Genomic DNA, 49390 nt, shown 5'->3' with positions numbered 1-49390 from the left:
CGCGGTCTTCGGCGACCTGGCCTATCACGAGCAGCGGGTCGAGCTCGACCACGAGGCCGCAAACGTCGCCAATGCGCAGATAGTCGCCGACCTCGACGCGCCGGTCGTCGAAGACGCCGTCGAACGGCGCGACGATCTTGGTCTGGCTGACTTCGATCTGCATCTGCTTGAGCCGGGCCTGCGCCGCATCATGCGCGGCTCTCGACGCGGCCGCGACGGTCGGCGCCCGCCAGCCTTTTTCGGCAAGCTGGCGCGAGGCGTCATATTCGAGCTGCCGCTGACGCGCCACCGCTTTCGCTTCGGCAAGCTGCGCGTCGCGGGCATCGAGATTGATGCCGCACAACACGTCGCCCGCCTTGACGCGCTCGCCCTTCTCGACCGGCAGCTCCGCCACCGTGCCTTGCGTTTCGGCCCGCACTTCGACGGCGCGCTTCGCTGCCGTGCGCCCGCGGATCGCGACCGCGCCCTGCCGGGCGATCGCGGTCGAGGTGACGATGCGCACCTGCGGAACGGTGACATTCGCCGCATCGCGCTCGGCCGCCGTCCTCTCGTCGGTGATGCCGTTTCCGCCGCTGAAAAGCCCGCTGAAGAACCAGAGGCCGATCGCGACGGCGATGCCGATCGCGATCAGATGCGAGCGATGAAGCCTGCTTCCGGCCTGTTCGATGATATTGCGCTGGCGCTCAAACATGCGTGTGTACTTCGTTGGGGGCTGCCTGCGATGTGTCGTCCACCGCTATGTCTTCGATCAGGTGCCGGTTGTTCTCGAGAAAAGAGACGGATGCGGAATAGACGGCGTGACCGTAAAGGCGCGCGAAATCCATGCCCGGCGTGTCGCCGGGATCCTTCGTCGCGAGTTCTTCGGCTTTCGCCTTCATCGCGGTCAGCCTCTGGTCGACGAGTTCGCTGACGCGCGAGCGCGGCAGCAAATGCGCGAAAAGCACCGCGAACAGGAATTCGGAGCGAAATTTGTCTTCGGCCAGCGGCGTATGCAGCGCGTCGCGCAATCTCGCGCGGCCCTTGTCCGTCAGCGCGTAGATTTTCTTGTCCGGCCGCCGCTCCTGCTGTTCTTCCTTGCAGGTGACAAGATCTTCCTCCGTCAGCCGCGTCAGCGCCGGATAGATCGAGCCATAGCTGGCGTCGAGGAAGTGGCTGAAGGGGCCATCCTCGAACATCTTGTTGATTTCGTAGCCTGTCGCTTCGCCGAAAACCAAAGCGCCGAGACAGAGCGTCGTGACTTGCATCGGGGGGTCCTTGCCGCGACCGGTCGGGTGGGCGGTCGCATATACTGGGCCGATATATGGCGTCTATATAGGACCGATATATTAAAAACCAAGAGCTGCGGGCCGGCTTCTCACGAATTTTCCTGTATTTTTTTGCACTGCGGCAAACGCGCCACACCAACGGGACGCAACGTAATTAGGGCGGCTTCTCAGGCATCCGGCGCCGGCCGGGCGCGCTGGTTGTAGAGCATCTTGCGGACCTTCTCCTGCTCTTCGGGCGTCATTTTGGAAAGGTCCATCGAAAGATCGCTGCCCGCCGCCATGCCGCGCTTGACGGCCGGCCGCTCGCCGATCTCCTCGAGCCAGCGTTTGAAGTGTTTGAATTCCTCGATGTCCTGGCCCTGCGCCTTCCAGTTGACGGCCCACGGATAGCAGATCATGTCGGCGATCGTGTAGTCCTCGCCCGCCATGTAGCGCCGGTCGTAGAGACGGTTGTTCATCACGCCATAGAGCCGGTTGGCCTCGTCGGTGAAGCGCCGGATCGCATAGGACTGATCGCCCTCGCGATCGCCCAGGCGCCGGAAATGGCCGCATTCGCCGAGCTTCGGACCCTGATTGGCCATCTGCCACATCACCCATTGCGTGACTTCGTATTTGCCATGCGGGTCCTGCGGGAAAAACTTCCCGGCCTTTTCGGCGATATACATCATCATCGCGCCGGACTCGAAAATGCCGAGCGGCGCGCCGCCGCCCAAGGGCGCGTGGTCGACCAGGGCCGGCATCCGGTGATTGGGATTGAGCTTCAGGAATTCGGGGCTGAACTGGTCGCCGCGGCCGATATGCAGCGGGACCAGCTTGTAGTCGAGGCCGCACTCCTCGAGAAGGATCGTCACTTTCTTGCCGTTGGGCGTCGGCCAGTAATAGAGATCGATCATGGCGAGCGTCCTCCCAACGCGCGTTATGACAATCTCCTAGTTAGGTGCTGCAAGCGCCGCCAGCAAGAGGCGGCGATAGAGCCTTTCGCTGAAAGATGAGGGCGCCCCGAGCCCCATGCGCTCGAGACATGGCGCCGCCTCCGCAGGCGCGGGCCCGCCCTTGAGTGCCAGCAATGCCAGCTCACGCTTCGAGGCCCGCGACAAGCGCCCGAGCGCCGGCACCAGCCGCTGCTCGACCTCGGTGAAGTCGCTGCCGAAGGGGAAGAGCGGCAACAGGCCATGCGCTCTCGCCGCGGCAAGCCCGGCCGCGATGCGTTCAGGCCGGTTGTTGCGTTGCGCCGGCGGGATCTCGTAATCCGCCGCGATCTTGCCGGCCTTTTTCGCGCGCGCCAGCAGCGCCTCCTGGAAGCGCGAATCCGTCACGCCGAGCATCGCGGCCACGACTTCGGCATCCGTTTTGCCGCGCAGATCGGCGATGCCGTATTCGGTGACGACGATGTCGCGCAGATGGCGCGGGATCGTCTGGTGGCCATAGGAAAAGACGATATTGGAGAGCGTCTTGCCGTCCTTCTCGCGCGTGGCGCGCAGCGCGATCACCGAGCGCGCATCGGGCAGCGCGAAGGCCTGCGAGACGAAATTGTATTGTCCGCCGACACCGCTGACGACGCGCCCGTCTTCCAGCCCGTCGGAAACCACGGCGCCGAACAGCGTCGCCATCATGGCGGTGTTGATGAAGCGCGCGCCTTTCCGCGCCGCGCGCTTGGCCGCTTCGTCGCCATAGAGATCGTTGACGAAGGAAACCGGCACCATCGCGATGCGGCGGCGCGCTTCGGGCGTCATTTCCCTCAGCCGCGCATAAAGGCTTCGGGAACCCAGAAAAAAGCCCGCATGGATCGCCGCCCCGTCGACCTCGCGCTTGACGATGCCGGCTTCCATCAGGTCGAGAAAACATTCGACCAGCATCTCGCTGGCGCCGTAGAGACCTTCGTCGAAGCGTGCGGTCTCGCGCGGCGGGCTGCCGAGGCGTTCCAGCGCCGCCCGCCAGGCCGCGTTGTCGCGCTGCCGGAGCACCAGCCCTTGGCCGACCGCATCGCCGATCGAGCCGATGCCGACCTGCAGCGTCCCGCCATCGGGGACGAGGCCGGCGATATGGAGGCCGATCGCATAATCGGTCTGCGTCACCGGCTCGCGCGGCGGCGCAAACAACGGGAAGCGGAAATCGTCGCCTTCAAGCAGGAAGTCGAATTCGTCGGCCGGGACCTCCGCCTGTCCGCCCATGAAGGGCAGCGCCTCATTGACCTGTCCGGCGAAGACGATTTCCGAATGTCCGCTGCGCCGGGCGGCGAGAAAATCGGGTGTGATGTCGGGATTGGAGCTGAGGCTGTAGCCGCCGCCCGCGCGTTCCGGCGGCGCGACAAGCTGCGCCAGCACGTTGACGCCGCGCTCCAGAATGTACCGGCCGACATGGGTGTAGTTGGCCGAGATGTAATTCTGCTGCTGGCGCGGCGACCCGAGCCAGCGTCCGGCCAGCAGGAAGAATTCATGCACCTCGATATTGGGCGGCAGCGTTCCTTGCCTGAGCGCCGTGGCGTAAAGGAGATCGGGATAGCCCGCGAAGAGACGCTTGGCGACGGGCTCGAGAAAGCGCCGTTCGAGATCGCTCGAGGCGCGCGGCCGTTCGAGCGTCAATGCGGTCAGGATGCTGAGCGAAATCGACGGATCGGCGATGGCGCGCGCCGTCAGCGCATTGGCGATGTGGTTGGGCTTGCCGAGCCCGAGCGGCAGTGCCAGCACGACCTTGCGTCCGACCCGCGCGATGATCGCATCCGCCAGCCGCTCTGCATTGCCGAAGCGTTCGGGGTTTCGCTGCATCGGGCGCTATTCCGCCCCTTCCATCGGGCGCGGCCGCAAGACCGCGCCGTCGATCCGCTCGATCTCCTCATCGAGCCGGCGCCGCGTGTCGTCGGGCGAACCGGTGCCGCGCGCCAGCGCCTGATAGGCGACCGGCACCACAAAGAGGGTGAAGAGGGTGGTCGAGATGACGCCGGAAAAGATGACGACGCCGAGGGCCGTGCGGGTCTCGGCGCCGGCGCCGAAGGAAAGGATCAGCGCCACCGAGCCGGCAATGGTCGTGATCGCCGTCATCAGGATCGGCCGAAGCCGGATCGCCGACGCCTCGACCAGCGCTTCGCCGAAGGCACGGCCCTCGTCGCGCAACTGATTGGCGAACTCGACGATCAGAATGCCGTTCTTGGCTGCAAGGCCCACCAGCATGATGAGACCGATCTGCGTGTAGAGATTGATCGTGCCGCCGGTAACCCATATGCCGAACAATCCGCCGGTGATCGCGAGCGGCACCGTCAGAATGATGACGACCGGATGGACGAAACTTTCGAACTGCGCCGCCAGCACAAGGAAAACGACGACGAGCCCCAGCACGAAGATGAAACCGAGCGCGCTGCCTGCCCGCATATAGTCGAGCGACTGGCCGCGATAATCGATGGCGACGTTCGGTGGCAGATGCGCCCGGGCAAGATCGCGCAGATGGTCGAGCGCGGCGCCGAGCGTATAGCCGTCGGCAAGATTGGCGTCGATGGTGATGGCGCGCATGCGATTGTAGCGGTTGAGGTTCGCAGGGCCGGCCGCTTCGTTGACAGTCACGAGATTGGCCAGCGGAATCAATTCGCCGGTCCGTTCCGAGCGCACGAAGACATTGCTCATGTCGCTCGGCGTGCGCTGCGCCGAGCGCTCGCCCTCCAGAATGACGTCGTATTCCTCGCCGCCATCCGCGAATGTCGTTACCCGCCGCGAACCGAACACCGTCTCTAGCGTCCGCCCGATATTGCCGACCGTCACGCCGAGATCGCCGGCACTGTTGCGATCGATCTCGACGCGAAGCTGAGGTTTCGTTTCCTGAAAATCATGATCGATATTGAGGAGACCCGGATTGTCCGCTTCGATGGCCGCGATCAGCAGGTCGCGCCACTCCCGCAGCTCGTCATAGGAGCCGCCGCCGATCACGAACTGCACCGGCTTTACCGCGCCGCGCCCGAATCCCTGCCGCATCATCGGCGATGCGGTGACGCCGGGCAGGTCGGCAACGCGTGCGCGCACATCGTCCATGATCTCCCAGGCCGAACGCCGTTCGCTCCAGTCCGCGAGCACGATGACGGCGATGCCCGTATTGAAGCTCGACAGGTTGCCGAACGTACGAGGGGCGCGCACAAGCAGGCGGTTGATCTCGCCGTTCTCGACCAGCGGCATCAGCCTGTCTTCGATTTCGGTCATGTATTCGTTGATATAGCTGAAGGAGGCGCCTTCGGGCCCGTTGACCATCACGAAGAAAATGCCCCTGTCCTCGCGGGGTGCATATTCGGAGGGAATGACGATGAAAAGGCCAAGCGCCGCGACAACAAGGCCGCCGAAAGTCGCCATCGTGATCGAGGGCCTGCCGAGCGCACGGACCAGCAACGCGCGATAACGGGTTTTGAGCCTGTCGAAACCTTCATCGACGGCGATGTTGAAGCGGGTGCGGTTGGATGCCGGCCGGAGAATTTTCGACGACAGCATCGGCGACAGGCTGAGCGCGACAAGGCTCGAGAATGCGACCGCCGCCGCCATGGTGATTGCAAACTCCGAAAAGAGCCGCCCGATGGCGCCCTCGACGAAGGCGAGCGGCACGAAGACCGCGATCAAGACCGCGGTGGTCGCGATAACCGCGAAGCCCACTTGCCGCGCGCCGCGATAAGAGGCCACAAGCGGCGTTTCGCCCTCTTCCATGCGACGATAGATATTTTCGAGCACCACGATCGTATCGTCGACGACAAGGCCGATGGCCAGAACCAGCGCGAGCAGCGTCAGCAGATTGACCGAAAAACCGAGCGCGAAGAGCACGAGGAAGGGTGCAATCAGCGACACAGGGACCGTGACGGCCGGCACAAGCGTCGCTCGTGCGCTGCCGAGAAAGACGAAAATCGTCAGAATGACGAGGGCAATGGCGATGATCAGCGTCTTGTAGACCTCGTTGACCGCGCCTTCGATAAAGACGCTGGTATCGTAGCTGCGTCTGATCTCCATACCCTCAGGCAGGCCCGGTGCAAGGCGCTCGGCCTCGGCCTTGGCCGCGCGCGCGACCGTCAGCGTGTTGGCTTGCGACTGCTTGATGATGCCGATGCCGACCATCGGCACGCGGTTTCCGCGGAAGAAAGTCCGGTCTTCCGCCGCCGCGAGCTCGACACGCGCGACATCGCCGAGCCTCACGAGATAGCCGTCGCTGCCTTGTCCCAGAACAAGTTGACGGAAATCCGCCTCGCCGCGAAAGCCGCGCTCGACACGCGCGGTGAATTGCCGCTGTACGGACTCGATATTGCCGGCCGGCAATTCGACATTCTCGGCGATCAGCGCCTGTTCGACATCGCCCGCCGTCAGACCGCGCGCTGCGAGCGCCGTACGGTCGAGCCAGATTCGCATCGAGTAACTGCGCGCGCCGCTCAAGCGCACCCGCGCAACGCCATCCTGTGTCGAAAACCGGTCGACGAGATGACGCTCCACATAGTCGGTCAGTTCCAGCATCGACAACCGGTCGCTGACGACGTTGAGCCACATGATGACGTCGTCGCTGGAATCGGCCTTCTGGATGTCGGGCGGATCGGCTTCGGTCGGCAGAACGTCGAGAACGCCCGACACGCGGTCGCGGATGTCGTTGGCGGCGGCGTCGATATCGCGGCCCGGATTGAATTCGATGGTAATGCGCGAGCGGCCATCCTCGCTGGAGGATTGAACGAAGGAAATCCCCTCGATACCGGCGATACGTTCCTCGATGATCTCGGTGATGCGCGTCTCGACAACGGCGGCCGCCGCGCCGCGATAGTCGGTTGTGATCGAAACGATCGGCGGGTCGATGTCGGGATACTCGCGCAAGGGAAGCCGGTCGAAGGCGACGAGACCGAAAGCGACCAGCAACATGCTGATGACGGCGGCAAAAACGGGACGCGTGACCGAAACGTCGGAAAGTTTCATTGTCTTCCCTGTTTCCTACCGGACGACCGTTGCGCCGAGCCGCCCCAGCGTCTGCTCCGGCGTTTCTTCCTTGACGATATTGACTGTCTGCCCGTCGCGCACCTGCATCGTGCCATGCGTGACGACAAGCTCGCCGCGCTCAAGCCCGCTGACCACCTCGACGGCACCGGGGCGCCGCCCGCCGGTTTCGATTTCGCGCCGCGCGGCCTTGTTGCTGGTGCGGTCGATGACGAAAACGAAATTCTGTGTGCCAGATGGCACCAGCGCTTCCTCCGGAATCACGATCGAATCGCGCGGATTTTTCAGAAGGCGGATGGTCATCAGGAGGCCCGGTTTCAACGCGTGGTCTTCGTTGGGAATGAAGGCGCGCGCCGTGATCGAGCGCGTGACGCGATCGACCTGCGTGGCGACACTGCGGACCGTCCCGCGAAATTCCTTGTCGGGAAGCGCCGTCGTCGTCGCGCGAATCTCGAGGCCGGGTTGAATATTCGCCAGATAGGCGGCGGGAACCGTGAAGTCGAGCTTGATCGGATCGAGATCGTCGAGCGACGTGATGACGCTGCCCGGCGTGACCAGCGTGCCGGGACTGATATTGCGCAGGCCCACGACGCCCTCGAAAGGCGCCCGAATCTCGCGATCGTCGAACCGCGCCCTGGCGCCGTCGCGATTGGCTTCCGCCTCCCGCAGTGCCGCACGCCGCTCGTCGAGTTGCGCCGTCGTCGTGTATTGGCGGCTCTCCAGTTCGCGCGCGCGATTATAGGCGGTCAGCCGCTCGCTCAGGATGGCCTCCGCCGCTTCCAGTGCCGCGCGCTGTTCCTCGCGCCTGAGCAGCACCAGGACCTGGTCCTTCTCGACCTGTTGCCCGTCGTTGAAAAGAATTTCATCCACCTTGTCCGACACATTGGCGGTGATGGTGACGCTTTCATTGGCGAAAGTGGTGCCCAGCGCCTCGACCTGATCGACGAAACGGTCGAAGACCGCGGGTGCCACGATCACGTTCTGCGCCTTTTCCTGCGCGCGGGCGTCCGAAAGGGCCGCCGGCACGAGCAGCGCGGCAAGAAGCAGAATGGCAGGCGTCGGCAGGCGCATGAAAGCTCCGGTTCGGGCGAAGTGGGCGCGAATGATCCCGTCATCATCCGGCTGAATTATGACACCAGATCGAGTTTGGCCGATAGGGAAGCGAATTCAAGCAGGACCGGCCGCTATGAAACCGTTCAGAGGACTGGCGGCCTCACATTTGCGTGTACGGCTTCGGTCGTGGCCAGCGGCGCGGGCGGCCGGACGCCGGAGCGTGCAATCGACAGGCTCAGCAGGATCGTCGGAATGAGCCCGAGCGCGACGATGGTCAGCGCCGCCGTCGAGGCCTCGGCCAGCCGTTCGTCGGAAGCGAGCCGGTAGGTACGCGTCGCCAGCGTTTCGAAGTTGAAGGGGCGCAGCAGCAGCGTTGCCGGCAGTTCCTTCATCACATCGATGAAGACCAGCAGGGCCGCACTCGCCAAGGCGCCGCGCAAGAGCGGAATGTGAACGGCGCCGAGGACGCGTCCGGGCGTGGCCCCGAGGCCGCGCGCCGCGGCGTCGAGCGAGGGATGGATTTTATCGAGGCCGCTGTGGCAGGCATTGAAGGCGGCCGTCAGGAAGCGCGCGACATAGGCAAAAACGAGGCCCGCCGCCGAGCCGGTGATGAGAAGTCCGGGCGCGAAGCCGAGCCAGGTCTCGGCAAATCCGGACAATGCGCGATCGATATCGGTCGTCAGCGTCAGAATGCCGATGGCGATCATCGCGCCCGGCAGTGCATAGCCGAGTGTCGCAAGGCGTATCGAAACGCGGTTGAACGGGGTGGGGTGCAGACGTTCGCCATAGGCGAGCAGCAAGGCGAGCGCGGTCGCCAGAACCGCCGTAACGCCGGCGACGAAGAGACTGTTCGACGCGAAATCGAGAAAGCTGCGCCCAACCAGCGGATCGCCTTCGCTCAGCGCATAGCGCAGCAACACGATGGCGGGGACAACAAAGCCGAGCAACACGGGCAGGATGCAAGCGACGGTTGCGACGACGGCACGTCCGCCTTTGAGCATCACCGGCCGCGCCGCCATGTCGCGCGAGAGCGGATTGGCAACGCGCCCGCGCCGGCTCACCATTTCGATCATGACCAGCGCCAGCGCGAAAAGGAACAGCCAGGCGGCGATCTGTGCCGCGGCCAGCGTATCGCCAAGGCTGAACCAGGTGCGGAAAATACCCGTCGTCAGCGTCGGCACCGCGAAATAGTCGACGACACCGAAATCGGAAATCGTTTCCATCAGGGCGAGGGCAAGGCCACCGGCGATCGCCGGCCGTGCACAGGGCAGCGCCACACGAATGAAGGCACGCCATGGCCGCGCGCCGAGCATGCGCGCCGCTTCGAAGAGGGCCGCCGATTGCCGCTGAAACGCAGTGCGCGCCAGGAGATAGACGTAAGGATAGAGGACGAAGCTCAGCATGATGGCAGCGCCCGGCAGCGAGCGGATATTGGGAAAGCTGTAATCGCCGCCGCTCCAGCCGGTGAGCGCGCGCAAGCCGCTCTGAATCGGTCCGGCAAAGGCCAGAAGGTCGGTATAGACGTAGGCGATGATGTAGGCCGGCGTCGCCAGCGGCAGCACAAGCGCCCAATTGAAAAACCGCTGCCCCGGAAAGCGCGTCGAAACGACGAGCCATGCCGTGCCGATGCCGATCGTGCCGGCCATCAGCGCGACCAGCACCATCAGCCAGAGCGTGTTGATCACATAGCCCGGCAGCACGGTCGCGCGCAGATGCGCCCAGTTTTCGCTGGCCGGCGAGGCGAGGCTTGCCAGCACTGCCAGCGACGGCGCCAGCAGCACAAGCGCCACGGCGAGCGCCGCCAGCGTCCAGCCCGACGCGACACCGCGTCTCATATGGCCGGAAATCCGATCTTTTTCCGTGACTGACATGGTGCCTTTGTGACAAATACGGCTGCCTGCGGCAAAGTAATTTTGCCACGCATTTGCAGGCGTTTCCGAGGAAATGGGCCGGGTAGGGCAGGAATGACGCTGGCGTTCCGCAATGTCGGACACAGATATGGCAACCATCAGGTGCTGTCCGGCGTGTCGCTGGAGGCGCGGGCGGGCGAGATTCTCTGCCTGCTCGGACCGTCGGGCAGCGGCAAGACGACGCTGCTCAGACTGGCGGCCGGACTGGAGGTTCTGCAGGAGGGATCGATCGATCTCGACGGCGCGGTGCTGGCCATGCCGGGACGTGCGCTGCCACCCGAAAAACGGCCATTTGGCATGGTTTTTCAGGACAACGCGCTCTTTCCGCATCTGACGGTGGCTGAAAATATTGCTTTCGGCATCAACCGCCGCCCGAAGGAGGAGCAGGCCCGCATCATCGCGCAACGGCTTGCCGCCGTTGGCCTTTCGGGTTTCGAACCGCGCTATCCGCACACGCTGTCGGGCGGCCAGCAGCAACGCGTCGCGCTGGCCCGCGCGCTGGCGCCGGAACCGGCCGCGATGCTGCTCGACGAACCCTTTGCGAGCGTCGACGTGACGCGGCGTCGGAGCCTGCGCGAGGAAGCGCGGCGCGCGCTGAAAAGCGCTGGCGTTATTACACTTGTCGTCACGCACGACCCTGTCGAAGCGATGGAAATCGCCGACCGGATCGCGGTGATGGAACGCGGCCGCATCGCCCAATGCGCGACGCCGGCGGACCTCTATGCAAATCCCGCAAGTGCCCTTGTGGCCTCGCTTTTCGGCGAGGCGCAGCGCTTTCCGGCGATGGTGGCGGGCGGCAGCGCGATGACCGCCTATGGGCCGGTGCCGGCGCCGGACTACCGCGACGGCGCCGCGGTGGAAGTGATCGTGCGGCCCGAAGCGGTCCGGCTCGCGCCCGCGAACGGCGGCGAAAACACATTCAATATCAGTGACTTGCGCTTTCTCGGCCGCGACTGGCTGGTGCTGCTTTCGGCTGCCGGCGCGCCCGCCCTCGAGCCCCTGCGCGCCCGGGTGCCCGAACCCAGCGGGCTGAAAATCGGCGCCGCCGCAGCCGTCAATTTCGCGCCGCAAGGCACCTTCATCTTCGCTGCCAGAGTCTGAAACCCTCGCCTGTCATCAAACTGTCATAAATCTGTCACATGACGCGGTAGTGACGCAAATGATAGTCGTTATCAAGACGGCCCGGACCCCCCGGACCGACCCCTCTGACGAACCCGGAACCCTCATGTCACGCTTTCTTGCCGGCATTCTCATCCTCGGTCTTGTCCTCGCAGGCGCGATCGGCGCCCGTGCCGCGACCGGCGAACTCAACATCTATTCGGCGCGCCACTACGACACCGACCTCGCGCTCTATGACAGGTTCACCGAGGAGACCGGTATTGCGATCAACCTGATCGAGGGCGAGAGCGACGAACTGATCGCACGCATCGAACGCGAAGGCGTGCAAAGCCCCGCCGACCTGCTGATCACGGTCGATGCCGGCCGCCTCTGGCGCGCGGAGGACAAGGGCCTCTTCCAGCCAGTAACGTCGGAAATTCTCGAGACGCGCATCCCGGGTCACCTGCGCCATCCGGACGGATTGTGGTTCGGCCTCTCGAAGCGGGCGCGGATCATCATCTACAACAAGGCGCAGGGCCGTCCCGAAAAGCTCGAAACCTACGCCGATCTTGCCGACCCCTCGAACAAGGGCACGGTCTGCATGCGCTCCTCCTCGAATATCTACAATCTGTCGCTGCTGGCCGCGATCATCGAACATCAGGGTACGGAAGAAGCCGAAAACTGGGCGCGCGGCACCGTCGCCAATTTCGCGCGGCCCCCGCAAGGCAACGACACCGGCAACATCCAGGCGGTGGCGGCCGGCGAATGCCGCATTTCGCTCGTGAACACCTATTATGTCGGCCGGCTGATGGGCTCGGATAAACCGGAAGACCGCGCGGTCGCGGATGCGGTCGGCCTCGTCTTCCCCGACCAGGACGGCCGCGGCACGCATGTCAATATCGGCGGTGCCGGCGTGCTGAAGCACGCACCGAACCGCGCCAATGCGGTCCGCTTCATCGAGTTCCTGACCGGCGACTGGGCGCAGCGCGCCTTCAGCGAACAGAACCACGAATATGCGGCCGTGCCCGGCATCGAAATCGACACGCCGCTCAACGCTTTCGGCCCCTTCAAGGAGGACGCGCTGAACGCCAGCGCGCTCGGCCGCAATCAGCCCGAAGCGGTGCGCATCTTCGACCGCGCGGGCTGGAAGTAGGAGCCCGCTGTCGCCGAGGTCCCGTCAGGCCAGAATGGCGGGCATGCCGTCGGCGCGGGTGAGGATTTCGATCGGCGTGTCGAAGCAGCGGCCGAGCAGCGTTCCGGTCATCATCTCGGCCACCGGGCCCGCCGCGACCACGCAGCCGTCGCGCAGCATGATGACATCGTCGGCACAGGCGGCCGCGAGATTGAGATCGTGAAGGGCGGCCAGGATGCCGACGCCTTTGCCGGCAAGCCGGCGCGCCGCGTCGAGCACGATCCGCTGATGCCGGAGATCGAGCGCCGAGGTCGGTTCGTCGAGCAGCAGGTAGCGCGCCGCCCCTTCCGCCTCGCCGTGTTGCCAGAGCTGCGCCAGCGCGCGGGCGAACTGCACACGCTGCTTCTCGCCGCCCGAAAGCGTCTGATAGGCACGCGCCCGGAAACCGTCGACACCGGCAAGGCGGCAGGCCGCCGCGATGGCACGTTCATCGTCGATCTGGCGCGTCGTGCCCGCAAAGGGGAGGCGGCCGAGTTCCACCACTTCCTCGACGGTGAAGGCGAAGTCGAGCGCGGCGCTTTGCAGCAGCACGGCGCGGCGGCGCGCCAGCGCCAGCGCCGGCCATGAAGCCATCGGCCGGCCGTCGAGGGTGACGCGGCCGCCATCGGGCCGCCGCTCGCCCGACAGCAGCGAAATAAGCGTCGACTTGCCGGCTCCGTTGGGACCGATCAGGGCGGTGACGCGGCCGGGGCGGATTTCCGCATCGACCCCGTCGAGCAGGCGCTTTCGGTCCACCAGCACGCTAACATTTTCGGCGTGGATCATCCGAACCTCCGGCGCCGCACGAGAAGCCAGAGGAAGAACGGGCTGCCGAGGGCGCTGGTGACGAGACCGATCGGCAGCTCGGCCGGCGCCACGACGACGCGCGCGACCATGTCGGCGACGAGGAGCAGCGCGGCGCCGGCAAGGATCGATCCCGGCAGCACGATGCGGTGATCGGGGCCGGCGATCATGCGCACCAGATGCGGCACGACAATGCCGACAAAGCCGATGATCCCGCTGACCGCGACGGCGGAACCCACGGCCAGCGCCGAGGCCACCATCACCACATTCTTGAGACGCTGGACGGGGACGCCGAGATGCAGCGCTTCCCGTTCGCCGAGCAGCATCGCATCGAGCGCCCGCGCCGAGACGACGATCGCCGCAAGCGCGGCGGCGATCGGCAGGGCGGCGATCGTGAAACCCGGCCAGCCGCCGGCGGCCAGACTGCCCATGCTCCAGAAGGTGAAATCGCGCAGCTGCGTGTCGTTGCTGACATAGACGAGAACGCCGGTCGCCGCCCCGGCCATGGCGTTGATGGCGATGCCGGCCAGCAGCAGCGTCGCCGTCGCGGCTTGTCCGCCCGACTGTGCGAGGCGCTGCATCACGAAGGTCGCGCCGAGCCCGCCGAGAAAGGCCGCGAAGGGCAGCAGCAAGGGCGAGGCGGCGAAGGGAAGAATGGCAACAACGGCACCGCCCAGAACGATGACCGTCACGGCGCCCAGCGCCGCGCCGCTCGAAACGCCGATCAGGCTCGGATCGGCAAGCGGATTGCGGAAAAGGCCCTGCAGTGCCGCGCCGGCGCCCGCCAGCGCCGCACCGACGATGATCGCAAGCAGCATGCGCGGCAGCCGGATCATGGTGATGACGGCGGCGCTCTGCGCATCGACCTCGAGGCCGAACAGGGCGCGCAGCACATCGCCGACGGCGAGTGGCATGGCACCGGTTGCCAGCGACAGCAGCGCGGCCAGAGCGAGCAACAAGGCCAGCCCGCCAAGAATGGCCGGGCGCTTCAAGGCGCGGGACGGACGCGAAGCGCTTTCGGCGATGTCGGTCATTCGGCTTTGGTCCATGCCCGCTCCGGCAACGGTGCGAATTCATGCGCCGGATGAAGCTTGACGGCGAGATCGTGCGCCGCATGGGCAAGGCGCGGTCCGAAGCCCGTGAGGTAAAGCGCGTCCATGGTGACGAGCCGCCCGTCCCGGCCGGCCGGCGTCGCCGCGAAGGTCGCCTCCGACAACACGCTGTCCTTGCCGCCCAGCGTGTCGACGGTCTGGTCCGTCATCAGGATCACATCGGGCGCGGCAAGGGCGGCGGCTTCCGGCGAGAAGGGCTTGTAGCCCGTATATTCGGTGACGGCGTTGACGCCGCCGGCAAGCTCGATCATGGCGTGTGCGGCCGTGTCCGTTCCCGAAACGAGCGAGGCGCCGCGGCCAGTCTGCAGAATGAAGAGCACGCGCGGCTTCGTCGTCACACGCGCAAGATCGGCCTCGACGGTTGCGAAGTCGACCTTGAAGGCGTCGAGAAGATCGGCCGCCTCGGCTTTGCGGCCAAGCACGCGGCCGACCGTTTCGATGTGCCGGGCGACCGCTTCCGGCGTATAGCCCTCGCTCATCGTCACGATCTCGATGCCGGCCGCGCGCGCCTGGGCAAGCGCGGTGGCAGGGCCGGCCTCGGACCCCGCCAGCACGATATCGGGCCTGAGCGAAAGCAGACCTTCCGCCGAGAGCTGCCGCACATAGCCGATATTCGGGAGTTCGGTGACGGAAGCCGGATAGAGGCTCGTCGTGTCGACGCCGACAAGAAGCGTGCCCGCCCCGAGCGCCGCGACGATTTCGGTCGTCGAGCCGCCGACCGAGACGACGCGCTGCGGTGTATCGGCATGGGCGAGGGCGAGGGAGCTCAAAATCGCGATGCCTTGCATTCCCCCCATCGTCATGACCCGCTTTATGCGGGTCATCCACGTCCTGGTGGTGGAAACGGAAGAAAGACGTGGATGGCCCGAACAAGTCGGGCCATGACGGCCTTTGGTTATTTTCGCGATCAGCCTTTCCAATGTCGCGCTCATGCTGCCTCGCGTTCCGTCAGGCCGCTGACGACCGCGCGCCAGCCTTCGTCTTCGGCCATGCCGGGCTTGCGCTTGCCGAAGAGGGTTGCGGCGAGAAGGCCGCCGGCGTCGAAAAGTTCGAGCGAGGTGACGGTGCCGTCCTCGGTCGGCTTCCACACGACCCAGGCGCTGTCGAGCGCCGCTTCGTTGAGATGCAGGTTGAAGGCCTCGTCCATCACGTTGAACCAGGGGCCGGCGGCCTTCAGGTTCTCGACGGGGCCGGTGTGGATCTGGATCATGCCGGGATTGCCGACAAAGACCATGATCGGCAGCTTGCGCGACGCCGAGGTCTCGAGGGCGGCGCGCAACGCCGAAACCGGCACGCGGCGCGCGCGGGTCTCGCCGGCAAGCCTGAGCGCCTGCAATCGTTCGAGCTTGAACTTGTTGAGAAGCCCGTGGAACTGATGCGTGTCCTTGAGCGCATCCCAGGCGGCGCGGAACCCCTCGACATCGATCTCCGTGTCGGCAAGACCCGGCTTCGACGCCGCCGGCGGTTCGATCGCCAGCGGCGCGACGGGCGCCGAAAATTTCGCGACCAGCAGATCGAAGGCTTCGATCGAGGAGTCGCCGGTCAGCCAGATCTTGTGGATCGCCGTTCCCTGCGCGTCGAAAAACTGCAGGCTGCGGCGAAAGCCGCTTTCGATGCGCTCGGTCAGCGCGAAGCCGGACTTCCAGTGCGAAAAAAAGATGCGCAGGTCGATATCTTCACCGACGATCAGGCCGACATGGGCATTGCCTTCAAGGGTCCCGTAGATGCCCTTGCGCTCATGCACGACATGCTCGTTGCGCGTCAGCGCCATGACGCGGCCAAGCGCCGGCACGGTGGCGATGATCGCCGCCCATTCGGCGCGGAGCGGCGTCACATCGACGTCGTCATGACCGAGCGCGACAAGCTCGGCTTCTGAAATGTCGAGACGCTGTGCGAGATCGCGGGCGCGGAGGCGGGGTTCGGCGGCGAGAATTTCGGCGCGCCTTGCGGCGAGTGCATCGGTGCGGGACGAGGTGGACATGATGGTTCCTTTCTTCGGCGTCAGTTGAGGGCGAAACGCACGGGAATCTGCACCCAGGCATCGACGGGTTTACCGTTGCGCCTTTCGGGTTCGTATTGCCAGCCGCGTGCAGCGGTAAGCGCCGCGTGATCGAGAAGGACGAAGCCGGAGCTTCTCCAGACGACGATCTCCCGTGCATTGCCGGCTGTGTCGAGCAGGACGCGGATCGTCGCGATGCCTTCCTGCGCGAGGTCGCGCGCCCGGCGCGGATAGACCGGCGGGCGCGGCGGCACGCGAAAGCGCGGTTCGACGAGATGGACATCGTCGCTCGCACGGCCGCTTGTGGTCCTGAAACCTTTCGAGGCGCCGTCGCCGCCGCCGCTGCCGGTGGACGCAAGAGAGGCGGTCTGCAATGCCTGCGACGCGGGCGCCGGTTGGGGTTCTGCCGGCTTCGCCTCGGCGGTCTCGGGTTTCGGTTCGGGGACGGGCGCCGGTTCGGCAAGTTTGCGCGGCGCGGCCGGTTCGGGCTTGCGCGCGACCGGCGGCGCCGGCTTGACGGGCACCGGCGCGGCTGGCACGGCGACAGGCTCCGCAGCCTCGCGCGCGGGCTTCGGCGCCGGTTCGGAAAAATGGACCAGCGTGACGTGAACGGCGTCCGGCGTGCCGCGCGGCGCCTGCTGGCCCTCGCCCTGCCACCAGAAAAGCGCGCCGGCAAAGAGGCCGGCATGAATCAGAAAGGAGGCCGCCATCGGCAGGCGGAGCGCGCGATGCGACGGATCGAAGGCGGAGGAACCGTGTCCTTCGTCCGTTGCGCGTCCCGATGCGATGGCGGCCATGCTCATGGAACGATCCTCAGAAGCGAACCGTCGCGTTGACGCCGACATTGCGGCCCGGCTGGGCGTAGCGGCCGATGATCGGGCTGGCGGCCGAGAGGCCTGTAACATCCTGCGCGTTGTAATATTCCTCATCCGTGATGTTGAAGACGCCCGCATTGAGCGTGAAGCTCGGCGTCATCTCGTAATAGGCGGTGAGATCGAGCACCGTGTAGGACGGCGCCTGGAAATTGCCCGGCGTCGAGACGCGGTCATGGCGCCAGGCTTGAACGACGGCGAGTTCCGTACCCCAGACGTCGCTTTCATAGGCGATGCCCATGACGGCCTTCACGGGATCGACGGAATCGATCGGCGCGCCGGTCGTATCGTCCTCGCCATGCGCATAGGCGACCGCGCCGCGAAGCGCCCAGTTCGGCGTAATGCGATATTCGCCCTTCGCTTCGGCGCCGTAGATCGTGACCTTGGAGAGGTTCTGGTACTGGAACTGCATCAGGCCGCCGCCGGAGAAGCCAATGAATTGCGTCTCGATGAAATCCCTGTACTTGTTGTAGAAGACCGCGGCCGAGAAGCTGCTGCCGCCGTTGAATTTCCCGCGAAGGCCGCCTTCGAGCCCATCGCTCGTTTCGGGCCTGAGATCCGGGTTCGGAAGAATCTCGTAGCCGTAGCCCGGATTGCTGAAGGAGAAGTTTGCGTTGTCGTAGGGCGGTGCGCGGAAGCCATGCGCATATTGCGCGAAGAGCTTGTATTCCCCGGTAACGTCGAAAGTCGTGCCGAACTTCGGCGAGACTTCCGTTTCCGTCATTTCGTTGACGGGCAGCGCACTTCCGTTTGCGTAGAGCGCGTCGGGCTTCGGCTTCAGGTGGTAGTAGTCGAAGCGGATGGCGGGGACGAGGTGGAAACGCCCCGCGGTGATGTCGTCCTGCAGATAGGCGCCGATCTTGGTCGTGTCGGTGTCCGGGAAGTTCTTGTTCGGGAAATCCTCGTCATTGAAGGGAAAATAGGTCGAACTCAGGCCGGACGTCTGGTTCGTCTCGACACGGTGGCGCGGGCGCTCGGTCTGGGTGTAGTCCGCCGTTGCGCCATAGGTGATCTCGTGCCGAAGATTTTCACCGTCGAAGAGGGTCGCGCCGAACTGAAGATCGGCGCCCCAGATGTCCTGCGTGAAGCCGAGATCCGAAACCCGGTAGAGGTTGTCGACGCCGTCATTGAGAAGCTGCTCGGTATGCTCGTTGCGGTCGACGCGCGTGAAGAAGACCTTCGCCTCCATGCGATCGGCGATCGCGAAGGGCGTTTCATGCGAATAGGTGGCGCTCAGCGAGTAGCGCTCGGTGTCGTCCGTGCCGAACGAAGTGAGGACGGTGCCGAAATAGAGATCGGTGAAGGGCACCGCGGGCGTGGAGACGTCCGAGGAGGGGACGCCGGTTCCCTGGTCGGTCAGGAGGTTGGTGTCGACGGTGTCGTCGTCGTACTGGCCGGTAATCTTCAGCCGGTTGTTGTTATTGCCGTTGAAGACAAGCTTGCCGAGAAAGGCGTTCGAGGAATAATCCTGCGGATTGAAGGTCGCGTTGCTGTTCGGTTCGACCTCGTGTCCGTCGCGGCGCGTATAGAGGCCGAGCATCTCGACATTGCCTGCGCGCATGGCGCCCGTCGCCGATTCCGTGAAGCTTTCATCGACGCTGGCATAGCCGCCTTTCAGGCTCGCATACCAGTCCTTGCCGACGAGATCGAGATAATCGGCCGGGTCCTTCGTCACATAGGCGACCACGCCGCCAATGCCGTCGCTGCCGTAAAGCGCGGATGCCGGCCCGCGCACGATTTCGACGCGCTTCATGCTGTCGAGATCGATGAAGTCGCGCGTATAGGTACCCGCCCCTTCATTCGTGGCGGGAAAATCCGGCGTCGAGAGACCGTCGATGAGCGTCAGTACGCGATTGCCGCCAATGCCGCGGATGGTGAAATTGGTTGCACCGGTGCGGGTCGGCGAATTGCCGACCGAGACGCCGGGTTCGTAGCGCACGATGTCCTGCATCGTGCGTGCGTTGCGGCGCTCAAGCTCCACATCCGTGATGACGGAGACGGTGCCCGCGACATTGTTGATCGCGGTCGGGTTGCGCGTCGCGGTGGAGGTCACGGCATCGAGCTGCGTCGCCCTGGGCGCGTCTTCTTCGGCGGCCGGAGGGGTTGCGGGCTCTTGCGCCGCTGCCGCCGAAATGACGGCGAGCGAGGCGCCGGCGAGAAGGAAGGTTCGAAAAGAGAATCGTCGTGCAATGATTGCCATGTCAGTCCCAGTCCCAGTGATGCGTGAAACAAGCATTCCTGGCTGGCCCCCGCTCGCGGAGCGGGTCTGGCTGGCTTGGTTGCCTTCGTATGTGTCCGGCGAGACGCCGCCGGCGGCGTTACTTGATCAGGATGAGCTTGTTGCTGCTGGTCAGGCGCAGCCGGTAGGTCTCCTCGCCATGACGGATGACGACCTCGCGGCCACCACCGAAAAGATCGGCGCTGGTGACCACCGGCGTGCCCTGGGCTGCCAGGCGGATCGTCCTGTCCTGCGCGATATCGGTCGCCATTCCGTTCGGACCCGCCTCTGTCTGCTCATTCTGATAATGACTCGCAATATCATGCGCAAATAGGGGCCGCAACCCCTATATTTCCCAGAGAGAAAATGGGCTGTGAGCCGTGGCGTTTTTGTCGCAGAAGGGGGGTTTCGGGCCTGCCGCCTTGGCTACCCGATGAGCGGGAAGGCAAGGCCGAGCAGCGCATAGGCCATCAGCGTCACGACGATAATGGCGAACATGTTGAGCCAGATGCCGGCTCTGGCCATTTGCGGGATCGTGACATGGCCGGCGCCGAAAATGACGGCATTGGGGGGTGTGGCGACCGGCAGCATGAAGGCGCAGCTCGCGGCAAGCGCGGCGGGCGCGGTGAGGAGCAGCGGGTGAAGCCCCGCGCCGACGGCGACGCCGGCAAGCAACGGCACCATGGCGGCCGTCGTTGCAATGTTGCTGGTGAGCTCGGTCAGGAAGACGATCACGGCGACGATCAGCAGAATGACGAGAATGGCCGGCAGGTCCGCCGCCGCGCCGAGCCCGAGTGCAAGCCAGAGCGCGAGGCCGGTCGAGTCGAAGGCGGCGGCAAGGCTCAGCCCGCCGCCGAAGAGCAGCAGCAGGCCATAGGGAACGCGGCTCGCATGGCTCCAGTTGAGCGCCGGCTTGCCGCCGCCCGCCGGGATGACGAAGAGCGCCAGCGCCGCCAGCATCGCGATGACGGTGTCGGAGAGGTTGGGGATGACGGTCACGAGCAGCGGCTGGGCGATCCAGGCGGCGGCCGCGCAGACAAAGACGGCGGCAACGGTTTTTTCGGGCCGCCGGATCGGCCCGATATCGGCGAGCGCCTGGCCGAGCGTCGCCGCGACACCTTCGATCGGGCGTCCGTCGAGATGAAAGGCAAGGCGCGTCAGGGTGAGCCAGCAGCAGCCGAGCATGATGAGCGACAGAGGCAGTGCGAAGAGCATCCATTGCGCGAAGCCGATTTCGAGCCCGTATTCCTGCGCCATGTAGCCGGCGAGAAAGGCATTGGGCGGCGTGCCGATCAAGGTCGCGATGCCGCCGATGCTGGCGCCATAGGCAACCGCGAGCAGCAGCGCCGTGTCGAGCCCGCCGCGGGGCGCATGAACGCCGTCATCGGCAACGGTGATCGCGATGACCGACATCGCGATCGGCACCATCATCACCGCGGTCGCCGTGTTCGAGACCCACATCGAGAGGAAAGCCGCGGTCAGCATGAAGCCGCCGACAAGCTGGCGCGAGCCGGTGCCGGTGCGCGCCAGCACATGCAGCGCGATGCGCTGGTGAAGGCCGGTCGCCTGCATCGCGGCCGCGATCAGAAAGCCGCCCAGAAAGAGAAAGATGATCGGATTGGCGTAAGGCGCGGCGGCCGCGCCGATGGAGGCGATGCCGAGCAGCGGAAAGCCGGCAAGGGGCACGAGGCCGGTCGCGTAGACCGGGATCGCTTCGGTGACCCACCAGATCGCCATCAAGGCGACGAGCGCGGCAAGCCGCCAGCCCTCGGGGGAGAGGCCTTCGGGTGCCGGCAGCATCAGCATCGCGGCGAAGACGGCCAGCCCGCCGAGAATGGCCTTCGGATTATAGGAGACGCGTTCGGCCTCGATCGTCTCCGTCTCCACCCTGTGCCCCCTCTGCGCCGCCCTTGGAGTCGTTCATCGTTTCCGTGAAACGATGAACGAATCCAAGTCTTTTTTTTGTCGCGTTTCCGGACGGCCAACCGGCTTCCACTTGGCCTGGAAACGCTCTAGCCGGCGCACAGTCTGTCAAAAGCCGCTGCGGCGACCAAGCACCGATTTGACGGGCGCCTATTTGGCCGGCACCGCCTGGCCGGCCTTGAGCGAGGCGACGGAGGCCAGATTCGCGGCGGCGAAATCCCAATCGACGAGATGGTCGAGAAAGGCGTCGATATAGGCGTCGCGTTCGTTTCGGTGATCGAGATAATAGGCGTGTTCCCAGAGATCGGCCGTCAACAGCGGCACCTCGTCATTGCCGGCGACCGGCGTTTCGGCATTGGGACTTCCATAAATTTCGAGCCGGCCGGTGTCGCCGACAACGAGCCAGCAATAGCCCGACCCGAACTGGCCGGTCGCCGCTTCCTTGAAGCGCTTCCGGAATTTGTCGTAGCCGCCGAGCTCGCTGTCGATCTTTTCGGCGAGCGCGCCTCGCGGCTTGCCGCCGCCCTTGGGCGACATGGAGCGCCAGTAGAAGTCGTGGTTCCAGACCTGCGCCGCGTTGTTGAAGAGCGTCTTTTTCGATCTGTCGCCCGCCACCTTGCGAATGAGCGGCACAAGAGAAAGAGCGTCGAGTTCGGTGCCGTCGACCAGCTTGTTGACCTTGTCGACATACCCCTTGTGGTGCTTGCCGTAGTGAAAGGCGAGCGTCTCGGCGCCGATATGCGGCGCCAGCGCGTCCTCGGCATAGGGAAGAGGAGAAAGTTCGAGCATGGCCTTGTCCTTTCGCAGCTTTCGGTCCGGCCCCTTTTCCTCAGGTTGACCGGCGATGCGGCCATTTCAAGGCGGACACCGCCGACAGCGCCGCATAAGAGCCGGGAAAGGATGGGATTTTCCCCTCCGTGCCCCGTGCTTCTTGCAACGCAAAAGCCGAATCCCCACATAATCCTCAACGGTGCCGAAAAGGGCCGGACATCAAAGTCGCTTGGCGAACAGGACTTTGGAGACGACATCTATGATCCAGTTCAACAGCCCTTTCCTGCTGGGCTTCGAGCAGATGGAGCGATTGCTCGAACGGGCGTCCAAGGCGTCCGACGGCTATCCGCCCTATAATGTCGAGCAGCTTGCCGCGAATGCCGGCGAGGCGCTCCGGATCACGCTCGCGGTTGCCGGATTTTCGCGCGACGAGCTCTCGGTCACGGTCGAGAACAACGAACTCGTCATCCGCGGAAGGCAGCGCGAGGAGGACGACCGCACCTATCTGCATCGCGGCATCGCGGCGCGCCAGTTCCAGCGCGCCTTCGTGCTGGCCGACGGCATGGATGTGCGGCACGCGCGGCTCGAAAACGGCCTTCTGAAGATCGATCTCGAAAGGCCGGAGCCGAAGAAAAACGTCGTCACCATCGAGATCGTCGAAGACGCGCCCGTGGCGGGCAGCCGCCCGGCGCAAAAGGCGCTCCGCGCCGGAGCGACGGAGTAACCTTCTTTGCTTCGTTGAAGGAAGAAGGGTGAAAAGGAGTAAGTATCATGCGCAACGAAACGGACAACGACACTGCTGAAAACATCGAGCCGAACACGGGCTGGGGCACGGAGGATTTCCGCGGCCTGACGCCCGAGATGTTCGCCAATGTCGGCGTGCCCAACATCGTCTATGTGCGCGAAGTGCTGGCCGGCGACATCGAGAGCGAGATCGGCGAGGAGATGAACCTGCCCGCCGACATGCGCCTCTTCGCGGTGCATGCCGCCAATGGCGTGCGCATGGCCGTGCTCGACAATCGCGACGCGGCCTTTGCTGGCGCGCGGCAATACGACCTGGAGCCGGTCAGCGTGCATTGAGGGGGCGCGGAAAACCCTTCATACGGTCGCAAAATACAAAAAGTCCCGCTCTCGAGAGCGGGGCTTTTCGTTCGTAAACGGATAAGCAGTTCAGGCCGCGTTGGTCGCCGCCGGTTCGGTGAGGATCGAAAACAGCGCGGCCGAATCTTCGGATGCGCGCAGTTTTTCGACAACGGCCGGATTGCGCAACAGGCGCGAAATACGCGCCAGCGCCTTCAGATGGTCGGCGCCCGCGCCTTCCGGCGCCAGCAGCAGGAACATCAGATCGACCGGCTGGTCGTCGACGGATTCGAAATCGATCGGCGTGTCGAGCCTTGCGAAAAGCCCATAGAGCCGGTCGAGCTCGCCGAGCTTGCCATGCGGAATGGCGATGCCCTGTCCGACGCCGGTCGAGCCGAGACGCTCGCGTTCCAGCAGCGTTTCGAAAATGGCGCGTTCCGAAAGGCCGGTCAGTTTCGCCGCGCGTTCGGCGAGTTCCTGCAATGCCTGCTTTTTGCTGGTGACCTTGAGATGAGCGATCACTCCCTCCGGCTGCACCAGATCTTCAAGCTCCATGGTCCGGGTCCTGTTTTGCGGGGCTTTCGATGGAACCGGCCGCGTTGCCATGCGGCGTGCATGAGGCGCGGTCGTCATCCGGGAAGCTCCGGCTATGGTCGGGTTCGCTTTCAGTTCGTCAAACCTTTTGAGCGTCGCGCACGGCGTCGCGGCCGGTATCGATCCAGCCGATATTTCCATCCGTGCGGCGATAGACGAGATTGAGGCCGCCGCCGGCATGGTTGCGGAAAACGACAACCGGCGCGTCCGAGAGATCCATCTGCATCACCGCGTCGCCGACGGAAAGAACCGGCACGGCCGTCGTTCCCTCGGCGATGATGACGGGCTGCGCGTCTTCCGGCATTTCCTCATGCTCGTCTCCCGCCTCGATGACGAAAGAGGGAAAGGACTCGGCCGGCAGCGGCGCCTTGTTGTTGTGGTTGTGATTCTTGAGCCGGCGCTTGTAGCGGCGCAGACGCTTTTCGAGGCGCTCGAGCGCCGCCTCGAAGGAAGCATAGACTTCGTTGGCGGCGCCTTGCGCGTTGACGCGCATGCCCGACGCCAGATGCGCCGAGGCGTCGGCGCGAAATTCGTGACCCTGCTTGCTGAACGTGACCTGACCGTCCACCGGCCGGTCGAAATATTTGACAACCGCGGCCTGGAGCCGTTCGGTTGCATGGGTGCGGAGCGCATCTCCGACGTCGAGATGATGACCGCTGACCAGAACCTGCATGAAAGACCTTTCGGGTCGCTACGCTACAAACGACGGTTGCTTAATGGAGCTGCCTGGACCCGGCGCGTTCCGGAAACCCATTGCTCCGTGATCCACCGCCTCGCCCCGGAAATGGCCGGGGGTCTTTTGAGCGAGGGGGAAACTAGTGGGCTGCATCATGGGTGTCAACCGGATGCCGGAAGAGGGCGGAAACGCCTTGTCTGTCTTTTAAATATAGACCGTTCGCGGCGTCTTTGAAGGGGTTTTGCCCGGTTCAGGCATAGGCTCTTTTTTCGCGCCGGCGCTGCACCGAGGAGGGAATGTTGAGTGCTTCCCGATACTTGGCGACGGTGCGCCGCGCGATGTCGACGCCCTGGCCCTTCAGGATGTCGACAATATTGTCGTCGGACAGCACCGCATCCGCGCGTTCCCGGTCGATCAGGTCCCGGATGCGATGGCGCACGGCTTCGGCCGAATGTGCCGCGCCGCCTTCCGACGAGGCGATGGAGGAGGTGAAGAAATATTTCATCTCGAAAATGCCGCGCGGCGTCGCGATGTATTTGCTCGCCGTAACGCGGCTGACCGTCGATTCGTGCATCGAGATCGCCTCGGCGATGGTCTTGAGATTCAAGGGCTTCAGATGCTGCACGCCATGCACCAGAAAGCCGTCCTGCTGGCGTACGATTTCGGACGCGACTTTCAGGATCGTACGCGCCCGCTGGTCGAGACTCTTGACGAGCCAGTTGGCGTTGTTGAGGCATTCGGATAGATAGGCTTTCGCCTTGGGATCGTTCGAGAACTTGCTGACCTCGGCATAATATTGCTGGTTGATCAGCACGCGCGGCAGCGTTTCGGTGTTGAGTTCGATCGCCCAGCCGCCGTCGGAGCGCGCGCGCACATAGACGTCGGGGATGACCGGCACCACCGGTTCGCCGCCAAAGGCAAGACCGGGTTTCGGATTGCAGCCGCGAATGTCCTCGACCATGGAGGCGATGTCGTCGCGGTCGGCGCCGGTCAGCTTCATCAGCGCATCGAAATCGCGCCGCGCGAAAAGTTCGAGATTGTCGAGAAAGACGCGCATCGTCGGGTCGAGCCGGTCCTGTTCGGCAAGCTGCAGCGCGAGACATTCCTTGAGGTTGCGCGCGCAGATGCCGGTCGGCTCGAATGTCTGCAGCACGCCGAGCACGGCCTCGACATCCTCGATGTCGACGCCGAGCCGTTCGGCCGCCTCGCCGAGATCGGCGGTCATGTAGCCGGCCTCGTTGACCTGATCGATCAGGAAGGCGGCGATCATGCGGTCGCCCGGCGTCTTCAGCGCCATGTTCATCTGATCGGTCAGATGTTCGCAAAGCGTCGCCTCGCGCGTCAGCGTCGCCGCGAAATCATAATCGCCATCGCCGCCGCCGCCGCTTGTGCGCATGCTCTGCCAGTCGGAGCCGGTGGGCCCCGGCGTCTCGGTGGCGGCCGCATTGTTCTGCGCATCGGCGCGCGCCTCGTCGGCATAGACATTCTCGTAATCGGTATCGAGGTCGCCGTTGCGATCGGGGGGCGGGCCGTCATCGTTGAGCGTCAACGAGGTTTCGGCGGTCGTCACCTGGTCATGCGTTTCGGCCGGCGCCTCGCGCTCGTCGGAGGCACGCTCGGAATCGGCGACACCGTTTTCGAGCAGCGGATTGCGCTCGAGCTCCTGGTCGACATATTCGGCAAGTTCGAGATTGGAAAGCTGCAGCAGCTTGATCGCCTGCTGAAGCTGGGGCGTCATGACCAGGGATTGCCCCTGGCGCATTTCGAGTCGCGGCGCGAGCGCCATGATGGATACCCCCTTCCCGCCGCTTACAAACTGAACCGCTCGCCGAGATAGAGCCGGCGCACATCCTCGTTGCCCACGATGGCGGAAGGTTCGCCCTCCATGAGCACCGCGCCGTCATGAATGATGACGGCATGGTCGATGAGTTCCAGCGTCTCGCGAACATTGTGGTCGGTGATCAGCACGCCGATGCCGCGATCCTTCAGATGTGCGACGAGATCGCGGATATCGCCGATGGCAATCGGGTCGATGCCGGCAAAGGGCTCGTCGAGCAGCATGAAAGAGGGTTGCGTGGCGAGCGCGCGCGCAATCTCGACGCGCCGCCGCTCGCCGCCCGAAAGCGCGATGGCGGGCGTGCGCCGGAGATGGGTAATCGAGAATTCGGCGAGCAGGTCGTCGAGTTCGGCCTCGCGCCGGTCGCGGTCGGGCTCGACGACTTCAAGCACGGCGCGCACGTTCTGCTCGACGGTCATGCCGCGAAAAATCGAGGCTTCCTGCGGCAGGTAGCCGACGCCGCGGCGCGCCCGGCGATACATCGGCAGGCTGGTCACATCCTGCCCATCGAGCAGAATGGTGCCGTAATCGGGCTGGATCAGCCCTGTGATCATGTAGAAAACGGTGGTTTTGCCGGCGCCGTTGGGGCCCAGAAGGCCAACCGCCTCGCCGCGCTGGACATGGAAGCTGACGCTGCGCACGACCGGCCGGCCCTTGAAGCTCTTGCCGATTTTCTCGACCGAAAGCCCCGGATTGTCGGCGACCAAATGCGGCCGCGCTTCCGCGCCGCTTACCTCGTTGCCCAGCCCCGTTTCGCCCGTCATAGGGTCCCCACTTCACTAATCCATGCCATCAAACGGTACTTGGCATTAAAATTGTATGAAGTGAAGCAATTAACCAAGCCTTTTCGGGCTGGATCAGCCTCCGTCGGGGTGAAACAGTCCGCGAACCCGGCCCGTTCCGCCGCCTTCAGCCGATGCGCTGCCGACGACCCGCGCCTTGCCGCTGTTGAGGTCGACATGGAGCGTCGAGCCCCGAATGACGTTCTCGCCCTGTCGAAGCAGGACGCTGTCGCCCATCTCGATCTGCCGCTCATCGACCTTGTAGTTGGCCCATTCGCCGCTGGCCGACTGGTCGTCCGGCCCCGTCACATGAACCCTGCCCGTCGCCCGAATCCGCTCGATGCCCGATCCCCCGCCGCTCTGCCGCGACGCGTAGAAAACGACCAGGCGGTCGGCGCGCATCCGCACCGCGCCCTGCGTCACCAGCACATTGCCGGTAAACGTGGCGCTTTGCTGCGAATCCTCGATCTCCAGCGCATCGGCTTCGATTTCAATGGGCTGTTTCGGATCGTTGGCGAAGCCGCCACCGACAATGCTCGATTGGGCCGCCACCGAACTGCCGCCGAGCGCGGTGCCGAGAAGAAGCGCGCTTGCGGCCAGCATCGCCCTCAGGCGCCCGGCGCCCCTCATCCCCCCAGTCCTCGCCCTCATGTCAGTCCCCCTCGCTCGGCCGATCGGGATGGATCAGCAGTTTCACCTTGCCCTCGAAGCGCAAGACCCGCCCCGTATGATCGGCCGTCATGCCGTCGGCGCGCAAGGTACCGAGCGGCCCTTCGCCCGTGACCTCGCTGTCGCTCGTTACCGTACCCGCCTCGAAGTCGACCACGGCATGGTCGCCCTGAAAGACGTAGCCCTGCGCCGTGGTGATGTCGATTGTCTCTGTCAGCTCGAGCGTCTGGCTCTCGGAATCGAGCAGCCCGCCCGTCGCCGTGAGCTTGATCCACTCGGCATCCTCTCCGGGCTGCGCGTCGAGCTTCATCTCGGCATTGATGTTCTCCAGCGCCACGAAGTTCGGCCGGTTCGCGTCCTGCGTCGCATTGTCGGCACTGACGACATAGGGCCGCCCATCGCGCGTGACGCCGGCGACGCGCGGGCTGACCATCCGGAGATCGTCAGGCCGCGTTTCGATTTCGCGGAAGGTCACGTCGAGCCGGTCGTCGCGGCTGAAAACACCTGAATAATAGAGGACGATCGCAAGGAGGAGGACGGCGCCGAGCGGCAGCGCCACCTTCATCAGCGCTACGAAATAGCTGTAACGGCTTCGCGGGGGCGCCTCGGTGCGAGGGCGCGCATAGGCTGAAGCCGGGCGCGCCGCCCGTCCACGCCCCGGCCGCCCCCCGGCCTCGGTCTCGCCGGACCCCTGGCTCATAAAAATCCGCTCCACATCGCCCGAGCCCGAAGCCCCGTTGGGCCGCGAGTATGCGCGCTAGCCTTGCACAGCGTCAACGAAGGGCCCCGCGCGCTCACGGTCAGCATCAATGCGCGAAAATATCTTCCTCGGCCCACCCGGCCAGATCGAGCGCGGCGCGCACCGGCAGGAAGGCGAAGCAGGCTCTGGCGAACTCAGTCCGTCCCTCGCGGGCGAGCATTCCGTCCAGGATCGCCTTGATCTCGTGCAGATGAAGGACGTCGGAGGCGGCATAGGAAAGCTGCGCCGCACTGAGCTTGTCCGCGCCCCAGTCGGAGCTTTGCTGCTGCTTCGACATGTCGATATTGACCAGTTCGCGGGCCAGATCCTTCAGTCCATGACGGTCGGTATAGGTGCGCACCAGCTTCGAGGCGACTTTGGTGCAATAGACGGGCGAGGTGACGACGCCAAGATGGCGCTGGATCGTTGCGATGTCGAACCGGGCGAAATGGAAAATCTTCAGAACCGCCTGATCGGCCATCAGCGCCCGGAGATTGGGCGCGCGATAGGTCGCGCGGTCGAGCTGGACGATATGAGCGTTGCCGTCACCGGCCGAAAGCTGCACCAGGCAGAGCGGATCGCGCTCGGGGTTGAGGCCCATCGTCTCGGTATCTACAGCGACGCTGGCGCCGAAGGAAAGCCCGTCCGGCAGATCGCCCCTGTGCAGCGTGACCGCCATATGTTGGCTCCGCTTGGCCCCGAAGGGCGGGCGGCGGGCCTGCCCCTGCAAGGATCGGGGACGCCGCCGCCAGAAAGAAATGGTGCCCAGGAGAAGACTCGAACTTCCACGCCCTTGCGAGCGCCAGCACCTGAAGCTGGTGCGTCTACCAATTCCGCCACCTGGGCACGTGCTGCGTTGCTTAAATAGGGCCTCCGACAATGTCAATGGATGAGGCGTACCGCCGAGCCGCCATACCCTTTGCCACACGCCGCCGATAGGCTATCTAGGGGGCGGTTGTCGGTGCGGCAGCCCGCCAGGAGGCCAGCGGATGAAATGTGAGGCAAAATGAGCGTAGACGGCGCGAGCGACGTGAACGGCGGAGCGACCCTCCGGCCGGGTGCCACTATCACGGTCTTTGGCGGTTCGGGCTTTCTCGGTCGTCACACGGTGCAGGCGCTGGCCCGACGCGGTTACCGCGTGCGCGTGGCGGTACGCCGCCCGAACGATGCGCAGTTCCTGCGCCCGATGGGCGTGGTCGGTCAGGTCGAGCCGGTGCAGGCCAATATCCGCGACGACGCCTCGGTGGCGGCCGCAGTGGCGGGTGCCGACGCCGTCGTCAATCTGGTCGGCATCCTCTATGAAAGCGGCCGGCAGAAATTCGCCGCCGTTCAGGCAGACGGCGCCACACGCGTCGCCCGCGCCGCGGCGGCGGCCGGTGTTTCTGCGTTCGTTCATGTCTCGGCGATCGGCGCCGATTCCGAAAGCCCGTCGGCCTATGCCCGCTCGAAGGCCGAAGGCGAGGCGGGCGTGCGTGCCGCAATACCGGGCGCCGTCATCTTGCGGCCTTCGATCGTGTTCGGGCCCGAAGACGAGTTTTTCAATCGCTTTGCGGCACTCGCCCGCCTCTCGCCGCTCCTGCCGCTGATCGGCGGCGGCCACACGCGCTTCCAGCCGGTCTATGTAAAAAATGTCGCCGAGGCGATCGCGAGCGCCGTGACGCACATGAATATGGCGGGCCTCACCTATGAACTTGGCGGACCCGAAGTGCTGACCTTCCGTGAACTGATGGAACGCATGCTCCATGAAATCGCGCGCAAGCGACTTCTGTTGACGATACCTTTTGCGCTGGCGCGTTTGCAGGCGGTGTTTTTACAATTGCTGCCGCGCCCGCTCCTGACTGTCGACCAGGTGCGCCAACTCGCCGTCGACAATGTCGTGAGCGATGCGGCGAAGGCGGAAGGCCGCACACTTGAAGGCCTCGGCGTTGCGCCGACCGCGCTTGCGTCGGTGTTGCCGTCCTATCTCCATCGTTTCCGCCGCACCGGACAGTTCGAACGCGCCAGCGCGAACTGAGGCAAGAAAAGAACCGATGCGTCAGCTTTATCATCTCCCGATTTCGCCCGCCTGTCGCAAGGTACGCCTGGTGCTTGCCGAAAAGAATCTGCCCTTCGAACTTGTCGAGGAGCGCGACTGGGAGCGTCGCCACGAATTTCTGGCGCTCAATCCCGCCGGCGAAGTGCCGGTGATGATCGAGGACGAAGGCGAGCCGCTTTGCGGTGCGACGGCGATCACCGAATACCTGGAAGAGACAACGCCCGAACTGCCATTGATTCCGGGCAGCGCGCACGACCGGGCCGAGATTCGTCGCCTTGTCGACTGGTTCGACCGCAAATTTGCCGGTGAAGTCAGCGACGGGTTGATCTTCGAAAAAGTGACGCGCCGTTTCCTCAGTGTCGCCGAGGGCGGCGGCGCGCCGGAAATGCCGGTGGTCCGCGCCGCCCTTCACAATCTGCGCTACCACCTCGACTACATTTCCTATCTGATGGAAACGCGGAACTGGCTTGCCGGCGAGGAGATGACGCTGGCAGACCTTACCGCCGCTGCGCATCTTTCCTGTCTCGATTATGTTGGCGACGTTCCCTGGAGCCAGTATCAGGGAGCGAAGGACTGGTATGTGCGTATCAAGTCGCGCCCGGGCTTCCGTCAGATTCTCGCCGACCACATTCCCGGAATGCCGCCGCCGAAACTCTATGCCAATCTCGACTTCTGACGCACCGACGGATCTCGACAGATTGCGCACCGAACTTCTCCGGCGCGCGAAGGAGGCGGGTTTCGACGATGTCGGCATCGCGCGTGCCGACGCGCGTACCGATCTGCCGGCACGCCTCGACGCATGGCTGGCGTGCGGCCGCCACGGCGATATGGACTGGATGGCGGAGACCGCTGCGCGCCGCGCCGCGCCCGCAACGCTCTGGCCCGAAGCGCGCAGCATCGTGATGCTGGCGATGAATTACGGTCCCGACGAAGACCCGCTCGACATTCTGGCGCGGCCCGATCGCGCGGCGATTTCGGTCTATGCGCAGAACCGCGACTATCACGATCTCGTCAAGAAACGCCTGAAGGAAGTGGCACGCTGGCTGGCGGAGGAAAGCGGCGCCGAGGTGAAAGTCTTTGTCGACACCGCGCCCGTGATGGAAAAGCCGCTGGCGGAGGCCGCCGGTCTCGGCTGGCAGGGCAAGCATACAAATCTCGTCTCGCGCAATCTCGGTTCGTGGTTCTTTCTCGGTTCGATTTTTACTACGCTCGACTTCGCGCCCGATGCGCGTCACGACGATCATTGTGGCGAGTGCAGGCGCTGTCTCGACATCTGTCCGACAAAAGCCTTCCCCGTGCCTTACGAACTGGACGCGCGGCGCTGCATCTCCTACCTCACCATCGAGCACAAGGGGCATATCGCGCTTGAGTTCCGCAGACCCATGGGCAATCGCATCTATGGCTGCGATGACTGCCTGGCGGTCTGCCCATGGAACAAATTTGCGCAGGTCGCGCGCGAGGCGGCGTTCGTTGCGCGCGACGACTTGCGGGCGCCGTTGCTCGCCGAGCTGGCGGTACTTGACGACGCGGGCTTTCGCGCGCGTTTTTCAGGATCGCCGGTGAAGCGTATCGGCCGCGACAGGTTTGTTCGCAACGTGTTGATTGCGGTCGGCAATGCGGGAGTACCGGCGCTTGCCGATGTCGTGCGGCCGCTGCTTGACGATGCCTCGCCTCTGGTGCGCGCCATGGCCGTCTGGGCGCTCGGCGAACTGGGTGAGCGCGATGAATTGCGCAAACGCGCCGCGACGGCGCTTGGCACGGAAACGGATGAAGGCGTGCGGGCCGAATGGCGGCGCGTCAGCGACTGAGATATTGCCGGGCCGCCACCACTGCGGGATCGTCGTTGCGTCCGGTTGCTGCCGCGTAGTCAAGAACGCTTTGCCAGTCGGTCCAGGCCGATTGGCGATTGCCAAGCGCCATATGCACGCGGCCCCGTTCGACAAGGGCTTCGAGATCGTGCGGCCTGAGTTCGACCGCCTTGTTGGCGTCGGCAAGGGCGGCCTGCGGAAAACCAAGTATCCGGTTGGCCGCCGCACGCAGCAGCATGGCTTCGGTCAGATAGGGGTCGAGCGCCAATGCCTCGGCCGCATCGTCGCGCGTACCTTCCCAGTTTTCCTCGAGCGCCCGCATTCGCGCCCGCCCGAGCCGGTAACGGGAATCCTCGGGCATCCGCGCAATGGCCTCGCTATAGGCGCGCCGGGCCTGCGCGGCATTGCCGGCCAGCGCCCAGGCATCGCCTGCTTGTGCATAGACCGGCGTGCGCATTTCGTCACTGGCCTGCAGCATGCGCTCGGCAAGCTGGTAAAAAACCGGTGCGGCGTCGGCCGGCCGGCCTTGTGCCGTGAGCGCCAAGGCCTCGCAATGCATACCGCCGGCCTCATCGTCGCCACGCATCAACTTCAGCGTTTGCGCCATGTCGAGCGCCGCATCGGGGTCGGTTTCGACAAGTCCGGTGCAAGCTTCATAGCTCGGTTCGGCGTGTGCCGCCGGTACGGCGACGGCCAGCAAAAAAAAGAATATGGAGATCGACATGGCTTTCATGCGCGCCAGCCTCGTTCAGCCTGTACAATCTGGCAAGTGAAACCATGGACAGGATGCCGATGAACCTGCACCCGCGTCTTTTCTGCTTCGGCTATGGCTTCAGCGCCGCGTCGCTGGGTCGCCGTCTGGCGGCGCGCGGTTTCGTGGTCGCCGGTACCTGCCGGACCGAGAACAAGGCCGAGGCTTTGCGCGCAGAAGGGGTCGAAGCGTTTACTTTCGGCGACAGCCCGCTCGCCGACCCCGCGGCGGCACTGGGTGGGACGACGCATCTGCTGCTCTCGGTCCCGCCGGGCGAGACCGGTGATCCGGTTTTGACTGCCCATGAGGCCGACATCGCCCGTCTTGCGCCGCAGCTCGAATGGGTCGGTTATCTCTCGACCACCGGCGTCTATGGCGATCGGAGCGGCGGCTGGGTCGACGAGAAGACGCCGCTCAAGCCCGGCACGGCGCGCGGCCGCCGCCGCCTGGAAGCCGAGGAAGCCTGGCGCGCTTTCGCCGCGCGCACCGGCGCCCCTCTTCATGTCTTTCGTCTTGCTGGAATTTACGGGCCCGGCCGCAATCAGCTTCGCAGCCTCATGGACGGCACGGCGCGGCGTATTGTCAAACCGGGCCAGGTCTTCTCGCGCATCCATGTCGACGACATCGCGGCGGTGCTCGAAGCCTCGATCGCAAAGCCCCGTCCGGGCGCGGCCTACAATGTTTGCGACGATGCTCCGGCCCCGCCACAGGAAGTAGTGGTCTATGCGGCCGAACTTCTGGGCCGGGAACCGCCGCCGGAGATTCCCTTCGACAAGGCCGAACTGACGCCGATGGCGCGCAGCTTCTATGCGGATTCAAAGCGCGTCTCGAACCGGCTGATCCGCGAGGAGCTGGGCGTCAGGCTTCAATATCCGACTTATCGTGAAGGGCTGAAGGCGTTGCTGGAACAACCCTGAGCGGAGCCATTCTGCCGCAGGGCGGCGACTCTTCTTCCTGTTATAATAAATTAATTGTAATCAGGAGGTTTCATGCCGCTCCATTTTCATGCCGTCGTCTGGATAGATCATCACGAGGCGCGCATTCTCGATTTCAACGCCGACGATGTCCACGCAACGGCGGTGGCGCCGAAGCATTCCGCAAGCCGCGGTCACAGCAAGCTCGGCGGCCGTGCGAGTTGGCGCGAGTCGGAAGACATGGCCTATTTCGATGAGGTGGCGGCAAAGCTCGACGGCGCTGGTGAAATCCTGATTGCCGGACCGGCCAATGCGAAGCTCGGGTTCCTGAAGCGTCTGCAGGCGAAGCATACGCCGCTGGCTGACAAGGTCGTGGGCGTCGAGACAGTCGACCATCCGAGCGACGGCCAGATACTGAAATATGCGCGGGCCTATTTCGGGAAGGCCGACCGTATGTTGCCGCAGATCGACTAGCGTTCGATTTCCGCAAGCAGCGTTTCGATCGTCTGCGTCAGCCGCGCGATGTCGGCCGTCGTCGACAGCCGGTGATCGCCTTCCTTGCTCAAATGGATTGTCACATCGGTGCCCGTCAGTGCCTCGACCAGATGCATGGCGTGTTGCCATGGCACGTCGGGATCCTTCATGCCCTGCAGAATGCGCACGGGTCCGTCAAAGGGAATGGGTGCGTCGAGCAGCAGGTGGTTTCGCCCTTCTTCAATGAGGCGCATCGTGATTTCATACGGCTCTTCGTCATAGTCCGACGGCGCGCGGTAGAACCCGTCGCGCGCGAGGGTCTTCCTGATCTCGTCGGAAAAGCCCTTCCACATCAGCTCCTGCGTGAAATCGGGCGCTGGTGCGATCAACACGAGACCCTTGATGCGCTCGGGCCGTGCCAGCGCCGCGAGCAGCGCGACCCAGCCACCCATGCTGGAACCGATCAGGACCTGCGGGCCCCGGGCCAGCGCATCGATAGCCGCGAGCGCATCGTCGAGCCAGCGGCCAACGGTCGCCTTGCGAAAGTCGCCCGACGACACGCCATGGGCGTAATAGTCGAAGCGCAGCAGATGCCGTCCCGCGCGCCGCGCCCAATCGCTGAGTGCCGTCGCCTTGGTGCCGGTCATATCGGACTTGAACCCGCCGAGCCAGGTAAGGCCGGTCGGCCCTGTCGGGTTTTCGGGCGTGTCGATGAGGCAGGCAAGATGTTCGTCCGCGCTGCCCTCGTGTCCGGGGCGGTCGAGCTTGCAGGGGACGGAGACGTCGGCCATTGTCTGCCTTGTCGATTGTCGGTTTCGGCAATGTCATACATCCAACAGAGATGTTCGCGTGTCCAACTCTTTTGAAAATATTCGCACTGCGGCGATTCTGCAGGTCGTGCCGGCGCTTGAAACCGGCGGCGCCGAACGCACGACGGTCGACGTGGCGCGCGCGATCGTTGCCGCCGGGGGCCGTGCCATTGTCGCGAGCCGGGGCGGGCGGATGGTGGCCGAACTTGAAGACATCGGCGCGCGGCATGTCGAAATGGCCGTTCACTCGAAGAACCCCGTCGTGATGGCACTCAATGTCGAACGGCTGACGCGGTTGATCGCGCACGAGAAAATCGGCCTCGTTCATGCACGCAGCCGCGCGCCCGCCTGGAGTGCACTGGCTGCCGCACACCGCGCCAGAATTCCCTTTGTCACGACCTATCACTCGCGCGTACACGAAAAGCCGCGCCTGAAAGTCTTCTACAATTCGGTGATGACGCGCGGCGACGCGGTGATCGCGAATTCGGAATTCACAGCCGGACGCATCCGGGCGGTCCATGCGCCGGACGAGACACGCATTTTCACGGTACCGCGCGGAATCGACATCGACGGGTTGGCGCCCGCCGCCATCTCGCCCGGTCGCGTCGAGGCTCTTTGCGGCCGCTGGCGGCTTGACGGTACATCCGGCGTCATCTTCGTCCATCCCGCGCGCCTGACCCGCTGGAAAGGTCAATCGGTCTCGATCGAGGCGGCGCGACTGCTGCGCGCGCGCGGCACTGACGGTTTCACACTGCTGCTGGTCGGCGACGCGCAGGGTCGCGACAATTATGTAGCCGGCCTGCAGCAGGCGATCCTGCTGGCCGGACTCGAGCCTCATGTTCGCCTGGTCGGTCATTGCGACGACATGGGTGCGGCTTATGCGTTGTCGGATGCGGTCCTCTCGCCCTCGATCGAGGCCGAGCCTTTCGGGCGAACGGCGGTCGAGGCGCAGGCGGCGTCGCGGCCCGTCATTGTCAGCGACGCGGGCGGCCAGCGCGAGACGGTGCTGACGACGGAAGGGGCAGCAACGGGCCTCTGTGTGCCGCCGGGCGATGCGGCCGCACTGGCAGACGCCATGGCGCGGCTGATGGCGCTTGGCCCCGAGGCGCGTGCGGCGATGGGCGCGCGGGGCCGTGCCCATGCGGTGGCCCATTATTCGGTAGCGGCCATGTGCGACACGACCCTCGGTATCTATGCCCGCCTCCTTGCCCGCTGAGCGGATCATCGCCATCTGGCTGGGCGCCGGCGGGCCGGAGCGTGCCGCAGCGACCCTGGACGCCCTGCGCGACAGCCATGCCGGTTCGCGGCTGATCCTGCTGACGACGCCCGACGCCCCGCGCTCGGTCGTTGAATGCGCCGATGACGTCTGGATCGATGGTGCGGTGCGCAGCGCCGCCGCTTTTCTGGCCCGTGCCCGCCGTCTTTCATGGGCAAGCCCGGCCTTTGTCTACGATCTGGAGGGCAGTCCGGCGACGCGCTGGCTGCGCTTTTGTGTGTGGCCGAGGCCACAATGGCGCCTCGTCGCGCCCGGCAGTGATATCCGGCCGCTTTCTTGACTTGCGGGCGACGGCCTTCAAATCTATAGCTGTCACCTTGGAATGCCTGTCAGGGAACCCGAAGTCGGGTTTCGTCGGGCAGGAGCCGCAACCCATGCAGTTTTGCGATGGGTTCCGGCCCCCGCTCGAAGTGCCATATCCGGCGAACGGGCCAGGTAGAAGGAGAAAAGTTCATAGCTCGCAGACCGATGCAGGCGCCGCCCACACGAGAGGGCCCGCGCATAAACGACATGATCGACGAACCGACCGTGTTGCTGATCGACGCCGAGGGTGAAAAGCGCGGCGTCATTCCCACCGACGAAGCAATGAGGATGGCCGAAGAGGCCGGACTGGATCTGGTTGAGGTTTCGCCCAATGCGAAACCTCCCGTATGCAAGCTTCTCGACTACGGAAAATTCAAGTATCAGGCTCAGAAGAAGGCCAACGAGGCGCGCAAGAAGCAGAAGACCGTCGAGGTCAAGGAAATCAAGATGCGCCCGAACATCGACACGCATGACTACGACGTGAAGATGCGTGCGATCCATCGCTTCTTCGAGGAAGGCGACAAGGTAAAGGTGACCTTGCGCTTCCGCGGCCGCGAGATGGCGCATCAGGAGTTGGGTATGCAGCTTCTGAACAAGGTCAAGGAAGAACTCGACGCGATCGCCAAGGTCGAAACTTGGCCTCGCCTCGAAGGCCGTCAGATGATCATGGTGCTGGCGCCGAAATAACGGCAGCCTTCACGAGAGAAAAGAAAGGCCCGGCGTTTTTGCGTCGGGCCTTTTTTGTCAGCCCAGCAGCTTTTTCAAGCGGTCCGGCCGGTCGGTCAGGATTGCCTCGACGCCGAGAGCGGCGAGCCGCTGCATTTCCGTTTCCTCGTCGACTGTCCAGCAGGAAACGGCAAGCCCGAGATCCGCCGCGCGTGTTGCCGTCGCCATCGTCACGTCGCCATGCCAGGAAAACCAGCCATCAGCCGGCCCCGACGCGATGGCGCGCAGCATGCGTTCGGCGAACGTCGCGCCCTGTTGCGCGCGCCAGTCGAAGCCTGCCGTCCAGGGCGCGCCGGTGGCCGATGCGCGTCGAATGACCTCGTCCTCCGAACCGGGCTTGTCGCGCGCGGCGGACAAGTCGGCCGGATCGACCTGGAAAAATGGGAGTGTCGTGAAGGCATTGAGAATATCGGGCCCGATCTCCTTGGCCCGCACGAGCGCGCGCCAGTCGAAGGAAACGAAGGTGACGGTTTCGGATAGGTCCTGCGCGCGCGTCAGCGCGACCGCCGCCTCGGCAAGCGCGATCGGATCGGCTGATTGTGATAGGTCGAGCAGCGCCGTCTTGAGTTCGACATAAAGACGAAAGCCCGGCTTCGCCGCGCGCTTGATCAAGGCATAAACATCGGCAAGCAGCGGGACATGCGCGCCGTCGCACGGCGTCTGTTCGGGATAGCGCGCGGCGTAACGCGCGCCCGGACGAAGCCGCCCGATGTCGTAGGCGCGAAGTTCCTTGGCCGTCAGCTCTTTGATCAACGGCGTCGGACGTTCAACCCATTTGCCGTCCGGCCCACGCGCGATGGCAGGCTTCAGGCTTTCGTCGTGATGGACGACGAGCTGCCCGTCGCGGCTGAGGTGAACGTCCAGTTCGATGCCGTCCGCGCCCATCGCGATGGCGCGCTCGAAAGCCTCCATCGTGTTCTCTGGCCAGAGCCCGGCGCCGCCGCGATGTGCGATCTGTAACGGTTTCCTCATGCCGGTTCCCCTGTCCTCCGTGGAGTGCCGCCGGAAGCCGTCCGGCCAGCGCCGAAATTCGTGGCTGCTCATGTGACCTGTTCCGGCCGTCCGCGTCAAAATGAAACAGCGTTGCGGGGGTGTCATGGAAGTGCGTTAGACGCAGACGCCGGGCCGATGTGTGACTATACTACCCGACGTATCACCAAGAAGAGCGATCGCGCGGGGCCGGATTTTTGCGGCGACCGTGCGGCGGGTTCGACGTTGCGATGCGAGCGCCACGAGGCGCCTGCGCGACAGGTTACAGGCAACACAGGTGATGACATGCCGATCGCTTCGATATGGCGCCGGTTTCGTCGAAAACGGACGAGACTTTCCTACTACGATACGCAAGATGTGATGCGCCGCGCCGTGGAGATGGCGGCGCTGGAGCAGGAGTTGCGCGCGCTCGACAACGAGCGGCTTCGCCATCGCCTTGTCATCGAAACCGACGCCGCGCGCCGCGCCGCCATCGCGCGCGAACGTGCCCGCCGCGAAACCGCCGGCCATTCCCCTGCGTCAGGGACGGGATAAAGGCCTTTCTGCTCCGTTGCGGGCCTTTGCAATGTTCCCGCCGGATCGCCGATACTCTTCCCCAACAGAAATCGGATACGGGGAGGACATCATGAAATTCGGCGTCTTTTATGAACTGCAATTGCCGAAACCATGGAACGAGGGCGACGAGGCGCGGCTCTTTCACGAGGCGCTGGAGCAGATCGTGCTGGCCGACAGGCTCGGCTTCGATCATGCCTGGGAGGTCGAGCATCATTTCCTCGATGAGTACTCCCATTCCTCCGCGCCGGAAGTTTTTCTCGCCGCCGCCGCTTCGCTGACGAAAAACATTCGCCTCGGACACGGCATCCGCCAGGTGATCCCGAACTACAACCACCCGGCGCGCACCGCCGAAGGCCTTGCGACGCTCGACATCATGTCGCATGGCCGCGTCGAATTCGGCATCGGTGAGGGTGCGACACGACTGGAGCTTGGCGGCTTCAACATTCCAGCCAAGGAAAAGCGCGCCATGGCGATCGAGGCCGGCGAGCAGATCGCCAACATGATGGTGCTCGACCCCTATCCGGGCTTTGAGGGCAAGTATTTCTCGATGCCCTGCCGCAATGTGTTGCCGAAGCCGGTGCAGAAGCCGCACCCGCCGATGTGGATGGCCTGCACCAACCGCGACACGATCCGCGTTGCGGCTTCGCTTGGTGTCGGCGCGCTGGCCTTCTCGTTTCTCGATCCGGAAGAAGCGCATCACTGGTCGGAAATTTACTATGGCATCATCAAGTCAGATGAATGCAAGCCCATCGGCCACACGGTGAACGCGAACATCGCGATGGTCTCGAATTTCTCGCTGCATCAGGACCGCGCCGAAGCAGTCCGCCGCGGCCATGAGGGCTTCGAGTTTTTCGGCTATGCACTCAATGCGCTGGTCGCGCATGATACGGTTCCCGGCCGCACCGACATGTGGGGCGACTACATCAAGGCGCGCGGCAACCGTACGCAGGAAATCATCGATGCGGGCAAGCGCGCCGACGCCATCGCCACCGGCATCGGCACGCCGGACGACATGCGCGCGCATCTCAGGGCCTTCCAGGGGGCTGGCGTCGATCAGGTGATTTTCATGCAGCAGGCCGGTCGCAACAAACACACGCATATCTGCGAATCGTTGGAACTCTTTGCGGCCGAAGTGATGCCGGAATTCAGGGCCGAAGCGGCCACGCGTGAGGCAAGGAAGCAGAAGGAGCTGGCGCCTTTCATCAAGGCGGCGCTTGCCCGCAAAAACTGGATGAAACCGCTCGAAGACCACGAAATCCCGGTGGTGCAGGCATCCGTCGCCAAGGCACAGGTCAATCAGGGAAGCGCGGCGGAATAGATCTTTTCGATCGACGAAAGCCTTCGCGCGAGCGATTGCGTGGCGGTTCTTCCTGGAATAATGTGTATCTACATAAATCTTGGGATTGAAGATGGCGACGGCAACCGAAGCGGATGTTCGCGAGAACTGCGCGGCGCTCCGTGCCCGCATGGCGGCACGCAAGCTGACGCGCCTCTATGACAAGGCGCTGCGTCCTGTCGGTCTCAAGATCACGCAGTTCACGCTGCTGATTGCGGTCGAAGAGGGCCGCGCGACGTCACTCTCGGCGCTGGCGGATATGCTCGCACTGGAACGCTCGAGTCTGGTGCGCAATGTGAAATTGCTGGAGGAGGCCGGCCTGATTGACGCGGCGCCCACGGGCGAAGGCCGTTCGCTCGGCCTGAAGCTGACCAAAGCGGGCCGCAGGAAGCTCACCGACGCGCTTCCGCTCTGGAAGGAAGCGCAGGACGCGGTCGAACGGGATCTCGGACCGGCCTGGCCCGGGGTGAAGCGGTCGCTGCACCAGCTGATCGCCAGGATCTGACGCCGCTCACGCCGCCGCGCGATAGATCGGGAAGCAGTTACGGATCGCCTCGGCGGCCGCAATATCGCCGGTGAGCGTCGCGCCATGTTCCGCGATCGCTGCGGCAAGCGGGACATCGTCACGGAAGATTGCCTGCAGCGTTTTCCAGTCGAGCGTGAGTGCTGCGTCGGGTGTTTCTGGCGGCTTGAACTCGACCTCCATACGGTTGCCGTGCACGCGAACCGTTGCGGCGAGCGGCCCGTGATCCGATATTGTGAGGGCCAGCGTCGCCTCGACGCCGCGCGCCTTGCGGCGTTGAAAGGTAAGCGTCAGGCCGAACAGAAAACCGAACGGATTGTCGGACGGGATGTTGTAGTCGACGATCTTCGTCTGCTTCGATTTGAGGCGGCGCGGCACGCTCTCCTCGGCGTCCGAGCCTTTCAGCACGTAAACGGTTTCAGGCTTTGCAAGCAGCGGATCGAGAATGCGCTTGCGGTATTCCACCCGGTCCTCGATGAAAGGCCCGAGCACGTCGGATCCCGCCGGGCAGACGCTCAGGCAATAGGCGGCCTTGTAACCCGGCTTGAAGGAGAGGCTCTGCCACATGGAGACGCTCTCGCCCGGCGTCACGCGCCTGTCGTAGTCCTCGGCGTCCTCTGAATCCACCAGCTGATGCACCCAGTCGACGAAACCGCCCATGAATTCGCGGTAATTGTGCGTATAGCAGGCGGAGAAATTGAACGAGCCGTCCATGCCGATGGCTTCGACCGGACAGGCGGCAACGCAGAGCTTGCAATCGAGGCAGGGCGCATAGTCGAGTGCTGTCGACAACGTATCGATTTCGCGGTCGATGACGATGGTGCCGAGCAGGATGAAGCTGCCGAAGCGCGGATGGATCACGTTGCGGTGAAGCCCCATCTTGCCAAGACCGGCGGCTTCCGCGATTGGTTTGTGCGAGATCACGCGCATGCCGGCCGGATAGGCCTGCGCCTCCATCGGGAAGGCGGCGGCGGGATTGACCGCGCCGATCCCCATTTCTTCGAGCCGGCGCACGGCCTTGCGTGCGATGATATTCACCTCGTCATAGGTCTGGTGAAATTCCTCGTTCGCGACCGAGCGCACGCTGGTGCGGACCGTGTCGCGATTCATGCGGCAGACGAAACTGACGAGCGATCGCGCGCCAGGCAGCAGCGCGCCGATCCATGCCTGCTGATCGGCGATGGCCGGGTTGCCTACCGTGACAAATCCGCAATCGTCCGCGCCGCACTCATGCATGAGGTCGCGCAGGAACGCGGCGGAGAGCGTGTCCGGCCTCGCTTCCCCGTGAGCTGCGGCGCGATAGCGTGCCACATCCGGATGTTCATTCCCGTCTGCCGTCATGTCATGCGCCATGAAGCCGGTCTCCAAGTCATAGTGCAGAAGCAATATGTATATACACTATTAAGAGAGCGGGTCAAGGCGGGCAAGGGCAACGCGAAACCCATTGCGAAGGAACCCTTCAACCAGTCATGCTGCGGTTCGGGGGCGGGCTCGGAAAATGGGATTTCATACATGAAAAATCTTCCTGCCGTTCTGGCGCTGGCGAGCTTGTTGATCGTGGCGGCCTGCGACCAGAAGGAAGAAGAAAACGCCGCGGAAGAAGAAGCCGTCGGAGAGACTGTCGGCGATAAGCCGCCATCGGCGGGGACCGACGATATGCGGAGCGACTTCGAAAAGGCAGAAGCAGGTTGCCGGGCGGCGGCCGATGCGCTGGCAATCTGGGTTGCACGTCCCTGGGCCGATGCCAGGGACACGGTGACCGGCGGCGCCGTCGCGACGATCCGTGTCATCCGCCCCGGCGACATGGTGACCAGGGACTACCGCACCGACCGCCTCAATGTGGAGCTCGACGACAACGACGTCGTGACCCGAGTCTATTGCGGCTGAGAGGTCATTTGACGGGGCGGATCGGATCCGTCCCGTTCCAATTCTCGGCCGCGCGGCGGATATGGGTGAAGAATTTACCCTTGGCGCCGCTGATATCCGACATTTCGATCACCGTGCCGGGATGCGTCTCGGTGTCGAAATAGACGAAGCGTCCCTGTTCGCCGCCGATCTGGCCCTCATGACCAACCTTGTAGCCGGCGGCAATCGTCCGGTCGTAATCGGCCTGATAATCGGTCGTCCAGTAGGACATGTGCTGCAGGCCCTCGCGCCCGGAATTGAGAAAGTCGAGATACATGGAGGGCGCGTCGTTGCGCTGCTGGATCAGCTCGATCTGAAGATCGCCGGTGTTCGCCAGCGCAATGCTCATCTCGACGGGAGAAGGTTTGCCCCGATAGGTGAACCAGTCGCACTGAACGCGGTCGATATAGAAAAAGGGGCCGACGCCGAGAACTTCGGTCCAGTGTTTCAGCGCGGCCTCGATGTCGCGCACCACATAGCCGTTCTGGCAGACCTTTCCGAAAAAGCGGCTCATTGGGGTTCCTTCCTGTTTTCAGGCGGCCTTATAGCCCGGTCGCCCGCGCTTGACCTGCAGCCTTTTTCCCTTATAAATCCGCGCCTTCGGGGCGGTCCGGCCTGTAGGGCATGCCGTGGCCGTCCGAAATGCCATGACCCGAACCCGCGAAAATACAGAATTCTTCAATGAATTCAAGGTCTTACAGCGTGGGTTCCTTTGACGATACGGAGAGCGAAATGCCCAAACTGAAGACCAAGAGCGGGACCAAGAAGCGCTTCAAGCTTACCGCTTCAGGCAAGGTCAAGCGCGGTCAGACTGGCAAACGCCATATGATGATCAAGCGGACCAACAAGCAGATCCGGAACAAGCGCGGTACGACGATCATGGCGGACGTGGACGCCGCTCGCGTGCTGAAAAACTTCATGCCTTACGCGTGAACCGGAACACCCTGAAGAGGAATTGAGCACATGTCGCGCGTCAAAAGGGGCGTTACCGCACACGCCCGCCACCGCAAGATCATCAAGAAGGCGAAGGGCTATTACGGCCGTCGCAAGAACACCTTCCGCACCGCCAACCAGGCGGTCGAGAAGGCCGGTCAATATGCCTATCGCGACCGCCGCACCAGGAAGCGCAACTTCCGCGCCCTCTGGATCCAGCGCATCAACGCCGGTGTCCGCGAGCACGGCCTGACCTATTCGCGATTTATCGACGGCCTCGCCAAGGCTGGCATCGAGGTGGACCGCAAGGTTCTGTCCGATCTCGCCATCCATGAGCCCGAGGCCTTCAAGGCTCTGGTCACCCAGGCTGAGGCCGCGCTCAACTGACGAGTGTGGACGACGCATGAGACAAGAGCCGGTCACCCGTCCGGGGCTCGCGCCTGGCGGGTGCCGTTTCCCGGGGGGTGAGGCGGACCGCCGGTCGATCTTTCGCTCGCACGCCGTTTCCCTCAATCGCCCGGGGCCTCCGCAAAGTCAGAGCGGCGCCGGGACGATTGAGCGATATGATGTGAGCGGATGAAGCCATGACCGACAAAGCCGATCTTGAAAAGCTCGAAACGGAATTCGCCGCCGCCATCGCCGACGCGATGGACGTGGACACGCTTGAGGCCGTGCGTGTGGCCGCGCTCGGCAAGAAGGGCCGTGTTTCCGATCTGATGAAGGGCCTCGGCGCCATGTCGCCGGAGGAACGCAAGGAAATGGGGCCGAGGCTCAACGGGTTGAAGGACCGGTTGACGGAGGCGCTCGCGCTGCGCAAGCAGACGTTGCATGAGGCCGTGCTCGACGCGCGGCTCGCAAATGAGCGCATCGACGTGACGCTGCCGGTGCGTGAAAGCCCGCTTGAGGCAGGCCGTATCCATCCGCTCTCCCAGGTTTGGGATGAAGTCGTCGCGATCTTCGCCGACATGGGTTTCGCTGTGGAACAGGGTCCCGACATCGAAACCGATCACTATAATTTCGGCGCGCTGAATTTCCCCGAAGGTCATCCCGCGCGCGAAATGCACGACACGTTCTATTTCGAGCCCAAACCCGACGGTTCGCGCATGTTGCTGCGCACGCATACAAGCCCCGTGCAGGTGCGTACGATGGAGGCCGGCAAGCCGCCCTTCCGTTTCATCTGCCCCGGCCGCACCTATCGTTGCGACAGCGACCAGACGCACACGCCGCAGTTCCACCAGATCGAAGGCCTTGTCGTCGACGAGACGACGCATCTCGGCCATCTGAAATGGACGCTGGAAGAATTCCTGCGCGCCTTCTTCGAGGTCGAAGGCGTGGAACTGCGCATGCGCCCCTCGTTCTTTCCCTTCACCGAACCTTCGATGGAGGTCGATGTACGCTGCGCGCGTCTCGGCAATGAAATCCGCATTGGCGAAGGCGACGACTGGCTCGAGATTCTCGGCTGCGGCATGGTCCATCCGAATGTGCTGAAAGCCTGCGGTGTCGATCCCGAAAAGTATCAGGGTTTCGCCTTCGGCATGGGGCTCGACCGCATCGCCATGCTGAAATACGGCATTCCGGATCTGCGCGCCTTCTTCGAGGCCGATCTGCGCTGGCTCAGGCACTATGGTTTCGCCGCGCTCGACGTGCCGACGCTGGCGGGAGGGCTCTCGTCATGAAGTTCACGCTCTCCTGGCTGAAGCAGCCGCTCGAAACGGATGCAACGCTCGACGAGATCGTCGAGCGCCTGACCATGCTCGGCCTCGAGGTCGAGAGCGTCGAAGACCCGGCGAAGAAACTTGCCGTGTTTTCCGTCGCGAAAGTGCTCGAAGCGAAGCCCCATCCCGACGCCGACAAGCTGCAGGTCTTGAAGGTCGAGGCGCTGGTCGAGGGCGAAGTGAAACAATTGCAGGTCGTCTGCGGCGCGCCGAACGCGCGTACAGGACTCACCGGAGTCTTCGCACCACCCGGCGCCACGATCCCTGTGAATGGCATGGTGCTGAAGCCCACGAAAATCCGGGGCGTCGAATCGAACGGCATGATGTGCTCGGAGCGCGAGCTCGAACTTTCCGACGATCATGTCGGCATCATCGATCTGAAGGGTGACTGGAAAGTCGGCACGCCGGCGGCCGAAGTACTGGGCCGCAACGATCCCGTCATCGAAATCGCCATCACGCCGAACCGCCCCGATTGCCTCGGCGTTTACGGTGTCGCGCGCGACCTCGCGGCGGCAGGCCTCGGCCGCTTGCGTGAAGGCAGCTTTCCGCCGGTCGAGGGCAAGTTCGAAAGCCCCGTCGGCATCAGGCTGGAGTTCCCGGCCGGTGCCGAAAATGCCTGTCCCGTTTTCGCCGGGCGTGTGATCCATGGCGTCAAGAACGGCCCGTCGCCCGATTGGCTGCAGACATGGCTGAAGGCGGTCGGCCTCAGACCCATCAACGCGCTGGTCGACATCACCAACTTCATTTCGCTCGACCGGGGACGGCCGCTGCATGTCTATGACGCGGCGAAGCTGAAGGGTGATATCCGCGCTCGTCTCGGCCGCAAGGGCGAGAAGCTGCTGGCGCTCGACGGCAAGGAATACGATGTCGGCCCGGAAATGTGCGTCATCGCCGACGATGAAAACGTGCTCGGCTTCGGCGGCGTGATGGGTGGCGAGGAATCGGGTTCCACGGCGGCAACGACGGACGTCTTCGTCGAGAGCGCGTACTTCGATCCCTACCGCACCGCGCGCACCGGACGCGACACCGGCATCGTCTCGGACGCACGCTATCGCTTCGAGCGCGGCGTCGATCCGGCGTTCGTTCTGCCCGGTCTTGAACTTGCGACAAAAATGATCATCGAGATTTGCGGCGGCGAACCGTCGAAGCTGGTGGTTGCAGGCAAGATACCGGACACGTCGAAGGTTATTGCCTTCGATCCGACGCGTATCGCAAGGCTGACCGGGCTTTCGCTACCCGTCTCGGAAGCGACACGCATCTTGACGGCGCTCGGCTTCGGCGTGAAGACCGATGAGGAGAAGCTGTCCGTATCCGTCCCTTCATGGCGTCCCGACATCGACGGTGAGGCGGATCTCGTGGAAGAAGTCGTGCGCGTGCATGGATTGAATAATGTGAAGTCGGTCGCTTTGCCGCGCCTTCATGCGGTCGCAAAGCCGGTGCTTTCGGTGCGGCAGAGACGCGAAGGCCTGGCGCGGCGTGCGCTGGCGGCGCGTGGGCTCGTCGAAGCGGTCACTTGGTCCTTCGTTCCCGAAGCTCATGCCGAACTATTCGGCGGTGGAAACGCCGTGCCGGGCCTGAAGCTTGCCAATCCAATTTCGGCCGACATGAGCCATATGCGGCCAAGCCTGCTTGCCGGCTTGATCGCGGCGGCGGGCCGCAACATGGCGCGCGGTTTCGGCGACGTGGCGCTGTTCGAAGTCGGCCAGCAATTCGAAAGCGATGCGCCGGAAGGTCAGGTACTGGCCGCCACGGGGCTGCGCCGCGGCACGGCGCGGCCGCTCGGGAGCGGCCGGCACTGGCAGGGCAAAAGCGGTTCGGTCGAGGCGATGGACGCAAAGGCCGATGCGGCAGCGCTGCTGTCGCTGCTCGGCGCGCCGGTCGCGAACCTGCAGGTGAGCGCCGACGCACCGACCTGGTATCATCCCGGCCGCTCGGGCGTTTTCCGTCTTGGGCCGAAGAATGTGCTCGGCTATTTCGGTGAACTGCATCCGCGCACTCTCGAAGCGATGGATGTGGCAGGGCCGATCGTGGCATTCGAGGTCTTCCCCGACGCGATCCCGGAGCCGAAACGAAAGGCGACGCGTGCCAAACTGCCGCTGGACCTTTCGGATTTGCAGCCCTTGCGCCGCGACTTCGCCTTTGTGGTCGACAGCGGCGTTACGGCCGAGCAGTTGATCCGCGCCGCGCGCGGAGCCGACAAGAAGCTGATTGTCGACGTGTCGCTGTTTGACGTGTTCGAAGGCGGTGCGCTCGATGACGGCAAGAAGTCGCTTGCCATCGAAGTCACGCTTCAACCGGTAGAGAAGACGTTGACCGACGAGGAGATCGAAGCCGTGTCGAAGCGCATCGTGGTGGCGGTCGAGAAAGCGACGGGTGGTACGCTGAGGAGCTGATCCACCGGCGGGAAATCGTTCGGGGAGGAGCGAGTGAAGTTCGAGCCCTACGAAATCGGCAGACTCGACAAGGGCGGCGCGAATATTCGCCTGTGCGGCCGCGTCATCGGCCCCGCATCGGGCCCGCATATCGTCATGCTCGCCTCGCTCGGCCGCCCGGGCTCGGATTTCGACGAGGTCGCCCGGACGCTGGCGGCCGCGGGTTATTGCGTCACCCTGCCGGAACCGCGCGGGATCGGCGGCAGCATCGGGCCGTTGGACGGTCTGACGTTGCACGACCTGGCCGACGATGTTGCGGCCGTCATCGAGACGCAATGCAAAACGCCGGTAACACTGCTTGGCCATGCCTTCGGCAACCGTCTCGCCCGCACGATGGCGGCGGACCACGCTCCGCTTGTCTCGCGCCTCGTGCTGCTCGCATGCGGGGGCCTGATCGAAATTCCTGAAGCTGCATTGAAAGCGCTTGTCGACTGCTTCGATGAAAATCTGTCGCCGGAAGAACACATGGAATGTGTGCGATATGGGTTCTTTGCGAAGGGCAACGATCCGCAAATCTGGCGCGACGGTTGGCATCGCGACGTCATGCTGATGCAGTCATCGGCCGTGCGCCGGACGCCGGTCGAGGACTGGTGGGAAGCAGGTGGCCAGCCCATGCTTGTCGTGCAGGCAACAGAAGATGCGATCGCGCTGCCCGCCAATGCGCATGATCTGAAAGTGCGACTGGGAGCGCGCGTAACGCTGGTCGATCTGCCGAATGCCGGCCACGCAATGCTGCCCGAGCAGCCGGAGAAGATTGTCTCGGCCATCCGGAAATTTGTCGAGAGCGGGGAGCGGGACTGATGGAACTGAAGACGATCCGTTACGAAATCGCCGACGGCATCGCGACTGTCACGCTGTCGCGCCCGAAGCGCCGCAATGCATGGACCGGCCGCATGCACACCGAATATCGCTGGGCGCTGGCGGAGGCCGATAAGGACAAGGCGGTGCGCGTGATCGTCGTCACCGGCGACGCCGAGGGAAATGCCTTCTGCGCCGGCGCCGACCTCGGCGCGCTCGAGGGCCATTCCGAGAAGGGCCGTTACGATGCGGGCATTTCCGACGACATCGCGAGACCCGGCTACGGCGTTCGCCCGGAATTCGACGCGACCTTCGCCTATCATTTCGGCCTGACGAAGCCTGTCATCGCGGCCATCAACGGTGCGGCGGCGGGTGTCGGCCTTGTGCTGGCGGCTTATGCCGATCTCCGGTTTTGCGTACCCAAGGCGAAATTCACCGCCGCGCATGGGCGCTTCAATTTTCCGGCCGAGTTCGGCCTCTCCTGGGTTCTGCCCCGCATTGTCGGTCTGACACATGCCAACGATATTCTGCTCTCAAGCCGCGTTTTTACCTCCGACGAAGCGATGGAAATGGGCTTCCTCAACAAGCTGCTGCCGCCCGCCGA

General features: G+C 64.2%; 50 protein-coding genes and 1 tRNA gene. 22 read left to right on the top strand and 29 right to left on the bottom strand.

Going from position 1 to position 49390, the window contains the following annotated elements; all coding sequences use genetic code 11:
* The 7 genes from WEB61_RS00305 to WEB61_RS00275 form a co-directional block, all read right to left on the bottom strand.
* Nucleotides 1–691, bottom strand: a 691-nt coding sequence (locus tag WEB61_RS00305; protein ID WP_368062328.1) for an efflux RND transporter periplasmic adaptor subunit, incomplete at its 3' end; no start/stop codon positions are given.
* Nucleotides 684–1244, bottom strand: coding sequence for a PadR family transcriptional regulator (locus WEB61_RS00300; protein ID WP_368062327.1), 561 nt, complete (start codon nucleotides 1242–1244; stop codon nucleotides 684–686). The genes WEB61_RS00305 and WEB61_RS00300, both read right to left, overlap by 8 nt.
* A 188-nt stretch (nucleotides 1245–1432) precedes the next feature.
* A complete protein-coding gene (locus WEB61_RS00295; protein ID WP_368062326.1) occupies nucleotides 1433–2158 on the bottom strand; it encodes a glutathione S-transferase N-terminal domain-containing protein in 726 nt (241 codons plus the stop codon).
* Nucleotides 2159–2194: 36 nt separating this feature from the next.
* A complete protein-coding gene (locus tag WEB61_RS00290; RefSeq protein ID WP_368062325.1) occupies nucleotides 2195–4030 on the bottom strand; it encodes an acetyl-CoA hydrolase/transferase C-terminal domain-containing protein in 1836 nt (611 codons plus the stop codon).
* A 6-nt stretch (nucleotides 4031–4036) separates the two neighbouring features.
* Entirely contained in the window at nucleotides 4037–7177 is a 3141-nt protein-coding gene (locus WEB61_RS00285) for an efflux RND transporter permease subunit (protein ID WP_368062324.1), read from the bottom strand.
* 15 nt (nucleotides 7178–7192) lie between these two features.
* On the bottom strand, nucleotides 7193–8266 hold the full coding sequence (locus tag WEB61_RS00280; protein ID WP_368062323.1) for an efflux RND transporter periplasmic adaptor subunit: 1074 nt from the start codon (nucleotides 8264–8266) through the stop codon (nucleotides 7193–7195).
* 125 nt (nucleotides 8267–8391) lie between these two features.
* The gene (locus WEB61_RS00275) at nucleotides 8392–10083 is read right to left on the bottom strand and encodes an ABC transporter permease (RefSeq protein ID WP_368062322.1); all 1692 of its coding nucleotides are present in this window, start codon (nucleotides 10081–10083) and stop codon (nucleotides 8392–8394) included.
* A 129-nt stretch (nucleotides 10084–10212) separates the two neighbouring features.
* On the opposite strand from WEB61_RS00275, the gene WEB61_RS00270 reads away from it, so the two are divergent.
* Nucleotides 10213–11259, top strand: a complete 1047-nt coding sequence (locus WEB61_RS00270; RefSeq protein ID WP_368062321.1) for an ABC transporter ATP-binding protein — start codon at nucleotides 10213–10215, stop codon at nucleotides 11257–11259.
* 124 nt (nucleotides 11260–11383) lie between these two features.
* The gene (locus WEB61_RS00265) at nucleotides 11384–12409 is read left to right on the top strand and encodes a Fe(3+) ABC transporter substrate-binding protein (protein ID WP_368062320.1); all 1026 of its coding nucleotides are present in this window, start codon (nucleotides 11384–11386) and stop codon (nucleotides 12407–12409) included.
* Between the two features lie 24 nt (nucleotides 12410–12433).
* Here WEB61_RS00265 and WEB61_RS00260 read toward each other — a convergent pair whose 3' ends face one another.
* From WEB61_RS00260 to WEB61_RS00220, 9 genes are all read right to left on the bottom strand, one after another.
* Nucleotides 12434–13213, bottom strand: coding sequence for a heme ABC transporter ATP-binding protein (locus tag WEB61_RS00260; RefSeq protein WP_368062319.1), 780 nt, complete (start codon nucleotides 13211–13213; stop codon nucleotides 12434–12436).
* Nucleotides 13210–14265 carry a FecCD family ABC transporter permease gene (locus WEB61_RS00255; RefSeq protein WP_368062318.1) on the bottom strand — a complete coding sequence of 352 codons (1056 nt, stop codon included), beginning with the start codon at nucleotides 14263–14265 and terminating at the stop codon, nucleotides 13210–13212. The genes WEB61_RS00260 and WEB61_RS00255 overlap by 4 nt, the downstream gene beginning before the upstream one ends.
* Entirely contained in the window at nucleotides 14262–15113 is an 852-nt protein-coding gene (locus WEB61_RS00250) for a hemin ABC transporter substrate-binding protein (RefSeq protein ID WP_368062317.1), read from the bottom strand. Before WEB61_RS00250 ends, WEB61_RS00255 begins: the two co-directional genes overlap by 4 nt.
* Before the next feature lie 158 nt (nucleotides 15114–15271).
* Nucleotides 15272–16324: a hemin-degrading factor gene (locus tag WEB61_RS00245; RefSeq protein ID WP_368062316.1), complete on the bottom strand. Its 1053-nt coding sequence runs from the start codon at nucleotides 16322–16324 to the stop codon at nucleotides 15272–15274.
* Between the two features lie 20 nt (nucleotides 16325–16344).
* Nucleotides 16345–17145 carry a TonB family protein gene (locus WEB61_RS00240; protein WP_368062315.1) on the bottom strand — a complete coding sequence of 267 codons (801 nt, stop codon included), beginning with the start codon at nucleotides 17143–17145 and terminating at the stop codon, nucleotides 16345–16347.
* Nucleotides 17146–17155: 10 nt separating this feature from the next.
* Complete coding sequence (locus tag WEB61_RS00235) at nucleotides 17156–19414, bottom strand: TonB-dependent hemoglobin/transferrin/lactoferrin family receptor (RefSeq protein ID WP_368062314.1); 2259 nt, start codon at nucleotides 19412–19414, stop codon at nucleotides 17156–17158.
* A 118-nt stretch (nucleotides 19415–19532) separates the two neighbouring features.
* Complete coding sequence (gene hemP / locus WEB61_RS00230; RefSeq protein WP_368062313.1) at nucleotides 19533–19703, bottom strand: hemin uptake protein HemP; 171 nt, start codon at nucleotides 19701–19703, stop codon at nucleotides 19533–19535.
* Nucleotides 19704–19858: 155 nt separating this feature from the next.
* The gene (locus WEB61_RS00225; RefSeq protein ID WP_368062312.1) at nucleotides 19859–21319 is read right to left on the bottom strand and encodes a DASS family sodium-coupled anion symporter; all 1461 of its coding nucleotides are present in this window, start codon (nucleotides 21317–21319) and stop codon (nucleotides 19859–19861) included.
* Between the two features lie 186 nt (nucleotides 21320–21505).
* Entirely contained in the window at nucleotides 21506–22144 is a 639-nt protein-coding gene (locus tag WEB61_RS00220) for a superoxide dismutase (protein ID WP_368062311.1), read from the bottom strand.
* 241 nt (nucleotides 22145–22385) lie between these two features.
* Here WEB61_RS00220 and WEB61_RS00215 point away from each other — a divergent pair, with 241 nt between their 5' ends.
* Nucleotides 22386–22850 (top strand): Hsp20 family protein, encoded by a 465-nt coding sequence (locus WEB61_RS00215; RefSeq protein WP_368062310.1) that lies wholly within the window; start codon nucleotides 22386–22388, stop codon nucleotides 22848–22850.
* Nucleotides 22851–22897: 47 nt separating this feature from the next.
* Nucleotides 22898–23206 carry a DUF1150 domain-containing protein gene (locus WEB61_RS00210; protein WP_368062309.1) on the top strand — a complete coding sequence of 103 codons (309 nt, stop codon included), beginning with the start codon at nucleotides 22898–22900 and terminating at the stop codon, nucleotides 23204–23206.
* Nucleotides 23207–23296: 90 nt separating this feature from the next.
* Here WEB61_RS00210 and ptsN read toward each other — a convergent pair whose 3' ends face one another.
* The 8 genes from ptsN to WEB61_RS00170 form a co-directional block, all read right to left on the bottom strand.
* Entirely contained in the window at nucleotides 23297–23761 is a 465-nt protein-coding gene (gene ptsN, locus WEB61_RS00205; RefSeq protein ID WP_368062308.1) for a PTS IIA-like nitrogen regulatory protein PtsN, read from the bottom strand.
* Between the two features lie 118 nt (nucleotides 23762–23879).
* Nucleotides 23880–24473: a ribosome-associated translation inhibitor RaiA gene (gene raiA / locus WEB61_RS00200; RefSeq protein ID WP_368062307.1), complete on the bottom strand. Its 594-nt coding sequence runs from the start codon at nucleotides 24471–24473 to the stop codon at nucleotides 23880–23882.
* A 253-nt stretch (nucleotides 24474–24726) separates the two neighbouring features.
* A complete protein-coding gene (rpoN, locus tag WEB61_RS00195) occupies nucleotides 24727–26262 on the bottom strand; it encodes an RNA polymerase factor sigma-54 (RefSeq protein ID WP_368062306.1) in 1536 nt (511 codons plus the stop codon).
* 23 nt (nucleotides 26263–26285) lie between these two features.
* A complete protein-coding gene (gene lptB / locus WEB61_RS00190) occupies nucleotides 26286–27077 on the bottom strand; it encodes an LPS export ABC transporter ATP-binding protein (RefSeq protein WP_368062305.1) in 792 nt (263 codons plus the stop codon).
* Between the two features lie 93 nt (nucleotides 27078–27170).
* A complete protein-coding gene (gene lptA, locus WEB61_RS00185) occupies nucleotides 27171–27725 on the bottom strand; it encodes a lipopolysaccharide transport periplasmic protein LptA (RefSeq protein ID WP_368062304.1) in 555 nt (184 codons plus the stop codon).
* Nucleotides 27726–27747: 22 nt separating this feature from the next.
* Entirely contained in the window at nucleotides 27748–28464 is a 717-nt protein-coding gene (lptC, locus tag WEB61_RS00180) for an LPS export ABC transporter periplasmic protein LptC (RefSeq protein WP_368062303.1), read from the bottom strand.
* Between the two features lie 106 nt (nucleotides 28465–28570).
* A complete protein-coding gene (locus WEB61_RS00175) occupies nucleotides 28571–29182 on the bottom strand; it encodes a ribonuclease D (RefSeq protein ID WP_368062302.1) in 612 nt (203 codons plus the stop codon).
* An 80-nt stretch (nucleotides 29183–29262) separates the two neighbouring features.
* Nucleotides 29263–29349: transfer RNA gene (locus tag WEB61_RS00170), tRNA-Leu, on the bottom strand.
* A gap of 160 nt (nucleotides 29350–29509) precedes the next feature.
* On the opposite strand from WEB61_RS00170, the gene WEB61_RS00165 reads away from it, so the two are divergent.
* The 3 genes from WEB61_RS00165 to queG are packed head-to-tail and all read left to right on the top strand — an operon-like array spanning nucleotide 29510 to nucleotide 32346.
* A complete protein-coding gene (locus WEB61_RS00165; protein WP_368062301.1) occupies nucleotides 29510–30517 on the top strand; it encodes a complex I NDUFA9 subunit family protein in 1008 nt (335 codons plus the stop codon).
* A gap of 16 nt (nucleotides 30518–30533) precedes the next feature.
* Entirely contained in the window at nucleotides 30534–31214 is a 681-nt protein-coding gene (locus WEB61_RS00160; RefSeq protein WP_368062300.1) for a glutathione S-transferase family protein, read from the top strand.
* Nucleotides 31195–32346, top strand: a complete 1152-nt coding sequence (gene queG / locus WEB61_RS00155; protein ID WP_368062299.1) for a tRNA epoxyqueuosine(34) reductase QueG — start codon at nucleotides 31195–31197, stop codon at nucleotides 32344–32346. Before WEB61_RS00160 ends, queG begins: the two co-directional genes overlap by 20 nt.
* Here the strand turns inward: queG and WEB61_RS00150 are convergent.
* Nucleotides 32336–33070, bottom strand: a complete 735-nt coding sequence (locus WEB61_RS00150) for a hypothetical protein (protein WP_368062298.1) — start codon at nucleotides 33068–33070, stop codon at nucleotides 32336–32338. The genes queG and WEB61_RS00150 overlap by 11 nt on opposite strands.
* A gap of 53 nt (nucleotides 33071–33123) precedes the next feature.
* On the opposite strand from WEB61_RS00150, the gene WEB61_RS00145 reads away from it, so the two are divergent.
* Together WEB61_RS00145 and WEB61_RS00140 are read left to right on the top strand one after the other, a co-directional pair.
* On the top strand, nucleotides 33124–34014 hold the full coding sequence (locus tag WEB61_RS00145) for an SDR family oxidoreductase (RefSeq protein ID WP_368062297.1): 891 nt from the start codon (nucleotides 33124–33126) through the stop codon (nucleotides 34012–34014).
* A gap of 72 nt (nucleotides 34015–34086) precedes the next feature.
* Nucleotides 34087–34485 (top strand): translational machinery protein, encoded by a 399-nt coding sequence (locus WEB61_RS00140; protein ID WP_368062296.1) that lies wholly within the window; start codon nucleotides 34087–34089, stop codon nucleotides 34483–34485.
* On the opposite strand, the gene WEB61_RS00135 is transcribed toward WEB61_RS00140, so the two are convergent.
* Nucleotides 34482–35276, bottom strand: coding sequence for an alpha/beta hydrolase (locus tag WEB61_RS00135; RefSeq protein ID WP_368062295.1), 795 nt, complete (start codon nucleotides 35274–35276; stop codon nucleotides 34482–34484). The two genes, WEB61_RS00140 and WEB61_RS00135, sit on opposite strands and share 4 nt — an antisense overlap.
* Before the next feature lie 58 nt (nucleotides 35277–35334).
* Between WEB61_RS00135 and WEB61_RS00130 the strand changes: the two genes are divergently transcribed.
* From WEB61_RS00130 to infC, 3 genes are all read left to right on the top strand, one after another.
* Entirely contained in the window at nucleotides 35335–36510 is a 1176-nt protein-coding gene (locus WEB61_RS00130; protein WP_368062294.1) for a glycosyltransferase family 4 protein, read from the top strand.
* Nucleotides 36500–36850 carry a hypothetical protein gene (locus WEB61_RS00125; RefSeq protein ID WP_368062293.1) on the top strand — a complete coding sequence of 117 codons (351 nt, stop codon included), beginning with the start codon at nucleotides 36500–36502 and terminating at the stop codon, nucleotides 36848–36850. Before WEB61_RS00130 ends, WEB61_RS00125 begins: the two co-directional genes overlap by 11 nt.
* Nucleotides 36851–37038: 188 nt before the next feature.
* Nucleotides 37039–37560: a translation initiation factor IF-3 gene (infC, locus tag WEB61_RS00120; protein ID WP_368062292.1), complete on the top strand. Its 522-nt coding sequence runs from the start codon at nucleotides 37039–37041 to the stop codon at nucleotides 37558–37560.
* A gap of 57 nt (nucleotides 37561–37617) precedes the next feature.
* Here infC and WEB61_RS00115 read toward each other — a convergent pair whose 3' ends face one another.
* Nucleotides 37618–38571, bottom strand: a complete 954-nt coding sequence (locus WEB61_RS00115) for a glycerophosphodiester phosphodiesterase family protein (protein WP_368062291.1) — start codon at nucleotides 38569–38571, stop codon at nucleotides 37618–37620.
* A gap of 303 nt (nucleotides 38572–38874) precedes the next feature.
* Between WEB61_RS00115 and WEB61_RS00110 the strand changes: the two genes are divergently transcribed.
* The 3 genes from WEB61_RS00110 to WEB61_RS00100 all read left to right on the top strand — a co-directional run bounded on the left by WEB61_RS00110 (nucleotide 38875) and on the right by WEB61_RS00100 (nucleotide 40985).
* Entirely contained in the window at nucleotides 38875–39123 is a 249-nt protein-coding gene (locus WEB61_RS00110) for a hypothetical protein (RefSeq protein ID WP_368062290.1), read from the top strand.
* Between the two features lie 91 nt (nucleotides 39124–39214).
* A complete protein-coding gene (locus WEB61_RS00105; protein ID WP_368062289.1) occupies nucleotides 39215–40462 on the top strand; it encodes an LLM class flavin-dependent oxidoreductase in 1248 nt (415 codons plus the stop codon).
* Nucleotides 40463–40553: 91 nt separating this feature from the next.
* On the top strand, nucleotides 40554–40985 hold the full coding sequence (locus tag WEB61_RS00100) for a MarR family winged helix-turn-helix transcriptional regulator (protein WP_368062288.1): 432 nt from the start codon (nucleotides 40554–40556) through the stop codon (nucleotides 40983–40985).
* A 6-nt stretch (nucleotides 40986–40991) separates the two neighbouring features.
* On the opposite strand, the gene WEB61_RS00095 is transcribed toward WEB61_RS00100, so the two are convergent.
* Nucleotides 40992–42356 (bottom strand): 4Fe-4S ferredoxin, encoded by a 1365-nt coding sequence (locus WEB61_RS00095; RefSeq protein ID WP_368062287.1) that lies wholly within the window; start codon nucleotides 42354–42356, stop codon nucleotides 40992–40994.
* Nucleotides 42357–42515: 159 nt separating this feature from the next.
* Between WEB61_RS00095 and WEB61_RS00090 the strand changes: the two genes are divergently transcribed.
* A complete protein-coding gene (locus WEB61_RS00090; RefSeq protein WP_368062286.1) occupies nucleotides 42516–42890 on the top strand; it encodes an I78 family peptidase inhibitor in 375 nt (124 codons plus the stop codon).
* A 4-nt stretch (nucleotides 42891–42894) separates the two neighbouring features.
* On the opposite strand, the gene WEB61_RS00085 is transcribed toward WEB61_RS00090, so the two are convergent.
* Nucleotides 42895–43422, bottom strand: coding sequence for a VOC family protein (locus tag WEB61_RS00085; RefSeq protein WP_368062285.1), 528 nt, complete (start codon nucleotides 43420–43422; stop codon nucleotides 42895–42897).
* 218 nt (nucleotides 43423–43640) lie between these two features.
* On the opposite strand from WEB61_RS00085, the gene rpmI reads away from it, so the two are divergent.
* From rpmI to WEB61_RS00055, 6 genes are all read left to right on the top strand, one after another.
* Nucleotides 43641–43841, top strand: coding sequence for a 50S ribosomal protein L35 (gene rpmI / locus WEB61_RS00080; RefSeq protein WP_293508882.1), 201 nt, complete (start codon nucleotides 43641–43643; stop codon nucleotides 43839–43841).
* Between the two features lie 30 nt (nucleotides 43842–43871).
* A complete protein-coding gene (gene rplT / locus WEB61_RS00075; protein WP_350062499.1) occupies nucleotides 43872–44228 on the top strand; it encodes a 50S ribosomal protein L20 in 357 nt (118 codons plus the stop codon).
* Between the two features lie 197 nt (nucleotides 44229–44425).
* Nucleotides 44426–45517: a phenylalanine--tRNA ligase subunit alpha gene (gene pheS, locus WEB61_RS00070; protein ID WP_368062284.1), complete on the top strand. Its 1092-nt coding sequence runs from the start codon at nucleotides 44426–44428 to the stop codon at nucleotides 45515–45517.
* Nucleotides 45514–47949 (top strand): phenylalanine--tRNA ligase subunit beta, encoded by a 2436-nt coding sequence (gene pheT, locus WEB61_RS00065; RefSeq protein ID WP_368062283.1) that lies wholly within the window; start codon nucleotides 45514–45516, stop codon nucleotides 47947–47949. The genes pheS and pheT overlap by 4 nt, the downstream gene beginning before the upstream one ends.
* Nucleotides 47950–47982: 33 nt before the next feature.
* Nucleotides 47983–48789 carry an alpha/beta fold hydrolase gene (locus tag WEB61_RS00060; RefSeq protein ID WP_368062282.1) on the top strand — a complete coding sequence of 269 codons (807 nt, stop codon included), beginning with the start codon at nucleotides 47983–47985 and terminating at the stop codon, nucleotides 48787–48789.
* Nucleotides 48789–49390: enoyl-CoA hydratase-related protein (locus tag WEB61_RS00055; protein WP_368062281.1), on the top strand; the 602-nt coding region annotated here is incomplete at its 3' end. The genes WEB61_RS00060 and WEB61_RS00055, both read left to right, overlap by 1 nt.

This window comes from Parvibaculum sp. (assembly GCF_040882025.1).
In the GTDB taxonomy this organism is placed as follows: Bacteria; Pseudomonadota; Alphaproteobacteria; order Parvibaculales; family Parvibaculaceae; genus Parvibaculum.
The sequence above is the reverse complement of the archived record's forward strand: the minus strand, read 5'-3'. Positions and strand labels throughout refer to the sequence as shown.

Bases quoted from the DNA above. Each gene is read 5' to 3' on its own strand.
- lptB (WP_368062305.1), bottom strand. From the start codon at position 27,077: ATGACGGGCGAAACGGGGCTGGGCAACGAGGTAAGCGGCGCGGAAGCG.
- WEB61_RS00235 (WP_368062314.1), bottom strand. From the start codon at position 19,414: ATGGCAATCATTGCACGACGATTCTCTTTTCGAACCTTCCTTCTCGCC.
- WEB61_RS00140 (WP_368062296.1), top strand. From the start codon at position 34,087: ATGCCGCTCCATTTTCATGCCGTCGTCTGGATAGATCATCACGAGGCG.
- WEB61_RS00175 (WP_368062302.1), bottom strand. From the start codon at position 29,182: ATGGCGGTCACGCTGCACAGGGGCGATCTGCCGGACGGGCTTTCCTTC.
- queG (WP_368062299.1), top strand. From the start codon at position 31,195: ATGCCAATCTCGACTTCTGACGCACCGACGGATCTCGACAGATTGCGC.
- infC (WP_368062292.1), top strand. From the start codon at position 37,039: ATGCAGGCGCCGCCCACACGAGAGGGCCCGCGCATAAACGACATGATC.
- WEB61_RS00280 (WP_368062323.1), bottom strand. From the start codon at position 8,266: ATGCGCCTGCCGACGCCTGCCATTCTGCTTCTTGCCGCGCTGCTCGTG.
- WEB61_RS00090 (WP_368062286.1), top strand. From the start codon at position 42,516: ATGAAAAATCTTCCTGCCGTTCTGGCGCTGGCGAGCTTGTTGATCGTG.
- WEB61_RS00115 (WP_368062291.1), bottom strand. From the start codon at position 38,571: ATGAGGAAACCGTTACAGATCGCACATCGCGGCGGCGCCGGGCTCTGG.
- WEB61_RS00135 (WP_368062295.1), bottom strand. From the start codon at position 35,276: ATGGCCGACGTCTCCGTCCCCTGCAAGCTCGACCGCCCCGGACACGAG.
- WEB61_RS00160 (WP_368062300.1), top strand. From the start codon at position 30,534: ATGCGTCAGCTTTATCATCTCCCGATTTCGCCCGCCTGTCGCAAGGTA.
- WEB61_RS00095 (WP_368062287.1), bottom strand. From the start codon at position 42,356: ATGGCGCATGACATGACGGCAGACGGGAATGAACATCCGGATGTGGCA.
- lptA (WP_368062304.1), bottom strand. From the start codon at position 27,725: ATGAGGGGCGCCGGGCGCCTGAGGGCGATGCTGGCCGCAAGCGCGCTT.
- WEB61_RS00285 (WP_368062324.1), bottom strand. From the start codon at position 7,177: ATGAAACTTTCCGACGTTTCGGTCACGCGTCCCGTTTTTGCCGCCGTC.
- rplT (WP_350062499.1), top strand. From the start codon at position 43,872: ATGTCGCGCGTCAAAAGGGGCGTTACCGCACACGCCCGCCACCGCAAG.
- WEB61_RS00300 (WP_368062327.1), bottom strand. From the start codon at position 1,244: ATGCAAGTCACGACGCTCTGTCTCGGCGCTTTGGTTTTCGGCGAAGCG.
- WEB61_RS00260 (WP_368062319.1), bottom strand. From the start codon at position 13,213: ATGATCCACGCCGAAAATGTTAGCGTGCTGGTGGACCGAAAGCGCCTG.
- WEB61_RS00105 (WP_368062289.1), top strand. From the start codon at position 39,215: ATGAAATTCGGCGTCTTTTATGAACTGCAATTGCCGAAACCATGGAAC.
- WEB61_RS00145 (WP_368062297.1), top strand. From the start codon at position 33,124: ATGGACAGGATGCCGATGAACCTGCACCCGCGTCTTTTCTGCTTCGGC.
- WEB61_RS00220 (WP_368062311.1), bottom strand. From the start codon at position 22,144: ATGCTCGAACTTTCTCCTCTTCCCTATGCCGAGGACGCGCTGGCGCCG.
- WEB61_RS00150 (WP_368062298.1), bottom strand. From the start codon at position 33,070: ATGTCGATCTCCATATTCTTTTTTTTGCTGGCCGTCGCCGTACCGGCG.
- WEB61_RS00245 (WP_368062316.1), bottom strand. From the start codon at position 16,324: ATGTCCACCTCGTCCCGCACCGATGCACTCGCCGCAAGGCGCGCCGAA.
- WEB61_RS00295 (WP_368062326.1), bottom strand. From the start codon at position 2,158: ATGATCGATCTCTATTACTGGCCGACGCCCAACGGCAAGAAAGTGACG.
- WEB61_RS00110 (WP_368062290.1), top strand. From the start codon at position 38,875: ATGCCGATCGCTTCGATATGGCGCCGGTTTCGTCGAAAACGGACGAGA.
- WEB61_RS00100 (WP_368062288.1), top strand. From the start codon at position 40,554: ATGGCGACGGCAACCGAAGCGGATGTTCGCGAGAACTGCGCGGCGCTC.
- rpoN (WP_368062306.1), bottom strand. From the start codon at position 26,262: ATGGCGCTCGCGCCGCGACTCGAAATGCGCCAGGGGCAATCCCTGGTC.
- lptC (WP_368062303.1), bottom strand. From the start codon at position 28,464: ATGAGCCAGGGGTCCGGCGAGACCGAGGCCGGGGGGCGGCCGGGGCGT.
- rpmI (WP_293508882.1), top strand. From the start codon at position 43,641: ATGCCCAAACTGAAGACCAAGAGCGGGACCAAGAAGCGCTTCAAGCTT.
- raiA (WP_368062307.1), bottom strand. From the start codon at position 24,473: ATGCAGGTTCTGGTCAGCGGTCATCATCTCGACGTCGGAGATGCGCTC.
- WEB61_RS00290 (WP_368062325.1), bottom strand. From the start codon at position 4,030: ATGCAGCGAAACCCCGAACGCTTCGGCAATGCAGAGCGGCTGGCGGAT.
- ptsN (WP_368062308.1), bottom strand. From the start codon at position 23,761: ATGGAGCTTGAAGATCTGGTGCAGCCGGAGGGAGTGATCGCTCATCTC.
- WEB61_RS00275 (WP_368062322.1), bottom strand. From the start codon at position 10,083: ATGAGACGCGGTGTCGCGTCGGGCTGGACGCTGGCGGCGCTCGCCGTG.
- WEB61_RS00210 (WP_368062309.1), top strand. From the start codon at position 22,898: ATGCGCAACGAAACGGACAACGACACTGCTGAAAACATCGAGCCGAAC.
- WEB61_RS00265 (WP_368062320.1), top strand. From the start codon at position 11,384: ATGTCACGCTTTCTTGCCGGCATTCTCATCCTCGGTCTTGTCCTCGCA.
- WEB61_RS00270 (WP_368062321.1), top strand. From the start codon at position 10,213: ATGACGCTGGCGTTCCGCAATGTCGGACACAGATATGGCAACCATCAG.
- WEB61_RS00165 (WP_368062301.1), top strand. From the start codon at position 29,510: ATGAGCGTAGACGGCGCGAGCGACGTGAACGGCGGAGCGACCCTCCGG.
- WEB61_RS00240 (WP_368062315.1), bottom strand. From the start codon at position 17,145: ATGAGCATGGCCGCCATCGCATCGGGACGCGCAACGGACGAAGGACAC.
- hemP (WP_368062313.1), bottom strand. From the start codon at position 19,703: ATGGCGACCGATATCGCGCAGGACAGGACGATCCGCCTGGCAGCCCAG.
- pheS (WP_368062284.1), top strand. From the start codon at position 44,426: ATGACCGACAAAGCCGATCTTGAAAAGCTCGAAACGGAATTCGCCGCC.
- WEB61_RS00215 (WP_368062310.1), top strand. From the start codon at position 22,386: ATGATCCAGTTCAACAGCCCTTTCCTGCTGGGCTTCGAGCAGATGGAG.
- pheT (WP_368062283.1), top strand. From the start codon at position 45,514: ATGAAGTTCACGCTCTCCTGGCTGAAGCAGCCGCTCGAAACGGATGCA.
- WEB61_RS00255 (WP_368062318.1), bottom strand. From the start codon at position 14,265: ATGACCGACATCGCCGAAAGCGCTTCGCGTCCGTCCCGCGCCTTGAAG.
- WEB61_RS00085 (WP_368062285.1), bottom strand. From the start codon at position 43,422: ATGAGCCGCTTTTTCGGAAAGGTCTGCCAGAACGGCTATGTGGTGCGC.